We start from the raw sequence: 57,671 nt of genomic DNA, 5'->3' as shown, positions 1-57,671 counted from the left end.
CACCAACCACTCGAGCTCGGCAAACGGCCTTTTGGGCTGCTCGATCGCCGCGAGTGCCAAGGCGACGAACTGATCCCGATAGCGCTCAATCGTTTCATGGCGATACAACGCCTTGCTGTAACGCCAGCGGCAGAGGAACCCCTCCTCTTCGTCGATGATCACCATGTTCAGTTCATGGGCCGCGCCTCGCTGCTCCGACAGCAAGCGGTCGACGTACTGCTCGAAAGGCGCGATGCGTTCCTTGTTCAGCGTGAACATATGCTGGAACAGCGGCGCCCTGCCCACCTGGCGCGGTAGATCCAGCTGTTTGACCAGGCGCGAGAATGGGTAGTGGCGGTGCTGCAGCGCTTGCTTGACGGTGGCATCTACCTGCCTGGCCCAGTCGCCGCTGGACAGATCCCGACGCAGACGGCAGCGAATCGGCAGCGGATTGACCAGGTAGCCCGGCAGATTGACGTGCTCGCGTCGCAAGCGCCAACCGCTGGGCGTTCCCAGGACGAAATCGTCTTGGCCTGACAGTACGCCGAGAAATTGCTGGAACAGTGAGAACCACAGCACATACGGCGTCACTCCCACCTCTCGGGCTACGGTGCGAAACCGTGCCGTGGTGGCCGGATCGAAGCGGACCGACAACTCCCCACCTTTGAATGCCTGATTGCTGCCGTAGGGAAAATCCGTCGGCAACTCCAGCGTCGGAGCTTCGGCCAGTTGTGCCTGCCACCAGGCCAGTTCCACGGGCTCGGCCGCTTCACTGCGGATATGCAGATCACTGCAGTAGTTGCGATAGGCGTCGGGATTCACGGCGGGCAGCGGTTGATCGTTGATCAATGCGAACAGCTCATTGAGCACAATGTAGAACGTGGCCAGATCCGCCGCGATGTGATGAATCACCAATAGCACGGTGTGCTCGACATGGCCGTCGCGTGCGTTGCTCAAAAGGACGACCCGACTGACGTCACCCTCTTCCAGCTTGAAGGGAAGATCGGCCGATTCAGTGATACGTTGCTGCAACGTCTCTGCGCCCGCGTCTTGCATGGCCACACACTGCAACGGCTGGACCCGCTCGCGGTGGCTCCACTGCAACAACTCGCCGTTGCGCTCGGCATAGGCCGTGCACAACATCGGATAGCGCTGCTGGACCGTCACCCAGGCGTCCTGCAGGCGTTGAGGCAAGTCTTGGGTAACGAACTGCGGCTTGATCCGTCCGGCATAGGCAATGTTATAGGCGCAGCTGTCAGGCTCCAGACGCTGAAGGAACCAGAGCGCCTGCTCGTTATCCGTCAGGGGCCGGGCAGCAAAATAATCGGGGTGCAGTTGCAGCCACTGCAGAACTTCGGCGTCGCGTGCATGGTGCTCGGCATTGAGCTCATCATCCAGCGCACCCGGCGATCCGTGCGTAACGATCAATTGACCTTGGGCTATCGATAGGCGAATTCCACGCAGCCAGCAGCGATGCATCAGGCGATCGAGCATTTGATGTCCTTGAATGTACTTGTTCGAAATAGGCCGCCCAGTGCGACGGCTTTCTGAAAGTGGGGGCGATCAGCTTGCCGAGGCTGGCTCTGCCATGGCGACCACGACCTTGCGCGATCCCTGGAAGGTCGAACGACCGTGAGCCACCAGCATGTTGTCGAGCATCAACACATCACCCGCCTGCCAGGGGAAGCTCACCTGACAGCGTTGCAGGACCTCGCGGATGTGCTCCAGCGCCTCTAGCTCAATCGGCGAGCCGTCGCCATAAAACACGTTACGCGGCACGCCCTGCTCCCCGACGATGGAGATCAATGTCTCGCGCACCGACGCTGCCAGGTTGGAGATATGGAACAGATGAGCCTGGTTGAACCACACCCACTCCCCTGTCACCGGATGCTGGGCAACGGCCTGGCAGACCTGGCGAGTGGAAAGCTCGCCATCGTCCGTCCACTGGAACTCGATGTTGCTGGCGCGACAGAAACGCTCGACCTGGGAGCGGTCTTCGGTGCTGAAAGCCTGTTGCCAGGGCAAGTCCAGGCCATTGCCGTAATTGCGCACGTACATCAGGCGCTTCTCGGCAAAGCGCTGACGGATAGCAGGATCGAGTTGCTGGTAAACGAGGCGACTGTCGGCAATGGGTGTTTCACCGCCGACCTGCGAGGCCTGCATACAGTGAAACCAGATTTTCATCGGCCAATTCAGCGAATAGGACTGTTCATTGTGCAGCGGGATAACCTGATGGGCCGGGTACTCGGTGGAGGTGTATACCCGGTTGTTGAGCTTGGTGCGCGGGGTGGAAGCGTAGTCGTAGGTCAGCAGTTCATGGCCGAAGCTACGAGCAAATTCCTCGAAGTCCGCCTCTCCCTTGAACGCAAAACCGCGAAACAAAATGCCACCCGCACGCGGCAACTCAGTTTCTACGACCTGCTGGATCTGCGCCCGGCTGGCTTGCCAGGCATCCCCGGCAAGCGGGGCCTGGAGTATGAACGGCAGGGTCTGCTCGCTACCCGGTACAACATCCATGAATTGAACCTGTGCACGCATCAAACCGCTTTCCATTTAAGCCCCCCGCCATTGCGATCAGCGTATTTTTCGAGAGCATAAACTAATACAAACGAGTAACACCTGCAATAGAGAATCATTGTCATTAATGATGATTGTATCGCAGATGCTACGTTTTACTTGGCCTGCAGCACGCTCTCGCGCTCGGCGATATGCGACATCAGCAGATAGGCAGAACCCACCAGGCCCTGCATCGTATCGGCGTAGCGGCTGCGATTGAGGTACAGGAACTGACGATTCTTCACTGCAAACAGATTCTGCCACTGTGGGGACTGACGAAACGCCGCTGTGCTGGCTTCCGAGTCGAGCAGCTCTTCATACGTGTCAATAATGAAATCGCTGTCGAAGTCGCCGATGCGCTCCAGGCTGTAAGGCACGTTTTGGCGCGCCTCGCGGTAGGCGGCGACACGCCCCAGGCCAAAATCGCCGATGACGTCGTCCATGCCGCCGCGACCGATCAGTTGAAAGCCATCGCTGTAGACTTCCAGCGTCGTGACGGTAATGCGCGAAGGGTCTTTCACGCGCTTCTTGAACTCGCTGACGACCCATTGATATTCGTTGAGCATTTCCGCATAGCGCTGCGGCTTGCCGACCAGGTCGGCGAGTTGCTTGGCGTAAGTCTTGATGTCGCTTTCCCGAGCGGGCAGCAGCACGACCGGGGCGATTTTGCTGAGCTTGTCCTTGAGGTCGGCGTGATAGGACAAACCCACGATCAAGTCAGGCTTCAAGGCGGCAATGGCTTCCAGATCGGGCGCCTGGTGCGAGCCGATATACTGAATGCCCGTCACATCGAACCGCTCCTGCGTCCCGCGGAACAACACGTCCGAGAACAGCTTTTTGCGCCCCGTCGAACCACAGGGTTTGACCCCCAACTCCAGCAACTGGGCCGTCAGGCTGAAGTCATGCAACGACACAATGCAATGCGGTGCCACGGGAACCTCGACTCGGCCAAAACTGTTCTCGAACACTTTGGTTTCAGCGGCGCCAGCCTGTACAGCCACCAATGCCAACGGCACACATAGCATGCCAAGCACACCTCGGAAAAAACCTTTAACCCGGTCCCGCACGCGTTTACCTCCACACATTTCCAATGAGCGTCGCCGTGTTTTCAGCGACTGCGTTGACGCGCCAGCAAAACAATCAGATACGGCGCGCCGATGATTGCGACAACCAGCCCTGCGGGCAACTGCAGGGGCGGCAAAAGCCCCCGACCCAGCGTGTCACCGGCCAGCACCAACAACGCACCGACCAAGGCCGACAAGGGGATCAAGGCGCCATGACGGTCACCCGCCATCTGTCGCGCCAGATGAGGCGCCACCAGCCCGACAAACGTCATGGTGCCCACGTTCGCCACTGCAGCCGCCGTCAACATGACGCTGCACAGCAACAACGAAACCATGATCCACGTGACATTCAGCCCTCGACTGAGTGCGACTTTTTCACCCAACTGCAACAGATTCAACTGACGATGACAGAACAGCAACGGCAGCCCAGCCACCAATAGCCAGAGGCCGAGGCTATGAACCTGCGGCCAACTGGCACGGTGCAAACTGCCGCCAAGCCACATCAGGGCCGACTCCACCTGATCGATATTGCCGTAAGTGATGAGCAGGTCGGCCACCGCGCTGAGCATCGCGGTGAGACCGACACCGACGAGGATCAAGCGCAACGGCGAGATGCCCTGGCGCCAGGACAGCAGCGCAACGAAGAACGCCACCGCCAGCCCTCCGGCCAGTGCCGCCAATGGATAGAATTCCAGAGGCAAAAGCGCCGGCCAGAGCACGATAATCAACAACATGGTGACGCTGGCGCCTGACTCCACGCCCACCAGGCCCGGCGCCGCCAGCGGGTTACGCGTCAACGACTGCATCAACAGACCGGCAAGGGACATGGCGGCACCGGCCAGGACCGCCAGCAAGACACGCGGCAGCCGTAGTTCCCAGAGCAGGTTGCGCATTGTCGAATTGACTTGCTCAGGCGCCAGCAAGGCTTGCCAGACCTGGGCGACACTCAGTGAGTAGCTGCCGACGGTCAATGCGTACAGCGCCAATGCAACAACGGCAACTATCAGCAACAACACTGAAATCAAGTCGATCGGTCGCGCAATCCAAGGCAACAACGGATACGCCCGGGGCAAGGTCAATCCCGCTCGCATCATCTGACCTTCCTCAATACCAGCACGACAAAAATAGGGCCGCCGATAAGCGCCGTCACGATACCGGTATTGAGCTCGAACGGACGCACCACGGTTCTTGCCGCGATATCCGCCAGAATCAGCAGCAACGCTCCCAGCAACGGGGCGGCCAGCAACAGTCGACGATAATCATCGCCGAACAACAGTCGCGCCGCATGAGGCACCACCAGACCGACAAAGCCAATAGGCCCTGCCAAAGCCACTGCCCCCCCGGACAACAGCACCACCGATGCCAAGCCCAGCACGCGCATTTTCAACAGATTGACACCCATGCCGGCCGCAGCCTGCGGGCCAAGACGATGAGCATTCAATGCACGGACGTTCACCAGGCACAGGCACATGCCGAGCAAGACATAAGGCCAGACCCAAGCCTGCATCGAGCCCCCGGTCACTCCGATGGAGCCGGTAAGCCAGCGCCGCAGACTGTCGAGCCCCTGTTGATCGAGCAGCAGCAAAATCGAGGTAATGGCGCTGAACAGTGCCGCGATCATCGCTCCGGACAGTGTCAGCCGAATCGGATTGTGCCCCCGGCCCGCCAACAGCAGGACGCCGACGGAGGCCACCAATGCCCCCGCAAATGCAAACAATGGAATCATCGACATATTGTTGCCCGGCAGCACCAGCAAGCCGAACACGACGAATAACGCAGCACCGCTGTTGATGCCGAGAATGCCCGGATCGGCCAACGGGTTATCACCCACCGCCTGCATGATTGCACCGGCAAGCCCGAGGCTGGCCCCCACCAGCATCGCGACCAGCAGACGCGGTAAGCGGCTGCCACGGATGACGCTCTGGTCGGGATTGCCCGGCGCGTAGGCGACCAAGGCCTGCCAAGCTTCATGCCAAGGTATGTCCTTTGCGCCGACGGCCAGATGAAGCAGCGAGGTCAAGGCAATTGCCATCAACAAGCCCAACCAGACCGGCAACCGTAAGCCCTGACTCACATCGCCTCCCGCACAGCCAATGGCTGGCTTCGGCCCGTCTGCGGCACGCATAACGGATCACCGGAATAAGGGTCGGTGATGATGTGCGCATCCAGATCGAACACCGCTTTGAGATTGTCCCGAGTGAACACCTTGGCAGGTGCGCCCTGGGCGAGCACACGCCCTTCGCGCATCATCACCAGGTGATCGGCATAACGCGCGGCCTGGTTCAGGTCGTGAAGTACAGCCACGATGGTTTTGCCTTGCTCACGAAGATCCACCAGCAACTCAAGCAGCGTGATCTGATGCGCAATATCGAGAAATGTCGTTGGCTCATCCAGCAGGATCACCGGCGTGTCCTGGGCCAGGGTCATTGCAATCCAGCAGCGTTGCAGTTGCCCCCCCGACAAGGTGGCCAAGGAACGATCAAGCAAAGGATGGATGCCCGCCAGGTCAATGGCCCGGTCAATGGCCTGTTGATCCTGCTCGGACCATTGGCGCCACCAGGTCTGCCAGGGGAAACGTCCCTGCATCACCAGCTCGCGCACACTCATACCGGCTGGCGATGTCGTGCGCTGCGGCAATAACGCCAGGTGTTGTGCCAGCGTTCGACGCGAATACTGCCCCAGCCGCTTCCCCGACAACTGCACCTCGCCCGTACTCGGCCGCAACATATGCGCAAGCACATTTAACAACGTGGTCTTGCCGCACCCGTTCGCCCCGATCAACGCCGTGAAACAACCTTCAGGAATATCCAGGCTGACACCGTTGAGAATCTGCTGTTCGCCATAGCTCAGCCGCACATCGGTGGCTTTCAGCATGACCGTCCCTCCACGCCCAAAAGGCCTGATCGAATGTGTTCATCGAGCAATGCCCCATCGTTTTTTGTCCCGTACAACCAAAGGGAATCCGCTGGGGGCATAAGTGGGCGACAGAATATGTCGAAAATAAAATAATTGCCTACAAGACTGACAATACTAATGCAAACCTTTATCATTTACAGCTAACATATGGCCAGTAGACACCAACCCTGATGGTCTGCTGAACCAACCGAATCAGGGCATAAAGGCCCCCGAAGCCAAAATGTAAACTCAAGGACTCCGTCGATGCTCGGAAAAAAAACAACAGTTGGCACCGAAAAACGTTACGTCATGCGTCATCCAGCATTTCACCTGAGCACCCTTGCACTGGCTTTGGGGAGCATTTTTTCAGCGCAGGCGATCGCCGCGCAGGATGAAACATCCGATAAGGGTACAACGGTTCAACTCGGTGAAATCAACATCAATGCCGCCGCTCCGGAGAACCCGACAGGCCCGGTCAACGGCAAAGTCGCCTTGCGCAACACCAGCGCCACCAAAACCAACGCGGCCATCACTGAGACGCCACAGTCGCTGTCCGTGGTGACCGCCGATGAAATGCGCGATCGCAAATCAGACACCCTGGCCGACGCCCTGAGCTACACCCCGGGCTTCACCAGCCAACCAAGCAGCTTCAACCGGACCTCCGATCGGTTCCGCATTCGTGGTTTCGACGTAGAGTCCGCCACCGGCGGCTCGCTGCGCGACGGCCTGCGCCTGCAAAACAACTCCTACGACGGCGTCCAGGAACCCTTCGGCCTGGAGCGCGTGGAAGTGATCCGCGGCGCCGCCTCGGTACTCTACGGGCAACTGTCACCGGGTGGGTTCGTCAACGGCGTCAGCAAACGCCCGACCGAAACACCGCTGCATGAATTGGGCCTGCAATATGGCAATCATGATCGCAAGCAACTGACAGCCGACTTCAGCGGCCCGCTCGGCGACAGCGAGACCCTCAGCTATCGTCTGACCCTGCTTCAGCGCGACAGTGATACCCAGCAGGACTACATCAACGACAACAAGACCTACATCGCCCCGGCCCTGACCTGGCGTCCCAACGAAGACACGTCGCTGACATTGTTGTCCTTCTATCAAAAAAGTGACACACGCTTCTCCGCCCCCCTGCCCTACCAACTCGTCAAAGGTGTCGGCAACGGCCCCATCACCATCGGCCGCCACGATTTTATCGGCGAGCCTGACTACGACGATATGAATGGCGAAATGTCCGCCATCGGCTACGAGTTCGAACACCGTTTCGACGAGCACACCCGCATCAGCAACAAATTGCGTTACTACGAAGCGGATGTGAAATGGAAGTACCTGCAGGCCCAGACAAGTCCGCTGGCCATTAATACAGCGGCTACCACGGGTATCCTGAGCCGTCAGTACAGCGACCGGCACGAGCGCTCCAGGGCCCTGGCCAGCGACACCAACGTCGAGACACGCTGGAACATCGGTGGCGTGGAAAATACCTTCCTGGTGGGTGCTGACACCTACGACGCCTCGTACGACTCGCATAACTTCCGGGGCGCCGCACCCTCTATCACTCTCGGTGACTACAACTACGGGCAACCGGTAGTGGTGGATGATAGACAAAGTCGTGATCGTGGCTCACAGATCGATACCCTGCAGACAGGCATCTACCTGCAAGACCAGATCAAGTTCGACGACCATTGGTTACTGCTGCTCGGCGGCCGACACGACTGGGCCGACCAGGATCAGAAAGGGTTCGCCACGGGTCAGAAGATCGACCAGAAGAACGAAGCCACCACCTGGCGTGCCGGCCTTGTGTACCAGGCGGATAACGGTCTGGCGCCGTACATCAGCTACAGCGAATCGTTCTTCCCGGTTGCGGTGGCCGAGGCACCTGGCCAGAAATTCGATCCAACCGAAGGCAAGCAGTACGAAATCGGCATCCGCTACCAGCCCCCTGGCAGCAACACCCTGTTGAGCGCAGCGGTTTATGAGCTGACGCAAGAAAACGTAGTGAAGCGCGACCTGGCGGGCCTAAATCCCCAGCAGATTGGCGAACAGCGCTCCCGTGGCCTGGAACTGGAAGCCAAGACAGAGGTGACGCCTCAACTGAGTGTCATTGCGACCTACGCCTACACCGATGCACGCATTACCAAAAGCGTGGTCCAGAGCGAAGTAGGCCAGCGCAGCGAAGATACGCCGTACCACCAGGCCGCCCTATGGGCCGACTACAACTTCGCCCTGCTCGGCTTGCCGCAATTGAAGGTCGGTGGTGGTGCTCGCTACAAGGGAACGACCCAGGCCTCGGGTATCGACTCGCAAATGCCGGCCTATACCCTGTTCGATGCCATGGCCAGCTACCAGATCGACAAGAACTGGGACGTTGCCCTCAACGCAAACAACGTGACGAACAAGAAGTACACCTACTGTGAATTTGCCATCTGCCGCTACGGCGACGAGCGCGAGTTGGTAACCTCCGTTAATTTCAGGTGGTAAGGTTGGCTCGGTCGGCGCTGTCAGGGGTCGACCGAGCCATGTAACGCAGCAGAAATCCAAGCACCAAATAGAAGCTGGGTGACACTGGCTTCTACCTCCCTCAAGGGCGATCAAGCGCCTGTTCATACAGAAAACCGATCCGTATCACCGCGCACTGGCAGGTACGGTTTGTGGTCTATAGTTCCTAGCAAATCCGAAATATTTTCGCTCGTGCAACCTGGAGCAACATCCTCTCGAGCCATAAACCGCGTCGGATAACCACCCGCCTTCAATAGTGAAATGCAGGGAGCACACTATGCCGATCCAGCGGCCTGAAACACTGAGGTTGGCCCCTGGCCCTGCCCATCATGCAGAGATGGATGGCGATAGCGAGGCCGGCGTGTTTCGGTTCGGCTTCGACCAGGCCAAGGAGGCCTACATTCTGTTCCCGCTGCTGGCCGCCCTGCTGTTGCTGGTCATCTGGACCGCTACCTTGTACCTGATCAAGGTTGAACACCTTCGCGCGCAGCAAAGCGCCGCGACAGCGAGCCTGGAGATGGGCGCCACCTACGAAGCGCAAATGTTGCGCGCCATTCACGAAATCGATCAAACCCTCAAGCTGGTCAAATACACCTACGAGGCCGAGGGCGAGCCCAATCCCCTGCGTCGGCTCCAGGAGCGGGCCTTGTTGCCGCCGGCCTTGGTGTTTGACGTCAGTGTGGTCAACACGGACGGCAGGCTCGTGGCAAGCACACGGGTCAACGACCGGGAAAATATCGCGGACCCGGATGAGCAGCAAACGCTGCGGCACAGCGACTCACTGTCCATCAGCCACCCGTGGAAAAGCCCAGTCACCGGGGAATGGCGCTTGCGCTTCAGCCGGCGACTCGACGCGGCCGATGGCAGGCTTTCCGGGATCGCCAGGGTCGAGGTCGATGCCGCCTATTTCGTCAGCAGCTACGACGCCTCGAAACTCGGCGACCAGGGTGCGCTCGGGCTCCTTGGCACCGACGGCATCTTCCGTGTAAGGCGCACCGGGGAAACGGTACTGGCCGGCGATACGGTCGATTACAGCGCCGTGGTGCCAGACGCCGAAAACACCGAGGCCGTGCTCTCGGTCAACGGATGGGACGGGGTGCGGCGCTACACCAGTGCCCGTCAGCTCTACGACTTTCCGTTGGCGGTGATTGTCGGCTTGTCCGAGCAAGAGCAACTGGCCGCGGTGAACCAGCAAGCGCGTACCTATCTCTGGCGCGCCGCCGGCGGCAGCCTGGTGCTGGTGTTGCTGGTGGGCCTGCTAGCCCGGATGAGCTGGCAACTGGCGCAAAGCCGTCTGCGCGCCGCCGAAGCCCAGACGCAACTGGCCGCGGCCGCCCGCCAGGCCGGCATGGCCGAAATCGCCACCAACGTCCTACACAACGTGGGCAATGTACTCAACAGCGTGAATATCTCCGCCGACCTGGTCACCCGCAAGCTGCGCACCAGCAAGGCCTTGGGGCTCGGCAAGGCGGTGCAGATGATGAACGAACATGCCGAGGACCTCGGCGACTTCATCTCCCACGACGAAAAAGGCAAACTGCTGCCCGGCTACCTGAACCAACTGGTGGACGCGCTTGCGGTCGAGCAACAGAGCATGACCGAGGAACTCGGCCAGCTGAGTAAAAGCGTTGACCACATCAAGGAAATCGTTTCCGCCCAGCAATCGTATGCAGGCCCCTCCAGCCTTGCCGAAACCGTGCAGATAAAGGAACTGATCGAGGATGCCCTGCGCATGAACGCCGGCATCATCGCGGCGCATCGGATAACCGTGGTGCGAAACCTGGCCGAAACACCCTTGCTGCAACTGGACAAGCACCGGGTGCTGCTGATCCTTATCAACCTGATAAAAAACGCCAGCAGAGCCATGAATGACCGGCCGGAGTTCACCCCTCAAATCATCCTTCAGAGTGAGATCCCCCAAGAAGACACCCTGGTCATCAAGGTCATCGACAATGGCGAAGGCATCGCGCCCGAGAACCTGACGCGGATCTTTGCCCATGGCTTTACCACGCGCAAGGATGGCCATGGTTTTGGTCTGCACAGCTGCGTACTGGCGGCCATGGAGATGGGCGGCTCGCTGGAAGCCCATAGCGATGGCCCGGGAACGGGGGCGACCTTTACGCTCAAATTGGCGATCTAGGCTACGCTTCGGTGCGTGGTAGCGCGCAGTTTCAGCCACCGTTACAAGGAACAGACGAATGGCGATCCATGCAACGAGGTCACGTTGACCCTATGGTGACAAGACCCAATACCCTGGTCCTGGCAGTCGTGACGCTGTATGCCGGCGGCGCCAGCGCCGACGCCGCCGATATGTTCTCGTTAAGCAGTTTCGGCACGGTGGGGATCGTCCATTCCAGCGAAAAAAGAGCCGACTTCACCTCCAGTATCTTCAAACCCAACGGCGCCGGTCATTCACGCAACTGGAGCGCCGACGTCGACAGCCTGATCGGTGCCCAACTGACTGCCACGTTCACCCCGCAGCTGTCGGCCGTGGTACAGGTCATTTCAGAGCAGCGCTACGACAACAGCTACCGCCCCTTTGTCGAGTGGGCCAACATCAAGTACCAGTTCACGCCGGACTTGAACGCCCGCATTGGCCGTACCGTATTGCCGACTTTCCTGGTCTCCGACACTCGAAAAGTGGGCTACACCCTGCCCTGGGTGCGTGCGCCCATGGAGGTCTACAGCCTGATGCCGATTTCCAGCAGCGACGGCATCGATGGCAGCTACCGGTTTCGTGTCGATGAAATCACCAATACCGTGCAGGCGCACTACGGCCAGAACGACACCCGTCAGCCTGACGGCGCCGGCAAGGCACTGACGAGAAATTTCTGGGGGGTCACCAACACCACCGAGTTCGGCGTCCTGACCACGCGCATCTCCTTCATGAAAGCCGACCTGACCCTGGAGCCGTTCAATTCACTCTTCGATACGTTCAGGGAGTTCGGTGCCGAAGGCATCGCCATCGCTGATCGCTACGACTCCGATGACACGCCTGTCGAATTCTTCGGAGTGGGCGCCAGCTATGACCCGGGCGACTGGTTCGTCATGAGCGAATGGGGGCGTCTGGATAGCCGTTCCGGCCTGGGCAGGACCAGTGGCTGGTACATCAGCGGCGGGTACCGCGTTGCAGCGTTCACCCCCTATGTCACCTACGCTCGATCCAGGACCGAAACAGAAGTCTCCAGCCCGGGCTTGACGACATCGGCCTTGCCGCCCGCCCTGGCGGGGGTTGCCGAGCAGCTCAACGGTGCGCTCAACTCTGTCCTGGGCTCAAACGAAGGCCAGCAGACCCTTTCCTTGGGCGTGCGCTGGGACTTCACCAAGAACATGGACGCCAAACTGCAATACGATCACACACGTTTCAAGGGCAACTCGGTCGGTCCGTTGATCAACCCCCAACCGGACTTCACGTCGGGGGGCTCACTCAACGTCATCAGCCTAGCTGTCGATTTTGTATTCTGATGGAGCAGGCCATGGGGTTTGTGAGGCTCATCGGATTCGCCGTAGCGGGGCTCGCCCTGTGCGCAGCCAGCGCTGCCGTCAAGGCCGAGGTGGCCGTGGTCGTCGCCACGTCCAGCCCGGTGAAAGCGCTCGCGCCCAATCAGGTGGCGGATATTTTCCTCGGCAAGACCAGTCGTTTCCCCGACGGCGGACAGGCAATTCCCATTGACCTGACGGAAGATTCGCCGACCCGCGATGAGTTCTACACAACGTTCACCGGCAAGTCCGCCTCCCAGCTCAAGGCGCACTGGTCGAAAATCATCTTTACCGGCAGGGGCCAACCGCCGCAGGCTGTTTCGAACAGCGCGGAGGTCAAGAAGCGTGTTGCAGAGAACCCCGGCACCATTGGCTATATCGATGCTCGGGAGGTGGACGGCAGCGTCAGGGCACTACCGCTTGACCCGCAATAAGCACGTACTGCCGTTCACTTGAGAAAGCAGATGAATCTGTGGCGAGGGGATTTATCCCCGCTGGGCTGCGCAGCAGCCCTAAAATCTGAAATCCCAGTTTGCCTAGTAAATTGAATCGACAGTGTTGGGGCCGCTTCGCGACCCAGCGGGGATAAATCCCCTCGCCACAATGAGTACGGGCCTTTACGTATCGAGATCCGTGTCGGCCGCCTGGGCTTGCAGCAATACCTTGAACTGATCGGCGGGAACCGGTTTGTTGAAGTAAAAGCCCTGGAACTCGTCGCAGGCATTGTCGCGCAGGAAATCGGCCTGCTCCTTGGTTTCCACACCCTGGGCCACCACGGTCAGGCTGAGGGTCCGGCCCATGGCAATAATGGCCTCGGTCAAGGCTTTGTCTTCCGACACGCTGCTGGTATCGCAGATACACGAGCGGTCGATCTTGATGACGTCGAGCGGAAACTGTTCGAGGGCAGAGAGCGAAGAATAGCCAATGCCGAAATCATCGATGGCGATGCGGACCTTCAGGTGCTTGAGCCCGGTCAACACGCTCAACGCTCTCTTGACGTCCTGCATGAGCAGGCTCTCGGCGATTTCCAGCTCCAGCAGACGTGCATCCATACCGGTTTCGGCCAATATCTCAGCCAGGTCCGTGAGCAGGTTCTCATCGGCAAACTGCCGTGCCGTGAGGTTCACGGCGACCCCCAGGTGCGGCAATCCCTGTTGCTGCCAGGCCACGTTTTGCTGGCAGGCGGTCTTGAGCACCCACTTGCCGATCGGCACGATCAAACCGGTCTCTTCGGCGACGGGGATGAATTGCATCGGTGCCACGATACCCAGGTCCGGATGGTTCCAGCGCAGGAGCGCTTCCATGCCGGTAATGCGACCACTGCCAATATCTCGCTTGGCCTGGTAGTGAAGCTGGAACTCGTGGCGCTCCAGCGCGTGGCGCAAGCTCAGCTCCAGCGTCATCCGCTCCAGTGAGTCCGCGTTCAGCTTCGCGGAGTAGAACTGGAAGTTGTTCTTGCCACATTGCTTGGCCTGGTACATCGCGATATCGGCGTTTTTCTTGAGTGTCTGCTCGTCCAGGCCATCCTGTGGGAAGACACTGATGCCGACGCTGGCGGTCACCCGGAACTCCTGGCCCTGAAGGTTGAAAGGCCGGGCAATGGCGCCGAGGATTTTCTGGGCGGTGGTTGCCACGTCCTTGTCATCGGACAGCTCCGGCAGCAGGATCACGAATTCGTCGCCGCCCAATCGGGCCACCGTATCGCTGGTGCGCAGACACGTCTTGAGTCGCAGCGCCACTTCCTTGAGCAATTGATCGCCGGCATCGTGCCCAAGCGTATCGTTGACTTGCTTGAAGCGGTCGAGATCCAGGAACAGCACCGCCAGTTGCCGATGATAACGACTTGCCTCGCCGATGCTCTGGCTCAACAACATGCTGAACAGACTGCGATTGGGCAAAGCCGTAAGGCCGTCGTGATAGGCCAGATACTCGACATTTTCGGCGTAGGCAATTTTCGCTTCGCCAGCGCGCAGACGGCTTTGCACCAGTTGCCAGCTCATCCGGGCGAGCAGCCCCGCCAACAACACCAGCAACAGGCTGCCGCCCGCCGTGCGCCAGAGGTAGGTGTGCGCTTGCCGCGTCACTGTGGCCAATTGTTCTTCTTCGGACAACCCGACGATCACCGCCAGCGGAAAATCGTAGAGTTGACGGGCACTGGTGTAGCGCCGCACACCGTCCGTTCCGTTGATCAAGCGTACGGCGTCAGTGTTTTCGGTGTCCGGCACCACGGCGGCGTAATCGACCTCATCGCCGGCCGATATCGCTTCCCCGCTACGCCGTGCCCGAAAGACGCCGTCGATGCCCAGCAGGCCGAGCAAGCCCTGATTGCCAAGCTTCGAGGTGTCATAACTGCTGACGAAATAGGCCGCATCGACTTCAACCATGGCGATCCCGGCGAATGCGCCAGCCTCCGTGTCAAGCCGCCGGCTGAAACGCAACTTCCACTCCCCCGTCGCCGGGCTTTTCCATGGGCGGCTGATCGACAGTGCCGTGTCACGCCCCACCGTTTGCAGCTCATCCTTGGCGATCCGGTTTCCGACCTCGCTCGACTGGGTGCTGGCCACGACCAGGGCACTGGCATCAACCACGCTGACATCAAACAAGTAAGGCGAAGGCAGCAAGGCACGTGCCTTGAGCTTGGGCAGCGGGTTTGGCTCGCGCTCGGACTCGTAGGTGTACTTGACGAGCTTGAGGGTCTGATCGATTTCACGCACCGCCCGTAGGATCTGCGCTTCGTAGGTGGCGCCGATTTCCAGGCTCGCCTCGGCGATGCCTTGCTGCGCGCGGGCCTGTTCGAGTTCGATCAGGTACAGGGTGCCCGCCCAGATGACCGACAACAGCAGAACGGCCAGCAGCGGGAACAGAATGTAGGCTTCCTGGACCTGGTCGACGCGGCGCCGAAACCGATTGCTCGTCGCATCGGACTGGGCGTTTTCACGAGGGGCGACATCCTGGGCCGACGTCAGTACACTCGCCCGTTGGATCGCCATGGTGTGCTCCCTGCATTGTTCACTGCTGACGGCCTGCGGGTATCCGACGCGGTAACGCTGCGAGGCGTACGTGGTTCCTGGTCGCCGGCACTGAAGGATTCCGAACCTGCAGAAAACTATAGACCACAAACTGCGCCTGCCACTGCCAATCGGCACGCCGACCGTGGCTTTGCGCCGATTGTAATGACGAAGTGCAGTTGACTCCCCTGACTTATTGGTCCAGTTTTTAATACAACAGTGCCCTGCAAGTCTTTCATGCAGGACGCGACGCCTGATAAATCCTGTTCGTTAATCAAAGGGCCCCTGCCAGCCTATGAATGATGTACGTAGGACCTTCCCTACCATTGAACGCCAATGGATGCCCCTGTGCCGTTGATTCCCCTGGTTGTGTGTGACGACTCCAACATGGCGCGCAAACAGGTGTTGCGCGCGCTGCCGACAGACTGGCCGGTTTCGGTCACCGAGGCGGTCAACGGGCGCCAGGCGATGGACGCCATACGCCAAGGCCTGGGGCAAGTGGTGCTGCTCGACCTGACCATGCCGGAGATGGATGGCTACCAGGTGTTGAGCGCCTTGCGCGCCGAGGGCTTGAAGGCGCAAGTCATCGTGATTTCCGGTGACGTCCAGGACGAGGCGGTGCGCCGCGTGCTTGAGCTGGGCGCGCTGGCGTTCCTGAAAAAACCGTTCGACGAAAACGAACTGCGCCAGACACTGGAGCGGCTGGGGCTACTGGCCCAAGCCAGCCAGGTGCCGTTGCAGAATCGTTCGGCCACGAACACGGCCATCAGTTTTCACGATGTGTTCCGCGAGACGGTCAACGTGGCCATCGGCCGGGCAGCGGCCCTGATCGCCAAGGTATTGGGGGTCTTTGTGCAGTTGCCGGTGCCGAACGTGAACATTCTCGAGGTCGGTGAGCTGCATATGGCGTTGAACGACGTTGGCAGCTCCGAGCAACTCACGGCCATCTGCCAGGGTTTTATCGGCAGCGGCATCGCCGGCGAAGCCCTGCTGATATTCCACGACTCGGAGATCGCCGACATCGCGCAACTGATGCAGCGCGAGAGCGCCGATTATTCAGACCTGGAAATGTTGCTGGACCTTTCCAGCGTCTTGATCGGTGCGTGCCTGAGCAGCATTGCCGAACAGATCGATGTGGTGTTTTCCCAGGGTCATCCGCAGATCCTCGGCCAGCACGCGGCCATCGATGACCTGATCCAGGTCAACCGCAAGCACTGGAAAAAGACCCTGGCAGTGGAAATCAGCTACAGCCTGGAAGGGCACGATATTCGCTTCGACCTGTTGCTGCTGTTCACGGAAGACTCCATCGAACGGTTGACCCACAAACTCGCCTACCTGATGAGCTGAGCCATGAACGATCCCATCGATCTGAACGAGTTTCACTGGTTACTGGCCATCGTTCAGAGCATCGACGTCGGTGTCGTGGTGCTCGACCGCGAGTACCGCGTGCAGGTCTGGAACACCTTCATGGAGAACCGCTCCGGGGTGCAGCCCAAGGATGCCCACAATCAGCATTTTTTCAGCCTGTTCCCTGAAGTCGATCGCCAGTGGTTCAGCCGCAAGGTGGAAAGTGTCGCGACCCTGGGCACGCCAGCGTTCACGGTCTGGGAGCAGCGCCCGTACCTGATTCGGTTCAAGAGCTACCAGCCGATCACCGGCCAGGAAGCGTTCATGTACCAGAACACCACGCTGCTGCCGCTGCGCTCGCCTGACAACACCATCAAGCACATCTGCCTGGTGATCTATGACGTCACCGACGTCGCCACCAACCGGCATCAGCTCCAGGCCGCCAACGCGCAGTTGCAGGAACTCTCCAGCACCGATCGGCTGACAGGGCTGTACAACCGCGGGCATTGGGAGGCCAACCTGAAAGCCGCCTACGCCCGGCACCAGCGCTACGGCCATGCGTTGAGCCTGGTGATGCTCGATATCGATCACTTCAAGCGGGTCAACGACACCTACGGTCACCAGGCCGGCGACAAGGTCATCGAGCAAGTCGCCAGGCTGCTGCTCGAACATGCGCGCGACTCCGATGTGGTCGGGCGCTATGGCGGTGAAGAGTTTGGCGTGGTGCTTTCAGATACCGACAGCAGCGGTGCACTCACTTTCGCCGAACGCATGCGGCACTCCGTGGAGGCGCTGGAGGTGGTGTACAACGACCAAACCATCCGTTTCACCATCAGCCTGGGCGTGGCCGACCTGAGCCAACCCTCGAACGACCACGCCGACCTGATCGCCAGGGCGGACCAGGCGCTGTATACGTCGAAGAAGACCGGGCGCAATCGGGTGACGGTGCATGAATAGCGAGCCCATACACATCCCCTGTGGGAGCGAGCCTGCTCGCGATGGCGGTGTGTCAGCCACCCTCAATGTTGCTGAACCACCGCTTTCGCGAGCAGGCTCGCTCCCACAGGGAATGTGTGTGGCATTCACTCACTCATAAGGCTTGACGACGTTTCAGCATATTTACCCAGCAGCTTTAGCGTCACCCCGTTTGTCCAGCCGAAGCCGTCCTGCAGTTCATATTCGCCGCCTCCCCCGCCGTCTCCGCGCCCGGACAGATCGTATTTCTCCACCAGCTTGTTTTCCTTGCGGTAAAGGTTCTCGACCTGCTGCAAGAAGCGGCTGCCAATTTGCTGCGCCAGGCCGGTGTGCTGGTATCGGTCCAGCCCCTCCACCGCGACCCATTGCAACGGTGCCCAGCCATTGGGCTCGTCCCATTGCTGGCCATTACTGACCTGGGTGGTGGCGATGCCGCCGGGGCGCAACAGGCCGTCACGTACCGCATCGGCAGTGCGATTGGCATGCTCGACAGACGCCAGCCCCGTATACAGCGGGAAAAGCGTCGCGGCCGTAAGCTGCTGGCGTGGCTGATTGCGTTGCCAGTCATAGTCCACGTAGAAACCTTTGTCGGCATTCCACAAGTGCTTCTCGATGGCACGCTGGCGCAGTTCGGCGCGCCGGCCGTAAGCCTGGACGCAGGGGCTGTTCTGCACCGTCTCGCAGGCTTTGGCGATGGTGTTTTCCAGATGATAGATCAGGCTATTCAGATCCACGGGCACGATGGCCGTGGTGCGAATACTCGCCAGGTTCTGGCCATCGTCCAACCAGCGCGAGCTGAAGTCCCAGCCACTTTCGGCGCCAGCGCGCAGGTCTCGCCAGACCTCTTCCCTGGCCCGCTCCGGCGCCTGCTCGGCAGTGCGGACATCTTGCAACCACGATTCCTGTCGAGGCGTCGGGCTGGCATCCCAATAGCGGTTGAGCACACTGCCATCGGCAAGCTTGACCACGTGCCGCTCAGCCGCGCCGGGCTTGAGTGACTGGGCGCCCTCCATCCAATAGGCATACTCCTTCTGCAACTGCGGCAGGTATCGTCCATAGGCCTGGTCGCCCTCGATACGCGCCTGTAACTCCACCATGTAAGCAAAAAATGGCGGCTGCGACCGGCTCAAGTAGTAGGTGCGATTGCCGTTGGGAATGTGGCCGTAGGTGTCGATCATGTAGGCAAAGTTGTCGGTCATCTGCCGGACCTGAGCCTTATCGCCGCTCTGCTCAAGCCCCAGCATGGTGAAATACGAATCCCAGTAATACATCTCGCGAAAACGTCCGCCAGGCACCACATAGGGCTGCGGCAGGGGCAACAAGCTGCTGTAGGCCGGCACCTGGCTGTAGGATCGACTCAGTACCGGCCAAAGGCTGTCGATGTGTGCCTCGATCGGAGCGCCGGGCTTGGGTGCCGGGCTTTCGGCTTCGCCGGATTCGATGAAATTGTCTTTCACGAAGGCCTTGATATCGAAGCCATCGCGGTTACGTCGGGCCAGGTAATCGGCGCGGATCTGCGCTGGATCACGGTTGGGCAGTGCGTCCACGAAATGCTTCTGGTCAGTGAACACCTGCTCGCGTTGCACCGCTTCAAAGAGTTCGGGATAGGCTTGGTCGGGGGGGAGATTGGCTCGTGCCTGGGCGTCGGCATAGCCCCATGTAGCGGGCGGTTGGCTTGAACAGGCCACGCACAGCAGCGCGGTAAAGGATAGGCTGGTGAAGTACATAGGTCGCATCGGCGGCTCCATCATGTTGTCGTTCCTGACAAACGAGTGACCTGCCCGGATGGACCTGGGTTCATTAAATGCGCTTCGATAGCCCCAGCTCCTGTGGGAGCGAGCTTGCTCGCTCCCACAGGCTTCAACTGGCCGGCATCAGAACCAGGTTTCCATCTGGATGCCGTACTGCCAGGTACCGCCGGCGTTGAAGTCAGTCTTGCCGAAGGAGTCGGTGGTGCTGTACCGGTCCAGGTCCGAAGACCAGTTCATGACACTGGCGAACAGGCGCAGCTCAGGACGCGTAAGCAGATCGCCCAGGTCAGGCTTGAAGGTCGGGGCGACCGTGAACTTCCAGAAGTTGCCGTCGACCGCATTGCGTTGCATGTAACCCTTGGGGTCGAGCTGCATGGTTTGCCAGCTCATCTCGTAGGCCATCTCGAAATTGCTGTTGATTTCGTTGGCCAACCGCACGTTGAGGGTCATCCAACGGTAATCGTCGCCCTTGACGTAGCGGTCCTTGCTTTGCTCAGCCAGCAGGCTCGGGCCGATGCGCCAGTCGGACGCTATAGGTGTCTCGCCGTAGAGCGCCAGACGCAGGGCACGGGCATCGTCGATCAATTCGCCATCGGCACCGACGTTCTTGACCTCCGCCCCCAATCCCTGGCCATAGAGCAGCGCCGTCTTGAAGAAGCCTTCGCGGCCGAAAAAGTTTTTCTGGTGATTGGCAACCATACTGTGCAAGCCGGAATCGGCCGGCGCCAGCCCCGCTTCGTTGGTGCGGGTAGCAAAGTCGTTTTTCTTCGAGCCGATGGCGTTGAACATCCACTGCCACTGGCCATTGTCGAAAAACTGGTTGGAGGTCAGGATGTAGCTTTCCACATCGGCATTGACGCCGCCCTCACTGAAATCACCGTAGTTGCGACCGATCAACGAGTAGTTCGAGCGCCAGTTCTTGTTCATCTGTATATCGTAGATACCGCCACCGGTGCCAGCCAGATAGACAACGTCGGAGTCGAGCCAGTGGATGTCGAAATTGTCCCTGTCGAAGCGCTTGCCAGCCCACAGGGTGGAGTTTTCGAACATCGAGTTGCCCTTGAATGCCGCCAGGTGATCGAGTTCGGTAAACACCTGGCGCACGTTCAGGTTGCTTTCATCGGCGGTCCAGTCGTTGGAGCTCTCCACACCATCGGCGATGGAAACCGTGAACTTGGAGCGGGTACCGTTCTGCGCGTATTGCTCTTTCGACAGGTCGATACGCATGTAGGTATCGTCCTCGTTACCGAGTCGCCCGACAGCGCCACCGACAGAACCGGCCGGAGTGGTGTACGGACCGCCACGACCACCGCCCAACCCATCATTGATCAGCAACCCGGAGCGGGCGTAGCCCTTGAAGCTGAAACCGTCGGTAAGGTGCGCACCACTGCCCTGCTTCTCTGTGCTTTGCTGGCTGGCTTCGAGTTTGGCCAGGCGAGCGTCGAGCGTGGGGACCGTAGCGGCGGACGCCACCGGTTGCACGGCGGGCGTGGCGAGTTTGAGTTGCTGTAATTCCCTGGCGAGTGCCTGGGTTTGCTGTTCGGCGGCGGCGGCACGCTTTTCCGCTGCACTGGCACGGGCCTCGAACGCGGCCATGCGCTCTTCCAGAGTCGCGGCCTGTGAAGTGGTCGCCGAGGCGCCGAGCACACCTACGAGTAGCCAGCTTGATGCTTTCTGCATGTGGTTTTTCCCTGTTTTGTTTTTATTGTTCTGTTGCCGCGACCGGCCTTTTTGCCCAGGTTCTGAATTGTCAGACCCAAGGAAAAAAAGGATGCCTCATCGCAAATACACTGCTACATTTGGCGATGTTAACGTTAACTTTTCTAAAAACAAAAATAAAGAGGGCTTTATGAAACAGCTCAAATCGATCCTTCCAGCGGCACTGCTCGGCCTGTGCGTCGGGTTTCCATCCCTCTCCACAGCCGCCAGCCTGACGATTTCCTGCGGTGCCGTGGGTGCTGAATTGCAACTGTGCAAGGAGGCCGTCGAGGCGTGGTCGAAGCAGACCGGCAACAGCGTCGAAGTGGTTTCCACCCCTAACTCGGCAACCGAACGGTTGTCGTTCTACCAACAGATCCTCAGTGCGCAATCCAGCGACATCGACATCATCCAGATCGACATGGTGTGGCCGGGGATGCTTGCCAAACACTTGATGGACCTGCGCGAGGTGCTTCCTGCCAACGCTACCCAAGGTTACTTCCAGGCCCAGGTGGACAACGCCACGGTGAACGGGCGCCTGGTGACCATGCCGTGGTTCACCGACTCGGGGCTGCTGTATTACCGCAAGGACTTGCTCGAGAAGTACAACAAGCCCGTGCCCCAGACCTGGGAAGAAATGACGGCTACCGCCAAGACTGTCCAGCAAGCCGAGCGTGATGCCGGGAACGCCAATGCCTGGGGCTATGTATTCCAGGGGCGCGCCTACGAAGGCCTGACGTGTAATGCCCTGGAGTGGATCAGCAGCCAGCCGCAAGGCGGGCTGGTCAATCCGCAAGGCGACATCGTGGTCAACAGCCAGGCCTCAAGGGCCGCATTGACCTTGGCCAAAAGCTGGGTGGGAGACATTTCCCCGCGTGGCGTACTCAACTACACCGAGGAAGAAGGACGCGGCGTCTTCCAGTCGGGCAATGCGCTGTTCATGCGTAACTGGCCTTATGTCTGGGCCCTGGTGCAAAGCCAGGACAGCGTCGTGAAGGACAAGGTCGGCGTCGCTCCCCTGCCCCGCGGCGGCGAGACGGGCACCCATGCGTCCACCCTCGGTGGCTGGGGCCTGGCGGTGTCGCGCTACAGCGCCAACCCCAAGCTCGCCGCAGAGCTGGTGAGCTACCTGAGCAGCGCCCAACAGCAGAAACACCGCGCCTTGGTTGGCGCCTACAACCCGGTGATCGAGTCGCTGTACCAGGATCCCGAGTTGCTCGCGGCCATGCCTTACTACAGTCAACTGCGCAGCATCCTCAATGATGGGGTCATGCGCCCTGCTTCAATCACCGCCGACCGCTATCCACGGGTCTCCAATGCGTTCTTCGATCAAGTGCACGGCGTGCTGGCGGGCGAACGGCCGGTCGATCAAGCGCTGGCCGAACTGGAAAGCGAACTTACGCGCATCAAACGCCGGAACTGGTAAGCCACAAGGAAGGAAATCACCATGTCTGTCTCCACTACACTCGCCCCCGGCGACGACGAGCACCTGCTCACTCGGGAAACGCCGGTACAACGCCGTCGCGTTCGCGCCGCCTGGCTATTCCTGAGCCCGATGTTGCTGTGCCTGGCCCTGGTGGCGGCCTGGCCGCTGCTGCGCACATTCTGGTTCAGCCTGACCGACGCCAGCCTGGCCGACACGGGCGATGCCAGCTTTGTCGGCTTGAGCAATTATCTGTTTCACAGCAGTGCTGGCTGGTCGGGCATCCTGGTCGATCCACAGTGGTGGAATGCGGTGCGCAACACCTTGCATTTCACCGTGGTGTCAGTGGGATTGGAAATCGTACTGGGGCTGCTGGTGGCGTTGCTGCTGAACGTCAAGTTCACCGGACGCGCCCTGGTACGGGCGTTGATCCTGATCCCCTGGGCGATCCCGACCATCGTCTCGGCGAAAATCTGGTCATGGATGCTCAACGACCAGTTCGGCATCATCAATCACATGATGCTCGGCCTCGGCCTGATCGATGCGCCCCTGGCCTGGACAGCCGACGCCGACCTGTCGATGTGGGCAGTGATCGTCGTCGACGTCTGGAAGACCGTGCCCTTCGTCACGCTGCTGATGCTGGCGGCCTTGCAGATGTTGCCCAGCGACTGCTACGAAGCCGCCAGGGTCGATGGCATTCACCCGGTGAAAGTGTTCTGGTGGGTCACCCTGCCGCTGCTGATGCCGGCATTGCTGGTGGCGGCGATCTTTCGCATCCTCGATTCCTTGCGAGTGTTCGACGTCATCTATGTGTTGACCTCGAACTCATCGAGCACCATGAGCATGTCGGTCTATGCCCGCCAGCACCTGGTGGAATTCCAGGACGTCGGTTACGGCAGCGCCGCTTCGACCTTGCTGTTCCTGGTCGTGGCGGTCATCGCAATGGCGTACCTGTACCTCGGACGCCGTCAACTGGAGGTCCGCGCATGAGCCCGCGCCTGCTGAAAAAAACCCTGCTGCGCGCCGGGTTCTGGTGCCTGATCGGGATCTTGCTGCTGTATGCGGTCTTCCCGTTCTACTACGCCATCGTGACGTCGCTGAAGCCGTCCAGCGCCTTGTTCCAGGTGAGCTACTGGATCGACAACCCCGACTTCTCCAACTATGCCGCCGTGCTGAGCCAGGCCTCGTTCCTGCGGGCCATCGGCAACTCGCTGGTGGTTGCGCTGAGCGTAGTCGCGCTGGCGTTGTTCCTCAGCCTGACTGCCGCCTATGCCCTGGGCCGCGTGAAGTTTCGCGGACGCGGCGTGGTGTTGATGATGGTCCTGGGCGTCTCGATGTTTCCACAAGTCGCAGTGCTGTCGGGATTGTTCGAAGTGATCCGTGCCCTGGGCCTGTACAACACGTCCTGGGCGTTGATCCTGAGCTACACGATTTTCACCCTGCCCTTCACCGTCTGGGTACTGACCACCTTCATGGGGCAATTGCCTCATGAGCTGGAAGAGGCCGCCATCATGGACGGTGCGTCACCCTGGGTCACGCTGACCCGCGTGCTGTTGCCGCTGCTCTGGCCGGCACTGGTCACCACGGGGCTTCTGGCCTTCATCGCCGCCTGGAACGAGTTCCTGTTTGCCCTGACCTTCACCCTGACCGACTCGCAACGCACGGTCCCGGTCGCCATCGCGCTGATTTCCGGCGGCAGCCCCCATGAATTGCCTTGGGGCTTGTTGATGGCGGCGTCGGTGCTGGTCACGGTTCCATTGGTGATTCTGGTGCTGGTCTTCCAGCGCCGCATCGTTTCCGGCCTCACTGCCGGCGCGTTAAAGGGTTGAGGCCCAACACAGATAAGAAAGGAACAGCATCGTGATCAAGTTGAAGCTGGACAACGTGAACAAACAATTGGGCGGCGCACGCATTCTTCGCGACGTCAGCCTGGAAATCTCGGCAGGTGAATTCGTGGTTTTCGTCGGCCCTTCGGGCTGCGGAAAGTCGACCTTGCTGCGACTGATCGCCGGACTGGATTCGATCTGCGACGGCGACCTGCTGATCGACGGACGCCGGGTCAATGACCTGGAACCGCGCGAGCGTGGCGTCGGCATGGTGTTCCAGTCCTATGCGCTGTACCCGCACATGAGCGTCTACGACAACATCAGCTTTGGCCTCAAACTGGCCAAGACCGAAAAGACCACCCTGCGCGAGCGAGTGCTGAAAACCGCGCAGATCCTGCAGTTGGACAAACTGCTGCAACGCAAGCCACGGGAACTGTCGGGTGGACAGCGCCAGCGCGTGGCCATGGGCCGGGCCATGGCGCGGGAACCGGACATTCTGTTGTTCGACGAGCCGCTGTCCAACCTCGACGCCTCCCTGCGCGTGCAGATGCGCAACGAAATCGCTCGGCTGCATGGGCGCCTGGGCTCGACCATGATCTACGTGACCCACGACCAGGTTGAAGCGATGACCCTGGCCGACAAGATTGTCGTGCTCAATGGCGGGCGCATCGAACAGGTCGGCTCGCCACGCGAACTCTACGAGCACCCGGCCAGCCGCTTTGTCGCCGGTTTCCTCGGTTCGCCCAAGATGAACTTTCTGCCGGCGCGCCTGCACACCCCAGGTGAAACCAGCCAGATCGACAGCCCTTTATTGGGCATGACGCCCCTTCCTTTCGACAGCGCCCACCTGGCCGCGAACAGTCCGCTGACCTTGGGGATTCGCCCGGAACACGTGTCGCTCAAAGCGGCGCAAGGCAGCGCTGGGGTCGTCGTGGTCGGGGTCGAATACCTGGGCAGCGAAACCTACGTGCACCTGGAGTCAGGCGAGGATGAACCGTTGATCTGTCGCTGCGAAGTCAACGCCGGATGGCGAGTGGGCGATCGGGTTGAACTGCAACTGGCGTTCGGCAGCGTGCATCTGTTCGACGCAGATGGCACGGCCTTGAGACGCCACCCTGCTGTTATTGAAGTCCTCCCGGAGGACGTCCCACAGCGCTCGCCAAAAGCAGGCGCCCTATGACTGTGTCTGTAAATGCCATGAACGCCCCCATGCCCTCCCCCCTTGAACATGCGCAGCAGGCGCTGAGTGAAGGTCAGTCTCGTCTCATCGACGATTATCGCCCTGACTATCATCTGGCGCCTGTCGCGGGCTGGATGAACGACCCTAACGGGGTGGTGTTTTTCCGTGGTGAATATCACGTGTTCTACCAACACCACCCTTTCGATGCCAAATGGGGTCCGATGTATTGGGGACACGCCAAGAGCGCCGATCTGGTCCATTGGCAGCATCTGCCCCTTGCCCTGGCGCCAGGCGATGACTTTGACCGCCACGGCTGTTTTTCCGGTAGCGCGGTGGTGTGTGGCGACACCCTGGCGCTGATCTACACCGGGCACACCTGGCTGGGAGAAGTGGGTGACGAGCGCTTTATCCGCCAGGTCCAGTGCCTGGCCACCAGTGACGACGGCATCCGGTTCGTCAAGCATGGCGCCGTCATCGAGGACGCGCCGCAAGAAACGATCATGCACTTTCGCGACCCGAAGGTCTGGCAGGAGGACGGCCATTGGTACCTGATTGCCGGCGCGCGCCTGGGCGACAAACCGCTGCTGCCGCTGTACCGCTCCACCGACCTGCGCACCTGGGAGTTCCTCGACTACGTGTCCAGCGGTAATGAGGGCGATGGCTACATGTGGGAATGCCCGGACCTGTTTCGCCTAAACGGGCGTGACGTGCTGCTGTACTCCCCCCAGGGCATGCAACCCGAAGGTTACGAACGGCTCAACAAGTACCAGACCGGTTATCGCATTGGCCGGCTCGACAACGAATGGCACTTCACCGGCGGGCCATTCATCGAACTGGATAACGGTCACGATTTCTATGCCGCGCAAACGTTGGAGGCCGCCGATGGTCGGCGCCTGGTATGGGCTTGGCTGGACATGTGGGAAAGCCCGATGCCGAGCCAGGCCCATCACTGGTGCGGCATGCTCGGCTTGCCCCGCGAGCTTGAACTGCAGGGCGATCGCCTTGGCGTGTTTCCGGCACGGGAACTGACCGCGCTGCGCCAGGCGCCGCTGCCGAGCATCGCGCCGTGGGGCGAGTCGGGCAGCCGCTGGGTGCCGCAGGTACAGGGCGACAGGCTGGAGATCCATGTGCATCTGGATCTGCTCGGCTGCACCGAAGGCCACCTGGGCATTGCCTTGCGCTGCAGTGCCGATGAGCAGGAGCAAACCCTGCTCTATTACGACGCGTCACTGCAACGCCTGGTACTCGATCGCAGCCGCTCGGGTGCGCAAGTGAGCGGTCAGCGCAGCGTGTCGATCGAGCCGACGCAAACGCAACTGCACCTGCGGGTATTTCTCGATCGCTCGTCCATCGAGGTGTTTGAGGAAAACGGCCGCTTCAGCTTCAGCAGCCGCCTCTATCCGCGGCCCGACAGCCTCGGGGTGAAACTGTTGGCAAACGGCACTGGCGGGCGCGTCGCCATCCCCAAGGCGTGGCCGCTGGACTCGGGCTGGCTGTGAGTACCGCCATTGGAGTCGCGAGAAGCCCAGGGCCTGTGTCATGATTCTGCGTCAACCTGACTGGCCGCACTTCGCATGACTTCAGTGAAAGACGTTGCACAGCTGGCCGGCGTATCCCTGATGACGGTTTCGCGCGCGCTCAACACGCCGGAAAAACTGAGCCCCGAAACCCTTCAGCGGGTACGTCGCGCCATTGAGGAACTGCAATTCGTACCGAGCCTGTCGGCGCGCAGGATGCGCGGCGACAACCTGCAGGCGCGCACCATCGGTGTGTTCGCACTGGACACCGCAACCACACCGTTCGCCGTCGAGTTGCTGCTGTCCATCGAACAGACCGCGCAGCAGGCAGGCTGGAACGTCTTCATCCTCAACCTGTTGAGCAACCCGCCCACCGACCAGAACATCGACCTGATGCTGTCGCACCGCCCCGACGGGTTGATTTTCAGTGCCATGGGATTGCGCCAGGTGAGCATTCCCGAGCGACTCAAGAGCAAACCGCTGGTGCTCGCCAATTGCCTGGCCGATGACAGCCACCTGGTCAGTTATGTGCCGGATGATGAAGCCGGGCAGCATCGAGCCATGCAGCATGCGTTGAGCCAAGGCTATCGGCGCCCGCTGTGTATCAATTTACCGAGGAAGAGTCTTGCCTGGGGTCTGCGCCAGCAAGGCTTGCAACGCGCCTGTCAAGCCGTCGGGCTGGCACCTGAAGCACTCCTGCAATACGACCTTTCCGATCACGACGCCTATGGTGAAACCGCCGCCATTCTCGACCGGCACATCGTTGACGGCCGTCCGCAATTCGACGTCCTGGTCTGCGGCAACGACCGCATCGCCTTCTGCGCCTATCAGTTGTTGCTGGGTCGCGGCCTGAAAATTCCCGGCGATGTCGCGGTGCTCGGCTATGACAACATGATCGGCATCGCCGAACTGTTCGTCCCGCCACTGACCACCGTACAACTGCCGTACTACGAGATCGGTCGCCAGGCGGCACGGCACCTGATCGAGAACCTCGAGGTATCGGGCGCCCAGCCGGTGGATTGCCCGCTGGTGGTCAGGGCGTCGCTATAAGACCGCCGACAAACCCGTGGCGAGGGAGTCGCCGACGCTGCGCTGTCGCGCAGCAAACAATTATTCGGCCTCAGATAGGAGGTGCGCGCAGGACAGAGGCCGCAGTTATCACTGGCGTGTTCGCACCCGAGAGGGAGAGCGGCCCACACGGTATCGGCGTGGAGTCGTTGTTGGCATAGCATGCTGTGACCACGTATAGGAGAGTGAACCCTTTCGCCACTGTGTAGCCTGCGCCTTGGAATCTATTTAGAAGATCAGATACCTGAGTTTTTGAATAGGAGCTTGCGCACGAAGTCAGTCTGACAGTTGGCCAGGATTATGGCCGAGTACATATCCATCGCTGCGGTAACGGCCACTTAGGGTTCCGCCCTGACGGCGGCTCACTTTTGAGAAGCCCGGGAGCCGGCCCAGTCAAAAGTAAGCAAAACGCTTTTGCCCCACCACTCGGCACCTCGCCTAGGCTCGGTGTGCCCTCACTCCGGCATTGCTCCGTGGGCCGCCGCGAAGGGCCATCCATGGCCCAGCGCGGCTAACCCGGCATCCATGCCGGGTTGCCCACTACGCAATGCCTGCGTTCGGCCATCGTAGTTAACGGGGCGCCGAGATCAACGTCCGTCGCGAGGCGGCCTCATAGCCGACCTGGCTCTTCCGGTCGTACTCTGGTCCAATTGTGGGAGCGAGCCTGCTCGCGAAGGCGGTCTGATAGTTGGCCATAGATTCTGGGCAACCACATTTTCAGTGGAAATTGAACATTCTCGCTACCGTGCAGCCTTGACCTGGAATTTGTTATAGAAAATCAAGTGCTTGCGTTTTGTTTGATAGGAGCTTGCTCCCGCTTGAGTGCAAAGCGCTCACAAAAAGGGCCGCTTCGCGGCCCAGCGGGAGCAATTGCTGGCCACGGGTGCACCGTTTTTCTTAAGTGAACAGCATTATGATCACTCAGGCTGTTTCGCGGGCGACGGCGGCAGCGCCGCGATGATCTGGGTGCGGCAAACCTCGAGGATTTCATCGGCCAGCACGGAATCGTCCGGGCAGGCCCGTGACAACATGATCGCCCCGACGGCATGCGCCAACATGTCGAGCATTTTTGCCCTGATCGCTTCCTGCGACGCGTCTTGCCCGGCCTCGTACCGGCTTTCGAGCGCGGCCAGGGTGTTTTCGACGCCGCGGGCAAAGGTGGCCTTCAGTTCGGGCGATTGACGGGCAGCGTCGCCACACAGTGCCGCCATGGTGCAACCGCCGCCCCGGCCGTCACGGTGGTCCCTGGACACGTAAAGATCGACGAAATCAGGCACGTCGATGCCCGCATTGTCGGTCAGCGACTGCGCAAGGCTGCTCGCTGCCGCTTCGGCCATCAGGTCGGCCTTGGAGCCGAAATGCTTGTAGAACCCGCCATGGGTGAAGCCAGCGGCCGCCATCAGGTCCGCCACACCCACACCGTCAAAGCCTCGCTCGCGAAACAAGACAGAGGCCGTCTCGACGATGTGCTCTCGATTTGCCTGGGCCTGGGCCTTGGTCACCCTCATTTTTCACTCCCTCGTGCTGCTCGAAAATCATGCTCACATCATACATAGATGTCGAACATAATCAAATTCGTTGACAGTTTAGATTTCGATCATCATCCTAATGAAAAGCCGTGCTCACCTCGCCAGGCTGCACGCGCTCCCTTTATCCAAACCGACGGAAACAAGACGCCATGACCGACCAGATCCTGTTCACGCCCTACACGTTGGGTGATCTCACGCTTTCCAACCGAGTGGTCCTGGCGCCGCTGACACGTAACCGTGCGGGGCAAGGTTTTGTACCGAGCGAGTTCGCTGCCACTTACTACAGCCAGCGAGCGTCGGCCGGCCTGCTGATCTCCGAGGCGTCACAGATTTCCCAGCAAGGACAGGGCTATCAGGACACACCCGGGATCTACACCCAGGCGCAGATCGACGGCTGGCGCACGGTCACCGAGGCCGTGCATGCCAAAGGCGGGCGGATTTTCCTGCAGCTGTGGCATGTCGGCCGCGTTTCCCACGTCGACCTGCAAGCGAACGGCGCGGCGCCAGTGGCCCCCTCCGCCTTGCGTCCGGCGACCAAGGTATTCGTCAACAACAGTTTCGAGGACGTTTCCGAACCGCGAGCGCTGGACATCAGCGAGTTGCCGGGGATCGTCAACGATTTTCGCCAGGCGGCGGCGAACGCCATCGCCGCGGGATTTGATGGCGTAGAGATCCACGGCGCGAACGGCTACCTGCTGGACCAGTTCCTCAAGGACGGCGCCAACGTGCGCACCGATGCCTACGGCGGCTCGATTGAAAATCGTGCGCGCCTGCTGCTGGAAGTCACCGCGGCAGTGGTGGATGAAGTCGGCGCCAACCGCACCGGCCTGCGCATCTCGCCGGTCTCGCCGGCCAATGGTGTGTCCAGCAGCGCGCCACAGGCGCAGTTCGACTACCTGGTCGACCAGCTCGACGCCCTCGACATCGTTTACCTGCATGTGGTCGAAGGCGCGACCGGTGGGCCGCGCGACGTTGTGCCTTTCGACTTTGCTGCCTTGCGCCAGCGCTTCAAAAACACCTACATCGCCAACAACGGCTACGACCTGGACCTGGCTACCTCACGACTCGTCGAAGACAAGGCTGACCTGATCGCCTTCGGCCGGCCGTTCATCGGCAATCCGGACCTGGTGGAGCGGCTCAGAACCGGTTCGCCTTTGTCGGCATTCAATCCCGCTACCCTCTACGGTGGTGGTGCGACGGGCTACATCGATTATCCAACGCTCGCTGAATCCAGCGCGCGGTAACACCGGCCAGACCCGACTGCGCGCCTGAACAACCGCGCGCGACTCGCTCATCAATACCTTGAAGAAGAGAATTTCCCATGGACACTCGCACAACCGTTCTCATCACTGGCGCCTCCACCGGCATTGGTGCTGTCTATGCCCAGCGCTTTGCGCAACGTGGACACGATCTTGTCCTGGTGGCCCGCGACAGCGTGCGCCTGGAAGCGTTGGCCGCCAAGCTGCGCAGCGAACACAACGTTGCCGTCGATATTCTCCAGGCCGACCTGACTCAGATCGGCGACCTGACAACCGTCGAAGCCCGGCTGCGCGATGACGCCAACATCGGCATCCTGGTCAATAACGCCGGTGCCGCCCAATCCGGCACCTTCATCGAACAATCGACCGACAGCGTCGCGCACCTCGTGGCGCTCAATACCACCGCGCTGGTCCGGCTGGCCAGCGCCATCGCCCCACGCCTGGTCAAAGCGGGTGACGGCGCGATTATCAATATTGGCTCCGTGGTTGGCCTGGCACCGGAGTTCGGTATGTCGGTCTACGGCGCGACCAAGGCGTTCGTATTGTTTCTCTCCCAGGGCCTCAGCCTGGAACTCTCCCCGAAAGGCGTCTACGTGCAAGCCGTCCTGCCAGCGGCCACCCGTACCGAGATCTGGGAACGCGCGGGCATCGATATCAACACCTTGAGTGAAGTCATGGAAGTCGGTGACCTGGTCGATGCCGCGTTGGTCGGTTTTGATCGTCGCGAGCCGGTGACCATCCCGCCCCTGCATGAAGAAGCACGCTGGGATGCCTTGCAGGCTGCGCGTCAAGGCCTGCTCGGACAAATCCGGCAGTCCCATGTTGCCGAACGCTATCAAGACCCGGCCTGATCATCGTTTAGCGGGCGCCGGCGCGAAGGACAGCGCCGGTATTTCTGGACACCTGACCAGCCTGTTGCCCCCTTATGAGAACAAAGCACCATGAAGGCATTTTTAATCGACCGCTACGGCAAGCACGCTGGACGTATTGACGAGGTACCGGCTCCTGAAGTGGCTGACCACGACGTTCTGGTCCGCGTGCACGCCGCCAGCGTCAACCTCCTGGATTCAAAGATTCGCAAAGGCGAGTTCAAGCTGATCCTGCCCTACTCGTTTCCCTTGGTATTGGGGCATGACGTGGCCGGGGTCGTGGTCCGTGTGGGATCCCGTGTCGAGCAGTTCAAGCCGGGCGATGAAGTCTATGCCCGCGCCCCGGATGGACACATCGGCACCTTCGCCGAGCAGATTTCAGTGAACGAAAACGCCCTGGCCGTGAAACCGGCAAACATCAGCACGGAAGAAGCCGCTGCCCTGCCCTTGGTCGCCCTGACGGCCTGGCAGGTACTGGTTGAAACCGCCCGACTGAAGCAAGGCCAAAAGGTTTTCATCCAGGCCGGTTCAGGTGGCGTCGGCACCCTCGCCATCCAGCTTGCCAAGCACCTCGGCGCCTTCGTTGCGACCAGCACCAGCACCGCCAATGTGCCGTGGGTCAAAGCCCTGGGCGCGGACGTTGTCATCGATTACAAGCAACAGGATTTCGCCAACGTTCTGCAGGACTATGACGTCGTGTTGCACAGCCTCGGCGCCGATGAATTGGAGAAATCGCTGAAGATCCTCAAACCCGGCGGCCAGCTCATTTCCATCTCGGGACCACCCACCCCGCAGTTCGCCCGGGCCCAGGGATTTTCCTGGGTGCTGAGACTGATCATGGGCCTGCTGAGCAGCGGCATACGTCGCAAGGCCCGCCGAAAAGGTGTGAGCTACGCCTTCGTGTTCATGCGTGCCAGTGGCGCTCAACTGCGTGAGATCAGCACGCTCGTCGAATCCGGCAGCATCAAGCCGGTGCTTGACCGATCCTTCCCCTTCGACGCAACAGCCGATGCCCTGAGCTATGTCGAACAAGGACGATCGAAGGGCAAGGTCGTCATCAAGGTCCACGCGGGAATGGCCCCTGAAGGAAAGGCGCTGATTTGACCTGCGGGAATCGGTTGACTACCTTGAAACTCACCCATCTCGTTCGACAAGGAGTGTCGACATGTGCGCAGCTGCTCGTGCGTTTTTTACCCTGCCCCTGGCGTTCCATCCGGTAGCTGCCCAGTCGCCGCATGATCCGCTGAAGCCCCGCATCAACCCCAACTACAACATCCTCAAGGACGCGCACCAGGAACTCGATGCCGCGGCTGGTTGCCATTCGCTCTCGCGTTGAGTTGCCCTCGTCCACAACGCCGCCGATGCCCGCGACAGGCTCAATGAACCCCGCGGCCGGCACCACAAACCCTTCTGCTTTCTCTTTCCCCGGCATGGAATGCCGTGCCGGCTACCGGTTCCAACACAAGGAAGTCACGTCATGAAGACACGTTTGAAAAGGATCACGCCATTGCTCGTCCTCCCGTTGTTCCTGCAAACGACAGCGGCCAATGCCGAGTCGTGCGAAGAGACGCTGAAACGGGTGGAAGGGTTGTACAACAACACCGTCGACAGTTGCCGGCAGGACCCGGCCTCGGATTGTTCGGGGTTGCTGATCAGGGGCACTCACCGCGCCAACCCGGCGAAGGGCGAGAAATGGGATGTCTGGAACCCAAGCCCGAAAGCGAAAGAGCTGGGCACCTTTGCCGCCTCCTGGATGCGGGTCGATGGCATCAGCTATGAAGACCCGGGCATGAGCACCCAGAACGGCTACATCATCACGCCGATCGACCAGGTACGCGAACCGGAAACCCCGGTGCACATCTACTGTGCATTTCCGAACGATGCCTGGACCGACTTTCGCGATGATCGAGGTTGTGGCAACAATAAAAACACCGCCCAGACAGAGGCGGTCTGCCAGGCCATGGCGCCGCCTATCCTCAATGCCAATGCCTGGGTCGCGCACTTCACCCGGTTCAACAACGACAGGAAGCAAGACCAGTTGCAATGTGGTTTCAATATGCGCAACCCCATGAGCAGCCGGGAACGGGTCGACGCGTTTCGAAACTTCATGGGCGCCCGGCAAGTCATCAATACCCGCGAATTTCAAACCCAGACCGAACTGCGCCTGGGTAACCCGAAAGACGATGCACTGCCGATCCTGGCGTTTTTCTACAGCGATCAACGTGGCCTGAACGATGCCCTGGCCAACCAACGGGACTACAAGGACAAGACCGGCAAGGATCGCAACATCATCAAGATCGACTTCCCCAGGACGCCGGGCAGCAAGGCCACGTTCTCCTGCACCCAAACCCCGTCGCCGCCCACGCAACAATTCTGTGACCGCTACATCGAATCCAGCACTTGGGTGAAACGCCCTGATCCGAAGCTTGGGCCCGACACCTGGTCGCTCCAAGTCGTGCCCACGGCATGTGGTCGCGCGATCAAGGATGACCAGACCGACAGGATGTTTGCCGAGCTGTACAACAAGCACAAAGACGACGGGCAATGGCGGCAATACAGCGTCTACGGCGGGTCCCTCCGCCGGCAATTGGTGTGTCATCTGGCGGCAACCTTCGATGGCAAACCCGTCAGGAACAAACCCGAGTGGAACCTTGAGCCGGCACGTCCTTACGTCGACCAGGCCAGGGCTGTCGCACAGTACTGCAATCCTTACTGAGGCTTGAGCGGCAATGTGATCGGCCGATACTCCAGGCATCGGCCGATCACGCATTTACCAAACCGCAATATGCGAATCCGCCCGGGGTTCGGTACCACCGCACAGCACACCGCTGACCGGGTCACGCAGGATGATCTGGCCGCGGCCATAGTCGGTCAGGTCGCTGGCAATCTGAACCTCATGCCCCCGCCGTGCCAGGGCATTGGCCAGGTCCCGTGAGGCGCCGTGCTCGATCCCGACCTTCATGTCCCCCAGCCATTGCCAGCGCGGAGCGTCGAGGGCCGCTTGCGGGTTCAGGCCGAAATCCACCAGGTTCATGACCATCTGCACATGCCCCTGGGGCTGCATGTAGCCACCCATCACGCCGAAGGGGCCGAGGGCCTCGCCATTGCGGGTGAGGAACCCGGGAATGATGGTGTGGAAGGTTTTTTTGCCCGGGGCCAGGCAGTTGGCGTGGCGTGGGTCGAGGCTGAACTCCTGCCCACGGTTCTGCAGGGCGATACCGCTGTCGGGCAGTACCACGCCGGAGCCGAACCCGTGGTAGTTGCTCTGGATGAACGAGACCATGTTGCCCTCGCCATCCGCTGTCGCCAGGTACACCGTGCCGCTGGCGTGGGGGTCGCCGGGCGCGGGCGGTTGGGCCTGTTCGCCGATCTGCCCGCGCCGGCGGGTGCTGTAGTCATCGCTGAGCAGGTCAGCCACCGCCACGCGCATGTGCAGGGGGTCGGTGATGTAGTGCAGGCCGTCGCTGTAGGCCAACTTCATCGCTTCCAGTTGGCGATGCCAGGTCTGTTGGCTGTCACGCTGATCGAAGTCAAAGCCTTCCAGAATCTTCAACGCCATCAAGGCCACCAGGCCCTGCCCGCTCGGCGGGATTTCCCAGACATCCACGCCTCGGTAATTGACGTGGATGGGGTCGACCCACTGGGCGCGATAATCCCTGAGGTCCGAGGCCCGCAGGTAGCCGCCGCTGGCCCGGGAATGGGCGTCCAGGCGCTCGGCCAACGCGCCGCGATACAGGCTCTCGCAGCGGGTGTCGGCCAACTCCTGGAGGGTGCGCGCCTGGGCCGGGTTGCGAAAAACCTCCCCGGCCCGTGGCGCCCGGCCTTCGATCAGGAACGTCTCGAACCAAGTTTCGAGGACGGCATCGCGATGGGGTGTGAACTCGTTCACCGCAACCTGCCATTGATGGGCAACCACCGGCGACAGCGCAAAGCCGTCCCGCGCCAGGCTGATGGCCGGTTGCAGCAGCTCGGCAAAGGGCAGCTTGCCAAAGCGTCGGGACAACTCGGCCCAGGCCGATGGGCAGCCCGGGACGGTCACCGGTGTCCAGCCATAGAGCGGCATTTTTTCATGGCCGGCGGCCTTGACCGCCTCGACACTCAAGGCGGCCGGCGCATGGCCGTTGCCGTTGAGGCCGTGCAACTGACCCTTGCACCAGACCAGCGCGAAGGCGTCACCGCCAATGCCACAGCCGGTGGGTTCCACCACCGTCAGTGCGGCCGCCGTGGCGATGGCGGCGTCGATGGCATTGCCGCCCTTTTGCATGATCTCGATGCCCGCCTGGGCAGCCAGGGGCTGGGACGCGGCGACCATGCCTCGACGGGCGAAAACGCTTTGGCGTTGCGACGGATAAGGATATTCGTGGGCAGAAAATTTCAGCATGGTGAAGGCTCTTCGATACAGGAATTCAGTGGCCGGGAAAGGTCATAACACGCGACTGAGAAAAGCCCGGGTACGAGGATGAATGGGGTGACAGAAAATCTGCTCCGGCGGCCCCTGCTCGATGAGCTCGCCCTGGTCCAGGACCACCACACGGTCGGCCACTTCCCGGGCAAAGCCCATTTCATGGGTCACCACGACCATGGTCATCCCCTCCTCGGCCAACTCCTTCATCACTTGCAACACCTCGCCGACAGTCTCCGGATCGAGGGCGCTGGTGGGTTCGTCGAACAGCATGGCCTGGGGTTTCATGGCCAGGGCCCGGGCAATCGCCACCCGTTGTTGCTGGCCGCCGGAGAGCATCGACGGGTAGTGATCGGCCTTGTCCGCCAGGCCGACCCGCTCCAGCAGGCCGCGGGCCTGCTCCAACGCTGCGGTGCGAGTCACGCCAAGCACCTGGATCGGCGCCTCGATAATGTTCTCCAGGGCGGTCATGTGAGGAAACAGGTTGAAGCGCTGGAACACCATGCCGATGTCCCGCCGCTGCCGGGCGATGTTGCGCTCCGACTCACGCACCAGGCTGCCGTCGGCCCGTTCGCGATAGCCCATGGCCCGGCCGTTGACGCGGATCCGCCCGCCCTGGATGTCCTCCAGCAGGTTGATGCAGCGGATGAAGGTGGTCTTGCCGGAGCCCGAAGCGCCGATCAGCACCACCACTTCGCCGCGCCGCACTTGCAGGGAGATGCCCTTGAGAATCTGCAGCTCGCCGAAGGACTTGTGAACGTCCAGCGCCTCGATGATCAGCTCTTCGCTTTTATGCGCCATGGTTAACGTGCCCTCAGCAGGTTCAGGGTGCTGCGACCGAACATCCGCGTCGAAGCCGGCGGCGGTGACGAGGGCCGGTCCGACTGACCGAAACGGGCCTCCAGCCAGCGCTGGAAAAAGCCCCACAACGTGGTCAGTAACAGGAAATAGATCGCCACCACCAGGTACAGCTCGAACACCCGGAACGTCGCCGACGTGACCATCTGGGTACTGAGCAACAGTTCCTGTACGCCGATCACGCTGACCAGCGTGGTGTTCTTGAGCATCACGTTGAACTCGTTGCCCAGCGGCGGAACGATGACCCGGAACGCCTGGGGCAGCACAATGCGGCGCATCAGTTTGGCGAAGGTCATGCCCAGCGAGCGCCCGGCCTCGTATTGGCCCTTGTCCACCGCACCGATGCCGGCGCGGATGATCTCGGCCATGTAGGCCCCCTCGTTGAGGCCCAGGGCAATGATCGCCGCCTGGATATTGCCGGGGATCACCAGGCCGAACAGGTCGATGTCTTCGAAGCGGAAAATCCCGCCGGCGGCCAGTGCGGTGTAGAGAAAGACGATCTGCACCAGCAACGGTGTACCGCGCATCAGCCACACGTAAAAACGCACTGGCAAATGCAGCAACGGGTTCTTCGACAACCGCAACAGCGCGGCGGCCAGCCCGAGGGCACAGCCCAGCAACATCGCCAGCACACTGATCAGGCAAGTCAACCAGAGCCCGGTGAGGTACACCCCACTGGGCTGCAACAGGTACTGCCAGAACACATCCCAATTGAAATTCATCAACGGTTCACCTCAATCGAGTGTGTCACTGGCGACATGCCATTTGCCCAGCAGTTGGCTGTAGCTGCCATCGCTGCGCATATCGCCGATGATCTGCTGCACGGCGGCGGTCAGTTGCGGATCGTCCTTGCGAATGCCCAGGCCGGTGAGAATCCGGCTGAAGGCTGGCACGCCCTCCTCGAACAGATCGGGCGCCATGGTGGCGTAGTAACCGGCGGTTTCCACGGTGGTGCCGTAGGCGTCGACCTGGCTGATGCGCAGGGCCTGGAAGGCATCGGTGTCGGTGTTGTAGACCACCAGTTTCATAGGCGGCTTGCCGGCCTTGGCCAGGGTCTCGTTCTCGGCGTCGAGCAGGGTCTTGATGGTGGAACCGTTGAGCACCGCGACCTTGTCTCCGGAGAGATCCGGCAGTGTCTTGAGGCCCTTTGGATTGCCCTTGGGCACCACCACCGCCTGGCTGGAATACATGTAGTTGACGATGTCGATCACCTCGCGGCGCTCGGGTTTATCAAACAACTGGTCGACGATCATGTCGCACTGGCGGGCCAGCAACGCGGGGAGCAATCCGGAAAAGGGAATGACCCGCCATTCCACCTTCTTGTCGCCCAGGCGCTTGGCGATTTCCAGCCCCAGGTCCACGGTCAGTCCCTTGGGTTTCTGCGCCTCATCAAAGGACACCAGCGGCGGCGAATCCATGCCCGAGCAGTAGACGAGTTTATCGACCTTGAGCAAACGCTCCGGGACAACGGGCGCGGCAACCGCCCACTGCGCACAGAAACCCAAGGATAAAGCGGCAACCAACAGGCGAGGCTTATGCATGACCAGACACTCCAGTTCAGTAAGTAACGGGCAGTACTCAAAGTCAGAACACGGGCAGATTCGAAACCTGCTCTCGTTATTTTTTTGATTGCAGGAACTCGATCAATTCAGGAACGGTGCCTTCGATGTGCGCACGCACCACCGCCTCGGCCTTGTCGGCATCGCCCGCACGCAGGGCGTCGAGAATCAGCATGTGCTCCTGGCGCGCACTCAGGGGCTTTTCCACGTGCTGCAGCCACAGGCGCATGGGCGCTTCGATCAGGGAATAGAGCGCACTGATCTGCTTGAGCAATCGCGGGCGACCGCTGAGGCTGCACAGGTATTCATGGAACGCGCGATGGCGGCTGACCCACTCGGCGCTTTCCTCGCGGTAATCGTCCATCTCGTCCAGCAGTCGCTCCAAGGCAGCCAACTGGCGCTCGCCAATCCTGGCTGTCGCGACACGGACGGCCAGGCCTTCCAGGGCGCTGCGCATCTCGAAGACTTCGTGCAACTCATCGATGTCCAGGCCGCTGACAATCGCCCCGCGATTGGGTCGCAAGGTCACCAGGCCCTGGGCATCCAGACGGCGAAAGGCTTCGCGCACCGGCATCCGGCTCATGCCGATCTCGTTGGCGATGTCCTCGGCAATCAGCCGGTCGCCTTTGCGTAACCGACCGCCACAAATCGCATCGAGCAGGAAGTTGTAGGCCTCCTCCTCGGCCGTCATGGGCGGGCGTTCAGCGTACGTCGGAGCAAATTGCATGGCAGCACCCTCTGCATTTTTGTATCCAATTATCCATGGATTCAAAAAAGCAGAATGCGTGCCAACCTCACGCATCACTGTGCAAGTAATTGATTTTAAGGAATTTACTTGGAAAAACGACTGCCAACCTGAAGACCTGGATCGCCCAGGTGTGCTACCAAATAGCTCAGTGGCTGCCTTTTAGGGGTGCAAGATGGCGCTTCGGTAACATCGCGAATACCGTTCACTTAAGGCTGGCTAGATGAATTGTGGCGAGGGGATTTATCCCCGCTGGGCTGCGAAGCGGCCCCCGAACCAGGCAACTCGGTGTGCCAGGAAGATTGAGTTCAGTGCTTTTGGGGCTGCTGTGCAGCCCAACGGGGATAAATCCCCTCGCCACAGATTTCGCCTGTCCATTTGGAGTCCATCATGCCGGTGCCCTGGGCGTATCCGAGGGTGACTCGCCAAACAGCGCCCGGTAATGGGCCGCGAAATGACTCAGGTGGAAAAAACCCATCGCCACGGCGATTTCACTGACGTTCAGTGCCGCCGCACGGGTCGTGATCAAACGCCGACGCACGGCATTGAGCCGCAGGTTGCGCAGGTACTCCACCGGACGCATCCCGGTGACCGCCTGGAAACTGTTCTGCAGAGTCCTGCGGCTGACCCGCAATTGTTCGCACAAATCGAGGATGCTCAAGGGCACATCGGCGCTGGCGACGACCAGCTCCTGGCAACGTTTGACCAGATAGGCACTGACGGCAAAATTGCCGCGCCGGCCACGCACCTCGTCCGAAGCGTGACTGAACAGGTCGAGAAAGGCGTTGAGCAGGACGTCTTCGAGGATTTTTTCCGCGGCGGGATTGACCGCGTCCGCCTGTTCCAAAAGGTGACGAAACAGTGGGTGGATCCTTTGCTGCACCCGGCGCAGCACCGCCTCATCCACGCTGACCTGGGACACGCTTTTCAAGCGCTTGAGCTGTTCGCTCGACAGCTCGTAGGCCGCCAGCTTGGCGAACCGCACCGTGTCGACATTAGCCGCGAAGAAGTGCATGCCTTCCGGGGCGTGCAAGACGAAGTCCTCGCCATCGCGTAACAGCACGACGCTGTGAGCGCCCACTTGGTGCCCCTGGACCACCGGCGCACCGCCCAGCGACATGGCAATGCACAAGCGCCCTTTGGGCGCGCTACCGCGCTGCACCACACGTTTATCCAGCACCTCCTGGAAAATCTGGAAACGCTCGGCGCACACCTGCCGCAGTTCGCTGGAAAGGCAGCCACGCCCGAGTTGGTCATAGACCTGTTGCCAGCCCAGGATCGAACCTGCGTGTTGCTGAGGATCATTGAAGGTACGGACTTCGGCGAACATGATCATTGTTCCTCGGTGGTGCTGCGCTTATTGCCCGGTGCTGCGTAGGAGCTGTGCCAAACGCTGTGCCGATGCTGTGCCGGACGCTGTGTAGGAGCTGTCGAGTGCAACGAGGCTGCGATCTTTCCCCAGACACTTAAATCTCAAGCGAAAGATCAAAAGATCAAAAGATCAAAAGATCAAAAGATCGCAGCCTTCGGCAGCTCCTACGGTGAACAGTGTTTATCGCCGGAAAACCAAAGCCAGTTCCGTGCCAAGCATGTGCAAACGATATTCGCCCGCCCTGACGTCCATCGGCGCCAACAACGCCCCGGACAGCACCACCTGCCCCGCTTCAACGCGCTGCCCGTCGGCCAGCAACCGCCGGACCAGCCAACACAGATTCGCCAGAGGGGTGTCCTCGCGCGCCAGGACGTTACCTTCACCGCAGGGCACGCCGTCATGCACCAGGCGATAGTTCACTTCGGGCAGTCGATCCGGATCGAACCCCACCCTCGCGCCGAGGCAATACAGGCCCGCGGCGGCATTGTCGGCAAGAAACGCCCCGACGCCGAAACGCCAGTCCTGCCAGCGACAATCGGCAATTTCGAATGCCGGCGCGACCTCGGAGATGGCAGCGAAGATGTCCTCGTCGCTGTAGAAACCCGGCACCAGCGTACGCCCCAGGACAAACGCCAGTTCGATTTCCAGCTTGGGCTGGATCAGCCGTGCCAGGGGCACCGTGCTGCCGGGTTCCACAGCCATGGCATCGGTCAGCGCGCCCAACACCGGTTCATCAATACCGAAACGGTCCTGGGCGGCGCGGCTGGCGAAGGCCACTTTCCACCCGGCCAACCGCTCACCAGCGGTCTGGCGCCGACGCAGCACCTCGCGTTGCAAGGTGTAGCCCTCCTGCAGGGCGACGGCCTGAGGCGCCAGCGAAGGCAAGGCGTGTACGGCCTGCGCGGCATCCTGAAGCCGGACCAGAAGATCGTCTTCACGCCTCATGAGAGCTGCTCCGCCAATTTGCGCAACACGCCTTCGAGCCGCTCGGGTGTGGTGATCGCGGCAACGAACCGATCCGGTCGCACCACCACAACGCAGTCACGCACCTTGGCAAACCATTCGCCCAAGCGGTTATCGACGTCCTCGACGCAAATGGCGCCGCTGGCGGACAAGGGTTGGTTACGCCCCACGCCACTGCGCGAGCGATTGATCTGGATGAAACGCGTCTCCCAGCGTGCCCACCAAGCGGCGGTTTCTTCACTGAGCTGTTCGCTCGGATTGACCCGATACCCCAGCACTGCATAGGAATGCCCCAGCACATCGTCCAGGCGCCGGCGCTGGCCCTGGGCATCTTCGACAGACGGCTGGATGAACAACTGCCCAACCAGATCATCCTCATGCAGCTCGGCGCGCTCGTGATGAACCAGGCCTTTGGTGATGGTTGCCTTGGGTTTGAACTTGAATTCCAGCAAGTGCGAGCGCAGGTTGTCGACGCTGTTGACGGCCTGGAACAACCAGTCCCGCACACCGGCCATCAACGGGTTGGTCAGCCCCAGGACAGCGCCCATGTTGTCGGCCAACGCGATGAGATCGGTCGCATGCCCACGGCGCTCCTGGTCGTAACTGGCAAGAATCGCCGGTGACGCCCGTCCTTGGAGGATCGCGGCGAGCTTCCAGCTGACGTTGGCGACATCACGCAGGCCGGAATTGAGCCCCTGCCCGGCCCAGGGCGGGGAAATATGCGCCGCATCCCCCACCAATGCCACACGGCCCTGTACAAAGCGCGCCGCGACCCGGGAGTTATGGGTATAAGCGCGGATCCGGATGATTTCCAGTTGGTCGACCGCATCGCCGATATGCCCACGGATCAAGTCCCGGATCGTCGCCTCTTCGCACATCCGGGTCTCGTCTTCACCCTCCAGGAGCATGAACTCCCAGCGCCGCTGCTGATACGGCAGGTAGATGCAGACGAAGGGTCGCTGAGGGTCGGCATGCAGGGCGGTGTACGGTGCATCCAGGGAGTCGTTGGCCGTGTCGATCACCACCCATTTGCGCGGGTGGGTCAGCCCCAGCAACTCGATACCGAGTTTCTTGCGCACGCTGGAACGTCCGCCATCGGCGCCGATCACGTACTGCGCCTGCAATTGATAGAGCTCGCCCTGGGCATCGCGCACCTGCAAGGTCACGCCCTCGGCATCCTGCTCCAGATCGAGCATTTCATGGCCCTGGCGCAACGCGACACTGGCGTGCTTGCCCAACTGCTCGCGCAAGGTCGTTTCAAGCAACTGTTGCATGAAGATGTTGCGCATCGGCCAGCCATAGTTTGCCGTGCTCGGCTTGACCTCGGCAAAACACACGCCTCGCGCATTGTAGTAACGCAGGGGCACGTTGCAGATCATGTCGCGCGCCGCCAGTTCAGCGATGCCGATGCCCTGCAACACCCGCAGCGCCTCGTCATCCATGCCCACCGCGCGGGGATACGGCAGCACGCCGTCAGCCAATTCGAGGACGATGCAGTCGATACCGTACAGCCCCATGTAATGAGCGGCCGTGATCCCGTTCGGGCCGCCGCCCACGATGACAACCTGGGTTTTCTCCTGCTTCATCGCTATTCACCGCTTTGTTGTTGTGGTTGTAGGCATTGGTCATACAAATAGTCCATGACGACAAGGTTGAACATTGCGCTTTGGTCATCATGGACGTAATGGCTGGCGTCGGCGATTTCCTCTGTGCGCACCCACTTATTGGCCTGCTTGATCGACTCGAGGGTCGCCAAGGGCAGGAAATCGGAACGCGCGCCACGAATGAACAGCGTCGGGCAATCCAGCGCCCGTACCGCCGGCCACAGGTCGGTCGGGGTAATACTCAGGCGCGCCTGGGCAATACCTTGCTGGTCGTGACGCCATTCGATGCCAGCCAGGGTTTCCTTCATGGAATACATCAACCTGGAAGCCAGCCCCTCCTGAGAGAGGCCAGGTCGCGCTTGCAGCCAGAACTGGGCGGCGCTCTCCCAGTCAGGAAACAACAACGGTGTCTGGCTCATCTCGCGCCGAATCCGCTCGGCGCCGTCACCGCTGACCGAAGAACCAGGGCCGATGTCCTCGATCACCAACGCTTGCAGTCGTCCCGGATTGAGCCGCGCATACTCCAGTGCATTGGTGCCACCGAGAGAATGTCCCACCAGGACGAAACGCCGCAGCTCCAGATGCGCCACCAGATCTTCAAGATCGTTGACATAGGCCTCGGTCCGGTAACTGGCGGCATCCGCCCAGTCACTGTAGCCACGACCACGCTGGTCAAGGGCGTAGCAGCAGTACCGCTCGCCCAATGCATTGGCCAGGCCATCCCAGGTCTGGGCATAGGAGCGCAACCCGTGGAGCAGCACCACCGCGATGCCCGACGGATTGCCCCAGGACAGATAATGCAGGCGCAGCCCTGATCGATTGGTGAAGAACTGGCTGTTTGCAGACATTCGTTCGCTTCCCACGATCCGTACCTCAATACAGGCCGTCATTGCCCTTGACGTCGGCAGCCTGGAGACCACCCAGGCGCGCATGCAAGCGCCCACGCGTGGCGAAGGCCCAGATGATGACCAACTCGTCGGCTGCGGGACCATCGCCGAACGACAGCGAAATGCTGTCGTAGTGCGAACGGACATACAGCGCATCCTTGTGGGCCAGCGGCACATCGATGGTCACGCCAGGCCCGCCACGCTTGCCCGTGGAAGGCACCCAGGATTTGCCGCCACCCAATGCGACGCGGATCGGATCCGCCGCCGGATTGGTCAACAATGCATTGCCATGCTCGTACTCGCCTTGGCTGCCCACCAGGCACGCCTTGCCGTAACTGACGATCTCGCGCTGGCCAGCCATTACCCGGATGCGCCGACCAAACTCCTGGCCCAGCAAAGGTGACGGCTCTATCAGCTCGGCCAGGCTTTCACTGAAACGGCCGGCATAAGGGTTGGCGATCACCGCGCCAATGGCGTACTTGAACAGCGGTTCACCGTCGGTCAACTGGCCCGTTTCGTTGGCCAGGGTTTCCTCGACGAAGCTGTACCATTTGCGGATGTGGTAACTGGCGAAATTTGCGGTTTTCATAAGAGCAGTCTCTTTCAAAGTGGGTCGAGATCGAAATGCCGGCTGGGGGCTCCAGCGGCCTTGAAGCGGGCCTTGCCGCGTGCATCGTCGTGTTCGGACTCGAGAAAGAATTCCAGGCGATTGCCATCGGGGTCGTTGAAATACACGCCGTTACCGATCTCGTGGTCGGTGATCTTCACCACCTCGACGCCCTTCTTCAGCAACATGCCGTAGAGCTTGCGCAGGGTGGTCATGTCGCCCGCGATCTCCAGCCCGTAGTGCTGCAGCCCCAGGCCGCCCTGGTGGGCTCCGGGTGCTGCGCGGAGCAACGCGATGTCGTGGTGCTTGGCACCGAAGGCCATCATGATCCAGCTTTCACCCCGGGCGCTTTCGTGCATGCCCAGCACGTCGGCGTACCAACGCGCCGACACTTCAGGGTCGCTCACGGACAGCGACAGGTGAGTACGAACGACTTCGACTTTCATCGCGCGATACCTCAGTTCTTCTTGATGATGGATTGATGCCCGGACTTGATTTTCGCCACGGCGGGCGTCCAGAGCACATCAGCGATTTCACTGAATTCACGCCACTGCTTCTGCCAGCCGTCACCGCCGTTCTCGGAGGTGAACAGATGCCCGTACTTGGTGCCGGCGACAATCTGGCGAGGGTCGGCGGGGTTCAAGGCAATCGCCCAGACACAGGAGTTGGGCTGTTGCGGCAGTGGCAACACTTCCCAACTGAGGGCGGCATCCCGGGACACCAGTACCTTGCTGGTGGTGCCTGGGGTGCCGTCGGAAATGCTCAGGTAGAGCGTATCCTCGCTGCCCAACGCGGCATTCATGGCGCGCACGTAGTACAGGCCGAAGGTTTCCCGGGCGACGATGCCGGTCCAGGTCTGTCCCTCGTCGAGGCTGCGGTAAACGGCGTTGACACAGACCACGACGATGACCTTTTGCCCATGGTTGGGCAGGACCACGATGTTGTGCACGTCCGAGTTGTAGTCCCACAGCAGGCGGTCATCGACACGGGTCCAGCTGTCGCCACCGTCACGGCTGTGGAACAACCCACCCTCTTCCAGGCCGAACCAGAGCTGGTTGCGATCCGTCGGGTCGTAGGCGAAGGCCAGCAAGCGCGGACGACTGACGCCGTCGCAGAACTCCGGGATCTCAACCGGGGCACGTTCCCAGTGCTGACCACCGTCGAGGGTGCGCCACAGCACGGCGCGCGACGGCGCACCGGTGCCGACGAAAATGCGCTGTGCATCTTGCGGGTCCACGGCCACCTTCCAGACGGTCTGGCCGTTGAATGGCGAATCCACCCGCTGCCAATGGCCGCCGGTATCACGGCTGATGCACAGGCCGACGTCGGTGCCGGCATAGATCACCTCAGGTGTCCCCGGATGGAAACTCAGGGAGCGGGTGATCGCGTCGAATTCCAGGTCCTGGCCCAAGCCCAGGCGGTGCCAGGTACGGCCATCGTCGGCGCTGCGGATCACCGCTTGCCCTACGGTGGCGACCAAAAGGGTTCCGTTACTCATCACTGCTGCTCCTCAAATGAAGATGCCGCGGGTCAAGCCGCCGTCGATGCCAATCGATTCCCCGGTCACCGCACCGGCCTTGGGGGATGCGAGGAAACCGATCAGCCAGCCCATTTCGATGGGTGCCAGCGTGCGCCGGATCGGCGTCGCGTCGATGTAGCCCTGCTCCACCTGCTCGGGCGTCTTGCCCTGCTTGATCCCTTCGCGCTCGTAGAGCTCCTGGATGTGCGGGGTGTCGACCACGCCGGGGTGGATCAGGTTGACGGTGATGCCGCAGGGGCCCAGTTGGTCGGAAAGGGTCTTGGTCATGTGGGCGATGGCCAGGTTGCGCATGCCCGAGAGGACCTTGCTGCCCCGCCCGGTCAGGCCACCAATGTTGATGATGCGACCGAAGCCGCCGGCCTTCATGTGCGGGGTCACGGCCTTGGCGCAACGGAAATAGCCGATCACCTTGGTGTTGAGGTCCGAGAGCAATTCATCGTCGCCGGCATGCTCGATGTCGTTGCGCACCACACCGGACGGGGCCGCGGCGCCGTTGACCAGGATGTCGATGCGGCCAAAGTGCTTGTGGGCAGCCTCGACCATGTCCGACACCGCCGACATCTGGTTGGTGTCACAGAACAGCGGCAGCACTTCGTTGCCAGTCTCTGCGGTGATTTCCTCGGCGGCTTGCTGGAGAAACTCCATGCGCCGCGCGCAGATCACCACCTTGCAACCTTCCTGGGACAGAAAGCGCGCGACTTCCTTGCCGATGCCCATGCCACCGCCGGTGACGATCGCCACGCGGCCTTGTAATTCCAGATCCATAGCAGTTCCTCTTGTGATTGTTCGGCTCAGGCGAGATCGACGAAGACACTTTTGGTTTCGGTGTAGGCATCGATCACGTTCTTACTCATTTCCCGGCCCCAGCCGGATTGCTTGTAACCCCCAAATGGCGAGGCCGGGTCGACGACGTTCCAGCAGTTGATCCACACCGAGCCGGCCTTCAACTGGGCGGCCACACGATGGGCGGAACGCAAGTCGCGGGTCCAGAGACCGGCGGCCAGTCCATAGGGCGAGTCGTTGGCGCGCAGCACCAGTTCATCGATCTCGGTCCAACTCATCACGGTCAGCACCGGGCCGAAGATTTCTTCTCGGGCAACACAGGCGCGCTCGGCGCGGTCGAGAAACACGCTGGGCCGGATAAAGTGGCCGCGCTCCAGGTGGGCCGGCCGGTCACCGCCGCAGATCAGCTCGGCGCCTTCTTCCTGGCCCCGTTGCAGGTAGCCACGCACCGTGCCCAATTGCCGGGCCGAGACCAGCGGACCCATGCTGTTGGCCGGATCCAGGCCTGGCCCCAACACATGGGCGGCCGCGTGGCGCTGGAGTTCTTCAAGCACCTGATCGAGAACGCTGGCGTGCACGTACAGACGCGATCCCGCGGTGCAGACCTGCCCCTGGTTGTAGAAAATGCCGTCGGCGGCGCCCTTGGCGGCACGGACGATATCGGCGTCCGGCAGGATGATGTTGGGGGACTTGCCACCCAATTCCAGCGAGACCTTTTTCATGTTGCCGGTGGCCGCCTGGGCGATCAGCCGGCCCACCTGGGTCGAGCCGGTGAAGGCGATCTTGTCCACGTCCGGGTGCTGGGCCAGCGGTGCGCCGGTATGCACGCCGAGGCCGGTGAGCAGGTTGACCACCCCAGCCGGGAAACCGGCGGCCTCGATCAACTGCACCAGGCGAATCGCAACCAGGGGCGTCTGCTCGGCGGGCTTGAGCACCGCGACGCAACCGGTCGCCAGCGCCGGGCCAAGCTTCCACACGCACATGGTCAGCGGGAAGTTCCACGGCACGATCAAGGCGCAGACGCCCACCGGCTCGCGCAAGGTGTAGTTGAGCATCGGTGCGCCGCTGGAGGGCGATACCGGCAGCGTGCTGCCTTCGATCTTGGTCGGCCAGCCAGCGAAATAACGAATGATATTGGCCGCACTGGCCGCTTCGCCCCGGGCCGCGCCGATCGGTTTGCCATTCTCCAGGGTGATCAGTTGCGCCAGCTCTTCGCGATGCTGGTCGAGCAGTTCCGCCAGGCGAAACAGCAGCAGCCCGCGCTGGGCCGGTGAGTGCTGCGCCCAAGGCCCGGTGAAGGCCGCGCGGGCGGCAGCGACGGCGGCATCGACGTCGCGCTCGCCACCTTCGGCAACTTGCGCCAGGGTGTGTTCAGTGGCCGGGTTTTCCACGGCAAACCGCCGGCCATCGGCGGCGTCCTGCCAAGTGCCACCGATAAACAGCCGACCCGGTTGCGACAGGAACTTCTCGACGGCAGGTAACAATTGAATCGGGTTCATATCCGCTCCTTCACAGTGCCATTTCAATCAGGCAAGGGCCGCCATCGGCCTTGGCGTTGGCCAGGGCGCGCTGCAACTCACCGTTGGTGTGCACGGTGCTGGCCGGCAAGCCGTAACCCTTGGCCAAGGCCTTCCAATCGATCCGTGGACGGTCCAGCACCGTCAGGCTCAGGGCCTCGGGGCCCAGGTCGGTCATGCCGAAGCGGCGCAGCTCGTTCTGCAAAATGGCGTAGCGATGGTTGGCCGCGATCAGGATCACCACCGGCAGTTGCTCGCGGGCGATGCTCCACAAGGTCTGGATGGTGTACTGGGCACTGCCGTCCGATTGCAGGCAGAACACCTTGTTGCCACGCTCGGCCATGGCGGCGCCAAAGCCCACCGGGATGCCCTGACCGATGGCCCCACCGGTGTTGGTCAAGACCCGATGCCGTGCGGCATGGGCCGAAGCGGTGAAGAACGGATAGCCGCACGTCCCGCCTTCCACCGAAACGATGCAGTCGTCCGGCAGCGACGCAGCCAACACCTGACCCACGGACTGCGGGGTCAACGTAGCTTCGCTTGGCGGCAGCTCGATGCCGGTTGGCGTTGGCACATAAGCCGGCGCTTCAAGGGCATCGGCCAGCGCAGTGAGCGCGCCGGCAACGTCGTCCCCTACTTCCGCCAGGCAGAGCAGGCGTTCACGTTCGGCCAGGCGAGAAGCGATGCCTTCGTAGCCGAAATAACTGATCGGCTCCGGCACGCCGGCGCACACCACCGCGTCGTACTGGTCAAGGATCTCAATGGCCACTTCGGGGAAGTACGGCAGGCGATCCAGGTCAGGCAAACCACCGCCGCGATAACTCAGGCGCGGAAAGGTTTCGGCGAACAGGCGCACGCCCGGCAGTTGCGCCAGGCGCCCCGCCGCTTCGAGCCCGGCGACCGACAAGCCTTGGTCGCCGACGATAAACACCAGGCGCCGACCATCACGCAGTGCCTGGGCGACCGCCTCGATCCGGTCACCGGCAAAACGCCGAACCGGGGCCTGCAATGCGGTGAAGGCTTTCTCGTGCTGCACCGTGTTGGCTTGCAGGTCCATCGGCAGAATCAGGCTGGCGATCTGGCCGTTGGCCTGCCAGGCGGCACGCACCGCCTCCTGGAAATCTTCACCAACGCCCGATGCCGTGCGCGAGGTACGTACCCACTTGGAAACGCTGCCGGCCAACGCCTGGATATCACTGGCCAACGGCGGATCGTAATTGACGTGCCAGGACGCGTGATCACCGATGACGTTGACGATCGGGGTGTTGGCGCGACGCGCGTTGTGCAGGTTGGCAATGCCATTGGCAAAGCCTGGCCCCAGGTGAGTCAGGGTCATCGCCGGCTTGCCGGCAATCCGGCCATAGCCGTCCGCAGCACCGGTGCACACCCCTTCGAACAAGGACAACACCGGCTTGAGGGCTGGCGCACTGGCCATGGCTGCCACCAGGGGAATTTCAGTCGTTCCGGGATTGGCGAAGCAGTATTCGATACCGCTCGCCACCGCCGCTTTCACTATCAGTTGCGCACCATTCATTTCCAGCCCTCTTGATCGAGCGTTTGCAGTGGCTGAGATTTATCACATAGAAGAACCCTCCACTCAAGTACTTTTTACACGCAAAAGATCTTATTTTGAGATTTATGCAAAATAACCACGAGAATAAGGCCATCAATCCGCTTGTTTTTCTCAAGCACTGGCGTATCGTGGCAACGCTCTGTCCGTCTAGTGAGCGGGCTTTCCATCATCGGCGCACCTACCTATAGTGCTCACCCAAACGACCACCTACGCGCCATTCCCCCCTTTAGGAGCGAAATGAGCAGTCTGAGCAAAATGCTGAGTGTGCTGGACCTGTTCGGCCCGGCAACGCTGAAGATCGACCCCGACACCATCGCCGAACGCATGGGCCTGTCACGGGCGACCGTGTACCGCTACGTCAAGGACCTGTGTGATGCTGGCCTGCTGGTCCGGGTGGATGCCGGCAGCTACGGCCTGGGGCCACGCATCATTGAACTCGACTGGATGATGCGCCAGTACGACCCGATCCTCGTGGCGGGCCGCGAGTTGATGCACCAGCTGTCCGAGGCCACTGGCCTGGCGGTGTTCGCCAGCGTTTTCTATGACGGCCACATCATCAACACCTACATCGCCGAACCCGATAACACCTACCAGTTCGCATTCGGTCGCGGCCAGCCACTGCCGTTTTTTCGCGGTGCGCAATCCAAGGTGCTGATCGCCTTCCAAAAGGGGCGGCGCCTGCAACGCCTGTTCGAAGAACACATGGCCAATGACCCCGACAACGGCTTTGACTGGGCAAGTTTTTCCAAAGCGGCGAAAAAGATCCGCAAGGACGGCTATTGCCTGACTCACGATGAACTCAACCTGGGGCTCACCGGTATCGCGGCGCCGATCATCAACCCCGGGCTCGACGAGGTGGTAGGCAGCCTTTCAGCCGTCGGCAGCACCGACAGCTTCAAACTGCTGCGCCAGGAGACCGTGGTTGAAATGGTGATGGACACCACCCGACGGATTGCCGAGCGGATGCAACATCCGCCTGCTGTCAGCTAGAAAGCAGGGACACTGCTCACTCCAGAAAAACGATTCCCTGTGGCGAGGGGATTTATCCCCGTTGGGCTGCGCAGCAGCCCCCTAAGCAGTCAACTCAATCTGTCTGATACACCGGGTTGCCTGCATTTAGGGCCGCTTCGCGCCCCAGCGGGGATAAATCCCCTCGCCACAGGGTTTATCGAACACCCCCTGCCTCAGAACGGCACGGCCACCGTCACCTGGCTGTACACGTTGGTGCCATTGCCCGCCACTTGATTGCCCCCGGTCGTTGCATCCCGATCCGGCTTGTAGAGGCCTATCAGCGGCGTGATGATCAAATGCTCGTTGACGGCCCACTCGGCATACAGATCCAGCTCACGGGCATCCAGGTTCAGGGCGCTATCTTTGCGTACCGTGTTGAAATCAAAGTACAGCGCACCAAGGGTCAGGTTTTCCAACGGTTTGGCTGTCAGGCCGACATGATGAATGCCCGTGTTGCTGTTGAAGGGTCCGGCATAATTACCCGCGACTTCACCCTGGAACCAGGTGCCATAGCCCGTGCTGAGCCCGGTGAACAGCGAGTCCCACTTTTGCGAATAACGGGTGTAGCGATACGTCAGCTTCGGGGCCCAGGCGAGATCGGCAAAGGTGTAGCCGGCCTCGGCGTACCAGGCGTTCTGCGGGCCGGCGTCCTTGTCCTGCCAGGCGTATTCGAATGCCAGGCTGGCGTTCTCGATGCCCGCGTCGCCTTCACCACGAATGCTGTAGACGTTCATGCCCTTGCGTTGCTTCTGGAAATCGCTGGCCCACTGCTCGTTCACGTCAAGACCATGTATCCAGGTCAGTCCCAACGTGCCCGCCTTGGCGGTGTAATCGAGCGTGCCGGCGGCCAGTTCGGTTTCGGCCTGGGCGCGGTTATCGGATTTGAGCCACACCACACTGCCATGCAGCCCATCCTGCCCGCCCAGACGTAATACGGCGGTTTGATCAAACGCGTGCCGGGCAGCCAGGTAATAGGCGCCACCGCGATTCAAGCGACCATCGGCAGGCCCTTTGCCCAGGTTCGGCCCGTCATCGTTGATCAAGAATCCCCTGCCCAGCTTGACCACCTGGCGGCCGCCGGAAATATCGACGCCGTCCTGCCCCAACACGGGAAACAGATCGGCGGAACGCCACCCCAGGTAAGCGTCTTCAATCTTCGTCGTGCGCTCGCTGCCCAACGTATTGCCGGCCGCGTCGCCATCGCCCCAGGTGGCGGAACTGACCAGGCTGAACGCCCCGTAGGCGGTGCCATGGCCGGCCAGGCCCTGGTCGCCGCTGACGCCATACTTGATGAAGCCTTCGCGCCAGGTTGAACCACCTGGCGTGCCGTCGTAGTTCTTGCGACTGTTGAAAAGACCGAACACGGCCAGCATGTCGGCGTTGAGGTGAGTGTCGTCATCGGCATACAACTCATAGGCCTGGACCTGACTCGCAGCGCAGAGCGCCAGCGTACAGGCAAGGCCACTGCCGAAAAATCCCATACGCGATAGGTTCCGCATGGCTAGAGCTCCTTGTGGTGCGCCTTTGATAGGCTGTTTTTATATTCAGGAGCCGGTGCCGCAAGCGGCGCCGGCTGGCTGGGCTAACGGCAGTCGGCAAGCGCGCTGTCCAACGCGCCGACCATCATGGCGGCCTCGTCGGACGTGAGGGTCAGCGGCGGCGACATCACGATTTTGTTGCCTATCGGGCGCATCAATACGCCGGCCAGGCGCGCCTGCTCGGCAATGCGCGAGGCCAGGCCCGTAGCCGGATCAAGCGGCTCGCGCGTGGCCTTGTCCGCCACCAGGTCCACGGCGATCATCAAGCCCTTGCCGCGCACTTCGCCCACTACCGCATAACGCTCGGTCAGCGGTTGCAGTTGTTCCAGCAACTGGGCACCGACCTTCCCGGCGTTGCCCGGCAAATCCTCGGCCTCGACGATGTCCAGCACCGCCAGGGCCGCCGCGCAGGCAGTCGGGTGCCCGCTGTAGGTGTAGCCGTGCATGATGACGTTGCTGAAACCCGGGCCGTTCTCGATGGCATCGACCATGCGCTGGTTGAAGACCGTGGCGCCCATGGGGATGTAACCGGCGGTGATGCCCTTGGCCAGGCACAGTACGTCGGGGGCGACACCCCAGCCACGACTGCCGAGCATGCAACCGGTGCGGCCGAACCCCGTCACCACTTCATCGGCGATCAACAGGATGCCGTGACGGTCGCAGACTTCGCGCAGCCCCTTCCAGTAGTACGCCGGCGGCACGATCACGCCGCCGGCGCCTTGCACCGGTTCGGCGATCAGCGCGGCAATGGTCTGCGGGCCGAGCAGCGCGATCTGGTCTTCCAATTGACGAATGCAGTGCGCGGTCAGTTCTTCCGGATCGCGGCAGTCCCAGGGGTTGCGGTACAGCCACGGCGTGTCGAGCAGATGACAGCCAGCCAGCAGCGGCCCGTGGTTGTAGTGATACACGCCGTTGCCGCCCACGGAGGTGCCGCCCACGTGCACGCCATGGTAACCATTGCGCAATGAGAGAAAGCGCGTGCGCCCTGGCTCGCCGCTGGCGATCCAGTATTGGCGGGCCATTTTCAGGGCCGTCTCGACCGCGTCGGAACCGCCGGAACTGAACAACACCCGGGTCATGTTTTCCTGGGCGAACATCGACGTCAGCCGCTCGGCCAGGTCGAACACCCGCGGATGGGCGATGCCGTCGAAGGTCTGGTAATAAGCCAGTTCGTCCAGCTGCGCGGCAATGGCCGCCTTCACTGAAGCCCGGTTATGGCCCACGTTCACGTTCCACAAGCCGCCGACACCATCGAGCATGCGATGGCCTTCGATGTCGGTGATGTAGTTACCGTCGCCACGGGCGATGATCAACGTCTTGGAGCGGTTCGCCGGCGCCGAAGAACTCATCGGGTGCCAGAATTTTTTTTGTGCTGTCTTGTAGTGCTCGTACATGGTTGCAGTCCTCACTCTGTTTCACGCTTGCGTACGTACAGCAGTTGCTGGCCGGTGAATTCCAGCAACCCTTCAAGGCCGAACTCGACGCCGAACCCGGACATCTTGCTGCCGCCAAACGGCGTATTCGGCTGGATCTGCGCATGGCAATTGACCCAGGCCATGCCACATTCCAGGCGACTGGCCAGGGCCTGTGCCTGCTCGCTGTCGCGCCCCCAGACCGATCCACCCAGGCCCATGTCGCCCGCATTGGCGCGACGCAGGACATCCTCGACATCCTGGTAGGCAATCAGCGGCAACACCGGCCCGAACTGCTCCTCATCCACCAGGCGCTGCCCATCGGTCACATCGGCGACCAGCGTCGGCGGATAGAAAAAGCCCGGGCGGTCCAGACGAGCACCGCCACACAACACCCGCGCCCCCTGGGCACGGGCATCGGCCACCAGTTCCTCAACCAGCTTCAACTGTTCGAGGTTCTGCACCGGGCCAAACGTGACCCCGGGCGCCAGGCCCTCACCCACCACCTGACGCCGGGCGATCAGGGTCAGGGCCTCGGCAAAGGCCTCGTACTGGGATTGGTGGATGTACAAGCGCTTGAGGGCGGCGCAGGTCTGCCCCATGTTCAGGAATGCGGCCTGGAAAATATCTTCGGCGACCGCCTCGACCGAGGTGCCTGGCAGCACGATGGCGGCATCGTTGCCGCCCAGCTCCAGGGTCAGGCGCTTGAGGTTGCCGGCGGCGCCGCGCATCACGCTTTGGCCGGTAGCGGTGGAGCCGGTGAAGACAATTTTCTGGATACCGGCGTGGGCGGTGATCGCACTGCCGAACCCTTGCTCACCGGTCACGCTATTGATCACGCCCCGAGGCACGTGGCGAGCGATGACTTCCACCAGGCGCAGGGTGCTCAAGGGGGTCAGGCTCGACGGTTTGCTGATCACGCAGTTACCGGCCCGCAATGCCGGCATGATGTGCCAGACAGCGATCATGAACGGCCAATTCCAAGGCGTGATCGACGCGACCACGCCCAACGGCTTGCGGTGCAGTTCAATACGCTGGGTTGGGGTTTCTTCCACCAACTCCACGGGAATCTGCTGCTCGGCGGCATAACGCGTCCAGGCCACCGCGCCCATCACTTCGGAGAACGCCAATTCCAGTGGTTTGCCCTGTTCCAGGACAATGAGCGGGGCCAAGGCCTCGGCTTCCTGTTCGAGATCGGTAGCGATGCTCAGCAGGCGCTGGCGGCGATCTTCATGGGTGCTGTGTCGCCACTCGACAAAGGCCGACTGCGCCGCTTCGACAGCGAGGTCCAGCTGGGCCAGGGAACCGGCCGCGCATCGAGCGAACACCTTACCGGTCGCCGGATTGAGCACATCAAAGTGCCCGTTCTCACCGTCGACCCGAGCCCCATTGATGAGCATTTGATAATCGTGCATAAAACCTTCCTTTCACGCGCTGACGAACCGTCCCGAACGACAGCGGACTTGTTTTCTGGGTGGATTGACGTTGTGCCTGACGCCTTAGAGCTTGTGGCTTCCCAGCGCCATGAATCGCTCGGGCGATGCCTTGCGCAATCGAGCGGCGAGGAACACACCGACGATCAGCGCGGCGGGAATCACCGCGCATAGGCCATAGGACAGGAGCTGGCTGGCGCCGGTCAGCACGTCGAAATGAATCACCGCAAGGGCCAGGACCACCAGCAATGCCAGGCACGAAAAGACCGGAAGAATCCGACCGCGCCAGAGCCCCAGCTTCAGCTCCGGGTGTGCACGGAAATAGACAAACACCGCCGCTGAGGTCAGCGCCATGAGCAGGATCACGCACAACGTGGCCAGGTTGGAAAACCAGGCGAACAGCTGAAGGATCGGATCGGCGTCCAGCGCGGCGAAGATCAGCACCACCACCGCCGCGATCAGGCTTTGCAGGACCGAGCCCATGTGCGGACTCTGGTGCACGCGATGGGTGGTGCCCAACCGGCTGTGCAGCAAACCGTCGCGGCCGATGGCATAGAAGTAACGCGCCGCGGCATTGTGGAACGCCAGCAGCCCGGCGTAGATGCTGACCATGAACAGCACGCGGATGATCTGGGTCAGGTGCGGGCCGACAAAATGATCGGACATGCCGTAGATGAACGTCGTCGGATCCTGGAGCGCCTGCAGGGTCGGCACGATCTTGTCGGCCCCGACGCCGATCACCATCGCCCAGACCGACAAGGCATAGAAACCACCGATCAACAGCACCGAGCTGTAGGTGGCAATGGGAATCGTGCGGTGCGGATTCCTCGCCTCCTCGCCGTAGATGGTGGTGGCCTCGAAGCCGATGAACGCCGCGAAGCAGAACAGCAAGCCGATGGACGGCGTGCCGCTGAACACATGGCGGCGCTCGAACGAATCGAGATTGATGCCACTGTCGCCACCGGTCTTGAGAATGGCGAAATCCAGCGTCAGGATTGCCAGGTACTCGGCAATCACCACCACCGACAGCACCCGGGCCGACAGGTCGATCTTGCGATAGCCAAGAATCGCAATGCTCGCCATTGCCAGGAGCGAATAGGTCCACCAAGGCAAGTCCAGGCCAAAGACGCTGGCCATCGTGCCACTGACCACCCCACCGAACATGCCATACAGGCCGACCTGGAGGATGTTGTAGGCAAACATTGCCAACACACCCGCCGCGCCACCGGCCAGGCCACCCAAACCGCGGGAGGTGAAGGCATAGAAACCACCGGCGTTGGTCATGTGGCGGGACATGGCGGTGTAGCCCGCCGAGAACGCCAGTAACACCAGCAAGGCCAGGAGCAGCAATGCCGGTGTGCCAGCGCCGTTGCCCAGCATGATGCCAATGGGAAAACCGCCGGCGATGACGCTCAAGGGACTCGCCGCCGAAATCACAAAGAAGATGATGAAACCGACACCCAAGGCGCCGCGCTTCAACTCCGTCGAACTGCTGATCGGGAAAGATACGCTCATTTTTTTGACCTTGTTGTATGAGGCAGTTGTTGCTGGATCGCAGACGCCAGCTTCGCCGACGTCCAAAAGCTTATTGTTCTGCTTGCACGCTGGATTCGATGCTAGGCCGTTGCCAAACCCCCTCGCTATCCCAAAACGGCAGCATCCGAAGCCGCGCCCCAAAACAGGTCAGCCCCATCAGAGCCAAGGACATTCCTGTGGCGAGGGGATTTAGCGAAACGTCGCACCGCCCCGCTGGGGCGCGAAGCGGCCCTAAATGCAGGCAACCCGGTGTATCAGACAGATTGAGTTGACTGCTTAGGGGGCTGCTGCGCAGCCCAACGGGGATAAATCCCCTCGCCACAGGGGACGTCGTCGCTCTAAGTGCCCCGCATTAGCCCAATGTCGGCGCACAACGGCTGCCGATTCGGGATAACCGGCAGGCGCTTC

The 57,671-nt window shown here is 61.2% G+C and carries 48 protein-coding genes (1 of these 48 cut by a window edge); 19 read left to right on the top strand and 29 right to left on the bottom strand.

The genetic code is table 11. The annotated features are described in order from the left end of the window. From CFII68_RS24745 to CFII68_RS24770, 6 genes are all read right to left on the bottom strand, one after another. A protein-coding gene (locus tag CFII68_RS24745) for a non-ribosomal peptide synthetase (protein ID WP_018600629.1) crosses the window boundary here: on the bottom strand, positions 1-1,473 show its beginning. The gene continues 3,345 nt to the left of window position 1, outside the view; the window shows 1,473 of its 4,818 coding nt (coding positions 1-1,473); the start codon lies at positions 1,471-1,473; its stop codon lies beyond the left edge, outside the window. A gap of 69 nt (positions 1,474-1,542) precedes the next feature. Then, on the bottom strand, positions 1,543-2,517 hold the full coding sequence (locus CFII68_RS24750) for a TauD/TfdA family dioxygenase (protein ID WP_033062342.1): 975 nt from the start codon (positions 2,515-2,517) through the stop codon (positions 1,543-1,545). A gap of 134 nt (positions 2,518-2,651) precedes the next feature. Further along, positions 2,652-3,560: an ABC transporter substrate-binding protein gene (locus CFII68_RS24755; RefSeq protein WP_018600625.1), complete on the bottom strand. Its 909-nt coding sequence runs from the start codon at positions 3,558-3,560 to the stop codon at positions 2,652-2,654. A gap of 83 nt (positions 3,561-3,643) precedes the next feature. Next, the gene (locus CFII68_RS24760) at positions 3,644-4,693 is read right to left on the bottom strand and encodes an iron ABC transporter permease (RefSeq protein ID WP_018600623.1); all 1,050 of its coding nucleotides are present in this window, start codon (positions 4,691-4,693) and stop codon (positions 3,644-3,646) included. Beyond that, positions 4,690-5,655 carry an iron ABC transporter permease gene (locus tag CFII68_RS24765; protein WP_256211697.1) on the bottom strand — a complete coding sequence of 322 codons (966 nt, stop codon included), beginning with the start codon at positions 5,653-5,655 and terminating at the stop codon, positions 4,690-4,692. Before CFII68_RS24765 ends, CFII68_RS24760 begins: the two co-directional genes overlap by 4 nt. A gap of 14 nt (positions 5,656-5,669) precedes the next feature. Beyond that, the gene (locus CFII68_RS24770) at positions 5,670-6,473 is read right to left on the bottom strand and encodes an ABC transporter ATP-binding protein (RefSeq protein ID WP_018600619.1); all 804 of its coding nucleotides are present in this window, start codon (positions 6,471-6,473) and stop codon (positions 5,670-5,672) included. A 285-nt stretch (positions 6,474-6,758) separates the two neighbouring features. On the opposite strand from CFII68_RS24770, the gene CFII68_RS24775 reads away from it, so the two are divergent. The 4 genes from CFII68_RS24775 (at position 6,759) to CFII68_RS24790 (ending at position 12,907) form a co-directional block, all read left to right on the top strand. Continuing rightward, entirely contained in the window at positions 6,759-8,975 is a 2,217-nt protein-coding gene (locus CFII68_RS24775) for a TonB-dependent siderophore receptor (protein WP_018600617.1), read from the top strand. Positions 8,976-9,270: 295 nt separating this feature from the next. Then, a complete protein-coding gene (locus tag CFII68_RS24780) occupies positions 9,271-11,133 on the top strand; it encodes an ATP-binding protein (RefSeq protein ID WP_018600615.1) in 1,863 nt (620 codons plus the stop codon). 92 nt (positions 11,134-11,225) lie between these two features. Continuing rightward, positions 11,226-12,458, top strand: coding sequence for a porin (locus CFII68_RS24785; RefSeq protein WP_018600613.1), 1,233 nt, complete (start codon positions 11,226-11,228; stop codon positions 12,456-12,458). An 11-nt stretch (positions 12,459-12,469) separates the two neighbouring features. Beyond that, positions 12,470-12,907, top strand: a complete 438-nt coding sequence (locus CFII68_RS24790; RefSeq protein ID WP_018600611.1) for a hypothetical protein — start codon at positions 12,470-12,472, stop codon at positions 12,905-12,907. Between the two features lie 183 nt (positions 12,908-13,090). Here the strand turns inward: CFII68_RS24790 and CFII68_RS24795 are convergent, their stop codons facing one another. Next, positions 13,091-15,463 (bottom strand): bifunctional diguanylate cyclase/phosphodiesterase, encoded by a 2,373-nt coding sequence (locus tag CFII68_RS24795; protein ID WP_018600609.1) that lies wholly within the window; start codon positions 15,461-15,463, stop codon positions 13,091-13,093. A 354-nt stretch (positions 15,464-15,817) separates the two neighbouring features. Here CFII68_RS24795 and CFII68_RS24800 point away from each other — a divergent pair, with 354 nt between their 5' ends. After that, complete coding sequence (locus CFII68_RS24800) at positions 15,818-16,828, top strand: response regulator (protein ID WP_018600607.1); 1,011 nt, start codon at positions 15,818-15,820, stop codon at positions 16,826-16,828. Between the two features lie 3 nt (positions 16,829-16,831). Beyond that, on the top strand, positions 16,832-17,785 hold the full coding sequence (locus tag CFII68_RS24805) for a sensor domain-containing diguanylate cyclase (RefSeq protein ID WP_018600605.1): 954 nt from the start codon (positions 16,832-16,834) through the stop codon (positions 17,783-17,785). A gap of 125 nt (positions 17,786-17,910) precedes the next feature. Here CFII68_RS24805 and treA read toward each other — a convergent pair whose 3' ends face one another. Beyond that, complete coding sequence (treA, locus tag CFII68_RS24810) at positions 17,911-19,539, bottom strand: alpha,alpha-trehalase TreA (RefSeq protein ID WP_033062337.1); 1,629 nt, start codon at positions 19,537-19,539, stop codon at positions 17,911-17,913. Positions 19,540-19,677: 138 nt separating this feature from the next. Continuing rightward, positions 19,678-21,234, bottom strand: a complete 1,557-nt coding sequence (locus CFII68_RS24815) for a carbohydrate porin (protein WP_033062330.1) — start codon at positions 21,232-21,234, stop codon at positions 19,678-19,680. A 169-nt stretch (positions 21,235-21,403) separates the two neighbouring features. Between CFII68_RS24815 and CFII68_RS24820 the strand changes: the two genes are divergently transcribed. The 6 genes from CFII68_RS24820 (at position 21,404) to CFII68_RS24845 (ending at position 28,248) form a co-directional block, all read left to right on the top strand. After that, complete coding sequence (locus CFII68_RS24820; RefSeq protein ID WP_018600600.1) at positions 21,404-22,678, top strand: ABC transporter substrate-binding protein; 1,275 nt, start codon at positions 21,404-21,406, stop codon at positions 22,676-22,678. Positions 22,679-22,699: 21 nt separating this feature from the next. Further along, entirely contained in the window at positions 22,700-23,665 is a 966-nt protein-coding gene (locus CFII68_RS24825) for a carbohydrate ABC transporter permease (protein WP_018600598.1), read from the top strand. Then, on the top strand, positions 23,662-24,504 hold the full coding sequence (locus tag CFII68_RS24830; RefSeq protein ID WP_018600596.1) for a carbohydrate ABC transporter permease: 843 nt from the start codon (positions 23,662-23,664) through the stop codon (positions 24,502-24,504). The genes CFII68_RS24825 and CFII68_RS24830 overlap by 4 nt, the downstream gene beginning before the upstream one ends. A gap of 31 nt (positions 24,505-24,535) precedes the next feature. Next, positions 24,536-25,681: an ABC transporter ATP-binding protein gene (locus CFII68_RS24835; RefSeq protein ID WP_018600594.1), complete on the top strand. Its 1,146-nt coding sequence runs from the start codon at positions 24,536-24,538 to the stop codon at positions 25,679-25,681. Continuing rightward, a complete protein-coding gene (locus CFII68_RS24840) occupies positions 25,678-27,180 on the top strand; it encodes a glycoside hydrolase family 32 protein (protein WP_177325027.1) in 1,503 nt (500 codons plus the stop codon). Before CFII68_RS24835 ends, CFII68_RS24840 begins: the two co-directional genes overlap by 4 nt. Before the next feature lie 75 nt (positions 27,181-27,255). Beyond that, positions 27,256-28,248 (top strand): LacI family DNA-binding transcriptional regulator, encoded by a 993-nt coding sequence (locus CFII68_RS24845; protein ID WP_018600589.1) that lies wholly within the window; start codon positions 27,256-27,258, stop codon positions 28,246-28,248. A 935-nt stretch (positions 28,249-29,183) separates the two neighbouring features. Here the strand turns inward: CFII68_RS24845 and CFII68_RS24850 are convergent. Beyond that, positions 29,184-29,774 carry a TetR/AcrR family transcriptional regulator gene (locus tag CFII68_RS24850; RefSeq protein WP_018600588.1) on the bottom strand — a complete coding sequence of 197 codons (591 nt, stop codon included), beginning with the start codon at positions 29,772-29,774 and terminating at the stop codon, positions 29,184-29,186. Between the two features lie 170 nt (positions 29,775-29,944). Here CFII68_RS24850 and CFII68_RS24855 point away from each other — a divergent pair, with 170 nt between their 5' ends. The 5 genes from CFII68_RS24855 to CFII68_RS24870 all read left to right on the top strand — a co-directional run bounded on the left by CFII68_RS24855 (position 29,945) and on the right by CFII68_RS24870 (position 34,639). Continuing rightward, the gene (locus CFII68_RS24855; RefSeq protein WP_018600586.1) at positions 29,945-31,039 is read left to right on the top strand and encodes an alkene reductase; all 1,095 of its coding nucleotides are present in this window, start codon (positions 29,945-29,947) and stop codon (positions 31,037-31,039) included. Positions 31,040-31,116: 77 nt separating this feature from the next. Beyond that, entirely contained in the window at positions 31,117-31,905 is a 789-nt protein-coding gene (locus tag CFII68_RS24860) for an SDR family oxidoreductase (protein WP_018600584.1), read from the top strand. A 90-nt stretch (positions 31,906-31,995) separates the two neighbouring features. Continuing rightward, the gene (locus CFII68_RS24865) at positions 31,996-33,027 is read left to right on the top strand and encodes an NADP-dependent oxidoreductase (RefSeq protein ID WP_018600582.1); all 1,032 of its coding nucleotides are present in this window, start codon (positions 31,996-31,998) and stop codon (positions 33,025-33,027) included. A 61-nt stretch (positions 33,028-33,088) separates the two neighbouring features. Next, the gene (locus tag CFII68_RS27620) at positions 33,089-33,259 is read left to right on the top strand and encodes a hypothetical protein (protein ID WP_018600580.1); all 171 of its coding nucleotides are present in this window, start codon (positions 33,089-33,091) and stop codon (positions 33,257-33,259) included. A gap of 141 nt (positions 33,260-33,400) precedes the next feature. Further along, a complete protein-coding gene (locus CFII68_RS24870; RefSeq protein WP_018600578.1) occupies positions 33,401-34,639 on the top strand; it encodes a DUF2599 domain-containing protein in 1,239 nt (412 codons plus the stop codon). A 54-nt stretch (positions 34,640-34,693) separates the two neighbouring features. Here CFII68_RS24870 and CFII68_RS24875 read toward each other — a convergent pair whose 3' ends face one another. From CFII68_RS24875 to CFII68_RS24895, 5 genes are all read right to left on the bottom strand, one after another. After that, positions 34,694-36,304, bottom strand: coding sequence for a gamma-glutamyltransferase family protein (locus tag CFII68_RS24875; protein WP_018600575.1), 1,611 nt, complete (start codon positions 36,302-36,304; stop codon positions 34,694-34,696). 42 nt (positions 36,305-36,346) lie between these two features. Beyond that, positions 36,347-37,126 (bottom strand): amino acid ABC transporter ATP-binding protein, encoded by a 780-nt coding sequence (locus CFII68_RS24880; RefSeq protein WP_003200817.1) that lies wholly within the window; start codon positions 37,124-37,126, stop codon positions 36,347-36,349. Between the two features lie 2 nt (positions 37,127-37,128). Then, positions 37,129-37,905, bottom strand: coding sequence for an amino acid ABC transporter permease (locus CFII68_RS24885; RefSeq protein WP_014337982.1), 777 nt, complete (start codon positions 37,903-37,905; stop codon positions 37,129-37,131). Positions 37,906-37,917: 12 nt separating this feature from the next. Next, entirely contained in the window at positions 37,918-38,724 is an 807-nt protein-coding gene (locus CFII68_RS24890) for an ABC transporter substrate-binding protein (RefSeq protein WP_018600568.1), read from the bottom strand. A 76-nt stretch (positions 38,725-38,800) separates the two neighbouring features. Beyond that, positions 38,801-39,469 (bottom strand): GntR family transcriptional regulator, encoded by a 669-nt coding sequence (locus tag CFII68_RS24895; RefSeq protein WP_003200810.1) that lies wholly within the window; start codon positions 39,467-39,469, stop codon positions 38,801-38,803. Here CFII68_RS24895 and CFII68_RS27325 point away from each other — a divergent pair. Further along, the gene (locus CFII68_RS27325; protein ID WP_156886071.1) at positions 39,468-39,653 is read left to right on the top strand and encodes a hypothetical protein; all 186 of its coding nucleotides are present in this window, start codon (positions 39,468-39,470) and stop codon (positions 39,651-39,653) included. The genes CFII68_RS24895 and CFII68_RS27325 overlap by 2 nt on opposite strands. A gap of 222 nt (positions 39,654-39,875) precedes the next feature. On the opposite strand, the gene CFII68_RS24900 is transcribed toward CFII68_RS27325, so the two are convergent. The 10 genes from CFII68_RS24900 to CFII68_RS24945 all read right to left on the bottom strand — a co-directional run bounded on the left by CFII68_RS24900 (position 39,876) and on the right by CFII68_RS24945 (position 50,294). After that, entirely contained in the window at positions 39,876-40,817 is a 942-nt protein-coding gene (locus CFII68_RS24900) for a helix-turn-helix domain-containing protein (protein WP_018600565.1), read from the bottom strand. 222 nt (positions 40,818-41,039) lie between these two features. Then, positions 41,040-41,804: a 2-keto-4-pentenoate hydratase gene (locus tag CFII68_RS24905; RefSeq protein ID WP_018600563.1), complete on the bottom strand. Its 765-nt coding sequence runs from the start codon at positions 41,802-41,804 to the stop codon at positions 41,040-41,042. Next, the gene (locus CFII68_RS24910; protein WP_018600561.1) at positions 41,801-43,408 is read right to left on the bottom strand and encodes a bifunctional 3-(3-hydroxy-phenyl)propionate/3-hydroxycinnamic acid hydroxylase; all 1,608 of its coding nucleotides are present in this window, start codon (positions 43,406-43,408) and stop codon (positions 41,801-41,803) included. The genes CFII68_RS24905 and CFII68_RS24910 overlap by 4 nt, the downstream gene beginning before the upstream one ends. Positions 43,409-43,410: 2 nt before the next feature. Continuing rightward, on the bottom strand, positions 43,411-44,274 hold the full coding sequence (locus CFII68_RS24915; RefSeq protein WP_018600559.1) for an alpha/beta fold hydrolase: 864 nt from the start codon (positions 44,272-44,274) through the stop codon (positions 43,411-43,413). Between the two features lie 25 nt (positions 44,275-44,299). Beyond that, positions 44,300-44,902, bottom strand: coding sequence for an amino acid synthesis family protein (locus CFII68_RS24920; RefSeq protein WP_018600557.1), 603 nt, complete (start codon positions 44,900-44,902; stop codon positions 44,300-44,302). A 14-nt stretch (positions 44,903-44,916) separates the two neighbouring features. After that, positions 44,917-45,366 (bottom strand): VOC family protein, encoded by a 450-nt coding sequence (locus tag CFII68_RS24925; RefSeq protein WP_003200799.1) that lies wholly within the window; start codon positions 45,364-45,366, stop codon positions 44,917-44,919. Between the two features lie 11 nt (positions 45,367-45,377). Beyond that, entirely contained in the window at positions 45,378-46,418 is a 1,041-nt protein-coding gene (locus tag CFII68_RS24930; protein ID WP_018600552.1) for a YCF48-related protein, read from the bottom strand. Positions 46,419-46,430: 12 nt separating this feature from the next. Continuing rightward, a complete protein-coding gene (locus tag CFII68_RS24935; protein ID WP_018600550.1) occupies positions 46,431-47,225 on the bottom strand; it encodes an SDR family NAD(P)-dependent oxidoreductase in 795 nt (264 codons plus the stop codon). A gap of 26 nt (positions 47,226-47,251) precedes the next feature. Next, on the bottom strand, positions 47,252-48,742 hold the full coding sequence (locus tag CFII68_RS24940; protein WP_018600548.1) for an aldehyde dehydrogenase family protein: 1,491 nt from the start codon (positions 48,740-48,742) through the stop codon (positions 47,252-47,254). A gap of 10 nt (positions 48,743-48,752) precedes the next feature. After that, positions 48,753-50,294, bottom strand: coding sequence for an acetolactate synthase large subunit (locus CFII68_RS24945; protein WP_018600546.1), 1,542 nt, complete (start codon positions 50,292-50,294; stop codon positions 48,753-48,755). 276 nt (positions 50,295-50,570) lie between these two features. On the opposite strand from CFII68_RS24945, the gene CFII68_RS24950 reads away from it, so the two are divergent. Continuing rightward, entirely contained in the window at positions 50,571-51,323 is a 753-nt protein-coding gene (locus CFII68_RS24950; RefSeq protein WP_018600544.1) for an IclR family transcriptional regulator, read from the top strand. Positions 51,324-51,517: 194 nt separating this feature from the next. Here the strand turns inward: CFII68_RS24950 and CFII68_RS24955 are convergent, their stop codons facing one another. The 4 genes from CFII68_RS24955 to CFII68_RS24970 form a co-directional block, all read right to left on the bottom strand. Further along, on the bottom strand, positions 51,518-52,843 hold the full coding sequence (locus CFII68_RS24955) for a hypothetical protein (RefSeq protein WP_018600542.1): 1,326 nt from the start codon (positions 52,841-52,843) through the stop codon (positions 51,518-51,520). Positions 52,844-52,926: 83 nt separating this feature from the next. Further along, the gene (locus CFII68_RS24960) at positions 52,927-54,276 is read right to left on the bottom strand and encodes an aminotransferase class III-fold pyridoxal phosphate-dependent enzyme (RefSeq protein ID WP_018600539.1); all 1,350 of its coding nucleotides are present in this window, start codon (positions 54,274-54,276) and stop codon (positions 52,927-52,929) included. Positions 54,277-54,287: 11 nt separating this feature from the next. Beyond that, positions 54,288-55,709 (bottom strand): aldehyde dehydrogenase family protein, encoded by a 1,422-nt coding sequence (locus CFII68_RS24965; RefSeq protein WP_018600537.1) that lies wholly within the window; start codon positions 55,707-55,709, stop codon positions 54,288-54,290. Between the two features lie 84 nt (positions 55,710-55,793). Next, positions 55,794-57,242, bottom strand: coding sequence for an APC family permease (locus CFII68_RS24970; RefSeq protein WP_018600535.1), 1,449 nt, complete (start codon positions 57,240-57,242; stop codon positions 55,794-55,796). Positions 57,243-57,671: the final 429 nt, after the last annotated feature.

Origin of the sequence: Pseudomonas sp. CFII68 (assembly GCF_000416195.1) — a bacterium.
Classification (GTDB): domain Bacteria; phylum Pseudomonadota; class Gammaproteobacteria; order Pseudomonadales; family Pseudomonadaceae; genus Aquipseudomonas; species Aquipseudomonas kilonensis.
The sequence above is the reverse complement of the archived record's forward strand: the minus strand, read 5'-3'. Positions and strand labels throughout refer to the sequence as shown.

Bases quoted from the DNA above. Each gene is read 5' to 3' on its own strand.
- CFII68_RS24755 (WP_018600625.1), bottom strand. From the start codon at position 3,560: ATGCTATGTGTGCCGTTGGCATTGGTGGCTGTACAGGCTGGCGCCGCT.
- CFII68_RS24825 (WP_018600598.1), top strand. From the start codon at position 22,700: ATGTCTGTCTCCACTACACTCGCCCCCGGCGACGACGAGCACCTGCTC.
- CFII68_RS24780 (WP_018600615.1), top strand. From the start codon at position 9,271: ATGCCGATCCAGCGGCCTGAAACACTGAGGTTGGCCCCTGGCCCTGCC.
- CFII68_RS24910 (WP_018600561.1), bottom strand. From the start codon at position 43,408: ATGAAGCAGGAGAAAACCCAGGTTGTCATCGTGGGCGGCGGCCCGAAC.
- CFII68_RS27620 (WP_018600580.1), top strand. From the start codon at position 33,089: ATGTGCGCAGCTGCTCGTGCGTTTTTTACCCTGCCCCTGGCGTTCCAT.
- CFII68_RS24795 (WP_018600609.1), bottom strand. From the start codon at position 15,463: ATGGCGATCCAACGGGCGAGTGTACTGACGTCGGCCCAGGATGTCGCC.
- CFII68_RS24940 (WP_018600548.1), bottom strand. From the start codon at position 48,742: ATGAACCCGATTCAATTGTTACCTGCCGTCGAGAAGTTCCTGTCGCAA.
- CFII68_RS24905 (WP_018600563.1), bottom strand. From the start codon at position 41,804: ATGAGGCGTGAAGACGATCTTCTGGTCCGGCTTCAGGATGCCGCGCAG.
- CFII68_RS24960 (WP_018600539.1), bottom strand. From the start codon at position 54,276: ATGTACGAGCACTACAAGACAGCACAAAAAAAATTCTGGCACCCGATG.
- CFII68_RS24865 (WP_018600582.1), top strand. From the start codon at position 31,996: ATGAAGGCATTTTTAATCGACCGCTACGGCAAGCACGCTGGACGTATT.
- CFII68_RS24805 (WP_018600605.1), top strand. From the start codon at position 16,832: ATGAACGATCCCATCGATCTGAACGAGTTTCACTGGTTACTGGCCATC.
- CFII68_RS24840 (WP_177325027.1), top strand. From the start codon at position 25,678: ATGACTGTGTCTGTAAATGCCATGAACGCCCCCATGCCCTCCCCCCTT.
- CFII68_RS24770 (WP_018600619.1), bottom strand. From the start codon at position 6,473: ATGCTGAAAGCCACCGATGTGCGGCTGAGCTATGGCGAACAGCAGATT.
- CFII68_RS27325 (WP_156886071.1), top strand. From the start codon at position 39,468: ATGGCAGCACCCTCTGCATTTTTGTATCCAATTATCCATGGATTCAAA.
- CFII68_RS24945 (WP_018600546.1), bottom strand. From the start codon at position 50,294: ATGAATGGTGCGCAACTGATAGTGAAAGCGGCGGTGGCGAGCGGTATC.
- CFII68_RS24860 (WP_018600584.1), top strand. From the start codon at position 31,117: ATGGACACTCGCACAACCGTTCTCATCACTGGCGCCTCCACCGGCATT.
- CFII68_RS24900 (WP_018600565.1), bottom strand. From the start codon at position 40,817: ATGTTCGCCGAAGTCCGTACCTTCAATGATCCTCAGCAACACGCAGGT.
- CFII68_RS24950 (WP_018600544.1), top strand. From the start codon at position 50,571: ATGAGCAGTCTGAGCAAAATGCTGAGTGTGCTGGACCTGTTCGGCCCG.
- CFII68_RS24915 (WP_018600559.1), bottom strand. From the start codon at position 44,274: ATGTCTGCAAACAGCCAGTTCTTCACCAATCGATCAGGGCTGCGCCTG.
- CFII68_RS24885 (WP_014337982.1), bottom strand. From the start codon at position 37,905: ATGAATTTCAATTGGGATGTGTTCTGGCAGTACCTGTTGCAGCCCAGT.
- CFII68_RS24845 (WP_018600589.1), top strand. From the start codon at position 27,256: ATGACTTCAGTGAAAGACGTTGCACAGCTGGCCGGCGTATCCCTGATG.
- CFII68_RS24870 (WP_018600578.1), top strand. From the start codon at position 33,401: ATGAAGACACGTTTGAAAAGGATCACGCCATTGCTCGTCCTCCCGTTG.
- CFII68_RS24855 (WP_018600586.1), top strand. From the start codon at position 29,945: ATGACCGACCAGATCCTGTTCACGCCCTACACGTTGGGTGATCTCACG.
- CFII68_RS24895 (WP_003200810.1), bottom strand. From the start codon at position 39,469: ATGCAATTTGCTCCGACGTACGCTGAACGCCCGCCCATGACGGCCGAG.
- CFII68_RS24880 (WP_003200817.1), bottom strand. From the start codon at position 37,126: ATGGCGCATAAAAGCGAAGAGCTGATCATCGAGGCGCTGGACGTTCAC.
- treA (WP_033062337.1), bottom strand. From the start codon at position 19,539: ATGCGACCTATGTACTTCACCAGCCTATCCTTTACCGCGCTGCTGTGC.
- CFII68_RS24955 (WP_018600542.1), bottom strand. From the start codon at position 52,843: ATGCGGAACCTATCGCGTATGGGATTTTTCGGCAGTGGCCTTGCCTGT.
- CFII68_RS24815 (WP_033062330.1), bottom strand. From the start codon at position 21,234: ATGCAGAAAGCATCAAGCTGGCTACTCGTAGGTGTGCTCGGCGCCTCG.
- CFII68_RS24850 (WP_018600588.1), bottom strand. From the start codon at position 29,774: ATGAGGGTGACCAAGGCCCAGGCCCAGGCAAATCGAGAGCACATCGTC.
- CFII68_RS24820 (WP_018600600.1), top strand. From the start codon at position 21,404: ATGAAACAGCTCAAATCGATCCTTCCAGCGGCACTGCTCGGCCTGTGC.
- CFII68_RS24930 (WP_018600552.1), bottom strand. From the start codon at position 46,418: ATGAGTAACGGAACCCTTTTGGTCGCCACCGTAGGGCAAGCGGTGATC.
- CFII68_RS24875 (WP_018600575.1), bottom strand. From the start codon at position 36,304: ATGCTGAAATTTTCTGCCCACGAATATCCTTATCCGTCGCAACGCCAA.
- CFII68_RS24750 (WP_033062342.1), bottom strand. From the start codon at position 2,517: ATGCGTGCACAGGTTCAATTCATGGATGTTGTACCGGGTAGCGAGCAG.
- CFII68_RS24925 (WP_003200799.1), bottom strand. From the start codon at position 45,366: ATGAAAGTCGAAGTCGTTCGTACTCACCTGTCGCTGTCCGTGAGCGAC.
- CFII68_RS24800 (WP_018600607.1), top strand. From the start codon at position 15,818: ATGGATGCCCCTGTGCCGTTGATTCCCCTGGTTGTGTGTGACGACTCC.
- CFII68_RS24970 (WP_018600535.1), bottom strand. From the start codon at position 57,242: ATGAGCGTATCTTTCCCGATCAGCAGTTCGACGGAGTTGAAGCGCGGC.
- CFII68_RS24965 (WP_018600537.1), bottom strand. From the start codon at position 55,709: ATGCACGATTATCAAATGCTCATCAATGGGGCTCGGGTCGACGGTGAG.
- CFII68_RS24830 (WP_018600596.1), top strand. From the start codon at position 23,662: ATGAGCCCGCGCCTGCTGAAAAAAACCCTGCTGCGCGCCGGGTTCTGG.
- CFII68_RS24785 (WP_018600613.1), top strand. From the start codon at position 11,226: ATGGTGACAAGACCCAATACCCTGGTCCTGGCAGTCGTGACGCTGTAT.
- CFII68_RS24920 (WP_018600557.1), bottom strand. From the start codon at position 44,902: ATGAAAACCGCAAATTTCGCCAGTTACCACATCCGCAAATGGTACAGC.
- CFII68_RS24935 (WP_018600550.1), bottom strand. From the start codon at position 47,225: ATGGATCTGGAATTACAAGGCCGCGTGGCGATCGTCACCGGCGGTGGC.
- CFII68_RS24790 (WP_018600611.1), top strand. From the start codon at position 12,470: ATGGGGTTTGTGAGGCTCATCGGATTCGCCGTAGCGGGGCTCGCCCTG.
- CFII68_RS24890 (WP_018600568.1), bottom strand. From the start codon at position 38,724: ATGCATAAGCCTCGCCTGTTGGTTGCCGCTTTATCCTTGGGTTTCTGT.
- CFII68_RS24775 (WP_018600617.1), top strand. From the start codon at position 6,759: ATGCTCGGAAAAAAAACAACAGTTGGCACCGAAAAACGTTACGTCATG.
- CFII68_RS24760 (WP_018600623.1), bottom strand. From the start codon at position 4,693: ATGATGCGAGCGGGATTGACCTTGCCCCGGGCGTATCCGTTGTTGCCT.